Origin of the sequence: Nocardia sp. NPDC004568 (assembly GCF_040609955.1) — a bacterium.
In the GTDB taxonomy this organism is placed as follows: domain Bacteria; phylum Actinomycetota; class Actinomycetes; order Mycobacteriales; family Mycobacteriaceae; genus Nocardia.
The window spans coordinates 1-55,723 of sequence record NZ_JBEXLL010000027.1 but is presented as its reverse complement, the minus strand read 5'-3'; the positions used below and the strand labels follow the sequence as shown (position 1 = coordinate 55,723).

57 protein-coding genes and 3 pseudogenes (1 of these 60 cut by a window edge) are annotated in these 55,723 nt (G+C 67.4%); 24 read left to right on the top strand and 36 right to left on the bottom strand.

All coding sequences use genetic code 11. The features are described from left to right. The 4 genes in view from ABZV91_RS15020 to ABZV91_RS15005 are tightly spaced (at most 1 nt apart) and all read right to left on the bottom strand, a layout consistent with a single transcriptional unit that may run on beyond the window. Nucleotides 1-1,149 carry the 5' portion of an AAA domain-containing protein gene (locus ABZV91_RS15020; protein WP_355240973.1) on the bottom strand. It extends 162 nt beyond the left edge of the window, so the window shows 1,149 of its 1,311 coding nt (coding positions 1-1,149); its start codon is at nt 1,147-1,149; its stop codon lies off the left edge, out of view. Further along, the gene (locus ABZV91_RS15015; protein WP_355240970.1) at nt 1,146-2,624 is read right to left on the bottom strand and encodes a hypothetical protein; all 1,479 of its coding nucleotides are present in this window, start codon (nt 2,622-2,624) and stop codon (nt 1,146-1,148) included. Before ABZV91_RS15015 ends, ABZV91_RS15020 begins: the two co-directional genes overlap by 4 nt. After that, entirely contained in the window at nt 2,621-3,718 is a 1,098-nt protein-coding gene (locus tag ABZV91_RS15010; RefSeq protein ID WP_355240967.1) for a hypothetical protein, read from the bottom strand. The genes ABZV91_RS15015 and ABZV91_RS15010 overlap by 4 nt, the downstream gene beginning before the upstream one ends. Before the next feature lies 1 nt (nt 3,719). After that, nucleotides 3,720-4,502, bottom strand: coding sequence for a hypothetical protein (locus tag ABZV91_RS15005; RefSeq protein WP_355240964.1), 783 nt, complete (start codon nt 4,500-4,502; stop codon nt 3,720-3,722). 129 nt (nt 4,503-4,631) lie between these two features. On the opposite strand from ABZV91_RS15005, the gene ABZV91_RS15000 reads away from it, so the two are divergent. Beyond that, complete coding sequence (locus ABZV91_RS15000) at nt 4,632-5,801, top strand: acyl-CoA dehydrogenase (protein ID WP_355240961.1); 1,170 nt, start codon at nt 4,632-4,634, stop codon at nt 5,799-5,801. 30 nt (nt 5,802-5,831) lie between these two features. Here the strand turns inward: ABZV91_RS15000 and ABZV91_RS14995 are convergent, their stop codons facing one another. The 7 genes from ABZV91_RS14995 to ABZV91_RS14965 all read right to left on the bottom strand — a co-directional run bounded on the left by ABZV91_RS14995 (nt 5,832) and on the right by ABZV91_RS14965 (nt 13,878). Then, on the bottom strand, nt 5,832-7,070 hold the full coding sequence (locus tag ABZV91_RS14995) for a cation:proton antiporter (RefSeq protein ID WP_355240958.1): 1,239 nt from the start codon (nt 7,068-7,070) through the stop codon (nt 5,832-5,834). Between the two features lie 23 nt (nt 7,071-7,093). Beyond that, nucleotides 7,094-8,281: a cytochrome P450 gene (locus ABZV91_RS14990; RefSeq protein WP_355240955.1), complete on the bottom strand. Its 1,188-nt coding sequence runs from the start codon at nt 8,279-8,281 to the stop codon at nt 7,094-7,096. A 475-nt stretch (nt 8,282-8,756) separates the two neighbouring features. Further along, nucleotides 8,757-9,269, bottom strand: coding sequence for a hypothetical protein (locus tag ABZV91_RS14985; protein ID WP_355240952.1), 513 nt, complete (start codon nt 9,267-9,269; stop codon nt 8,757-8,759). Between the two features lie 127 nt (nt 9,270-9,396). Continuing rightward, nucleotides 9,397-10,893, bottom strand: coding sequence for an NAD(P)/FAD-dependent oxidoreductase (locus tag ABZV91_RS14980; RefSeq protein ID WP_355240949.1), 1,497 nt, complete (start codon nt 10,891-10,893; stop codon nt 9,397-9,399). A 296-nt stretch (nt 10,894-11,189) separates the two neighbouring features. Further along, the gene (locus ABZV91_RS14975; RefSeq protein ID WP_355240946.1) at nt 11,190-12,281 is read right to left on the bottom strand and encodes a hypothetical protein; all 1,092 of its coding nucleotides are present in this window, start codon (nt 12,279-12,281) and stop codon (nt 11,190-11,192) included. Nucleotides 12,282-12,530: 249 nt separating this feature from the next. Continuing rightward, nucleotides 12,531-12,911 (bottom strand): VOC family protein, encoded by a 381-nt coding sequence (locus tag ABZV91_RS14970; RefSeq protein WP_355240942.1) that lies wholly within the window; start codon nt 12,909-12,911, stop codon nt 12,531-12,533. 307 nt (nt 12,912-13,218) lie between these two features. Continuing rightward, complete coding sequence (locus tag ABZV91_RS14965) at nt 13,219-13,878, bottom strand: TetR/AcrR family transcriptional regulator (protein ID WP_355240939.1); 660 nt, start codon at nt 13,876-13,878, stop codon at nt 13,219-13,221. A gap of 211 nt (nt 13,879-14,089) precedes the next feature. On the opposite strand from ABZV91_RS14965, the gene ABZV91_RS14960 reads away from it, so the two are divergent. The 8 genes from ABZV91_RS14960 to ABZV91_RS14925 all read left to right on the top strand — a co-directional run bounded on the left by ABZV91_RS14960 (nt 14,090) and on the right by ABZV91_RS14925 (nt 22,217). Next, complete coding sequence (locus ABZV91_RS14960) at nt 14,090-14,854, top strand: glucose 1-dehydrogenase (protein WP_355240936.1); 765 nt, start codon at nt 14,090-14,092, stop codon at nt 14,852-14,854. An 82-nt stretch (nt 14,855-14,936) separates the two neighbouring features. Then, a complete protein-coding gene (locus ABZV91_RS14955; RefSeq protein ID WP_355240933.1) occupies nt 14,937-15,503 on the top strand; it encodes a hypothetical protein in 567 nt (188 codons plus the stop codon). Between the two features lie 295 nt (nt 15,504-15,798). Further along, entirely contained in the window at nt 15,799-17,160 is a 1,362-nt protein-coding gene (locus tag ABZV91_RS14950; protein ID WP_355240930.1) for an MFS transporter, read from the top strand. A 96-nt stretch (nt 17,161-17,256) separates the two neighbouring features. After that, nucleotides 17,257-18,267 carry an alpha/beta hydrolase gene (locus ABZV91_RS14945; protein WP_355240927.1) on the top strand — a complete coding sequence of 337 codons (1,011 nt, stop codon included), beginning with the start codon at nt 17,257-17,259 and terminating at the stop codon, nt 18,265-18,267. A 62-nt stretch (nt 18,268-18,329) separates the two neighbouring features. Next, a complete protein-coding gene (locus ABZV91_RS14940) occupies nt 18,330-19,838 on the top strand; it encodes an AMP-binding protein (protein ID WP_355240924.1) in 1,509 nt (502 codons plus the stop codon). Then, on the top strand, nt 19,835-20,644 hold the full coding sequence (locus ABZV91_RS14935) for an SDR family oxidoreductase (RefSeq protein WP_355240921.1): 810 nt from the start codon (nt 19,835-19,837) through the stop codon (nt 20,642-20,644). The genes ABZV91_RS14940 and ABZV91_RS14935 overlap by 4 nt, the downstream gene beginning before the upstream one ends. Then, nucleotides 20,641-21,162, top strand: a complete 522-nt coding sequence (locus tag ABZV91_RS14930) for an SDR family oxidoreductase (RefSeq protein ID WP_355240918.1) — start codon at nt 20,641-20,643, stop codon at nt 21,160-21,162. The genes ABZV91_RS14935 and ABZV91_RS14930 overlap by 4 nt, the downstream gene beginning before the upstream one ends. Continuing rightward, entirely contained in the window at nt 21,159-22,217 is a 1,059-nt protein-coding gene (locus ABZV91_RS14925; RefSeq protein ID WP_355240915.1) for a phosphotransferase family protein, read from the top strand. The genes ABZV91_RS14930 and ABZV91_RS14925 overlap by 4 nt, the downstream gene beginning before the upstream one ends. Before the next feature lie 60 nt (nt 22,218-22,277). On the opposite strand, the gene ABZV91_RS14920 is transcribed toward ABZV91_RS14925, so the two are convergent. From ABZV91_RS14920 to ABZV91_RS14910, 3 genes and pseudogenes are all read right to left on the bottom strand, one after another. Then, a complete protein-coding gene (locus ABZV91_RS14920; RefSeq protein ID WP_355240913.1) occupies nt 22,278-23,489 on the bottom strand; it encodes a CoA transferase in 1,212 nt (403 codons plus the stop codon). Nucleotides 23,490-23,585: 96 nt separating this feature from the next. After that, nucleotides 23,586-24,760, bottom strand: a pseudogene (locus ABZV91_RS14915) (alpha/beta hydrolase). 89 nt (nt 24,761-24,849) lie between these two features. Then, nucleotides 24,850-25,929 (bottom strand): homogentisate 1,2-dioxygenase, encoded by a 1,080-nt coding sequence (locus ABZV91_RS14910; RefSeq protein ID WP_355240910.1) that lies wholly within the window; start codon nt 25,927-25,929, stop codon nt 24,850-24,852. A 153-nt stretch (nt 25,930-26,082) separates the two neighbouring features. On the opposite strand from ABZV91_RS14910, the gene ABZV91_RS14905 reads away from it, so the two are divergent. The 5 genes from ABZV91_RS14905 (at nt 26,083) to ABZV91_RS14885 (ending at nt 28,411) form a co-directional block, all read left to right on the top strand. Next, a complete protein-coding gene (locus ABZV91_RS14905) occupies nt 26,083-26,793 on the top strand; it encodes a TetR/AcrR family transcriptional regulator (protein ID WP_355240907.1) in 711 nt (236 codons plus the stop codon). Beyond that, entirely contained in the window at nt 26,790-26,921 is a 132-nt protein-coding gene (locus ABZV91_RS14900) for a hypothetical protein (protein ID WP_355240904.1), read from the top strand. The genes ABZV91_RS14905 and ABZV91_RS14900 overlap by 4 nt, the downstream gene beginning before the upstream one ends. Before the next feature lie 83 nt (nt 26,922-27,004). Further along, on the top strand, nt 27,005-27,238 hold the full coding sequence (locus ABZV91_RS14895) for a hypothetical protein (protein WP_355240901.1): 234 nt from the start codon (nt 27,005-27,007) through the stop codon (nt 27,236-27,238). 394 nt (nt 27,239-27,632) lie between these two features. Next, entirely contained in the window at nt 27,633-28,196 is a 564-nt protein-coding gene (locus ABZV91_RS14890) for a helix-turn-helix domain-containing protein (RefSeq protein ID WP_355240898.1), read from the top strand. A gap of 59 nt (nt 28,197-28,255) precedes the next feature. Continuing rightward, the gene (locus ABZV91_RS14885) at nt 28,256-28,411 is read left to right on the top strand and encodes a hypothetical protein (protein WP_355240896.1); all 156 of its coding nucleotides are present in this window, start codon (nt 28,256-28,258) and stop codon (nt 28,409-28,411) included. 21 nt (nt 28,412-28,432) lie between these two features. Here ABZV91_RS14885 and ABZV91_RS14880 read toward each other — a convergent pair whose 3' ends face one another. From ABZV91_RS14880 to ABZV91_RS14870, 3 genes are all read right to left on the bottom strand, one after another. Continuing rightward, entirely contained in the window at nt 28,433-29,938 is a 1,506-nt protein-coding gene (locus ABZV91_RS14880; protein ID WP_355240894.1) for a SulP family inorganic anion transporter, read from the bottom strand. Nucleotides 29,939-30,378: 440 nt separating this feature from the next. Next, nucleotides 30,379-31,227: an LLM class flavin-dependent oxidoreductase gene (locus tag ABZV91_RS14875; protein WP_355240891.1), complete on the bottom strand. Its 849-nt coding sequence runs from the start codon at nt 31,225-31,227 to the stop codon at nt 30,379-30,381. A 222-nt stretch (nt 31,228-31,449) separates the two neighbouring features. Beyond that, on the bottom strand, nt 31,450-32,391 hold the full coding sequence (locus tag ABZV91_RS14870; protein ID WP_355240888.1) for a zinc-binding dehydrogenase: 942 nt from the start codon (nt 32,389-32,391) through the stop codon (nt 31,450-31,452). 135 nt (nt 32,392-32,526) lie between these two features. Between ABZV91_RS14870 and ABZV91_RS14865 the strand changes: the two genes are divergently transcribed. Together ABZV91_RS14865 and ABZV91_RS14860 are read left to right on the top strand one after the other, a co-directional pair. Next, on the top strand, nt 32,527-33,177 hold the full coding sequence (locus tag ABZV91_RS14865; RefSeq protein ID WP_355240885.1) for a TetR family transcriptional regulator: 651 nt from the start codon (nt 32,527-32,529) through the stop codon (nt 33,175-33,177). Nucleotides 33,178-33,816: 639 nt separating this feature from the next. Continuing rightward, nucleotides 33,817-34,677, top strand: coding sequence for a methyltransferase domain-containing protein (locus ABZV91_RS14860; protein WP_355240882.1), 861 nt, complete (start codon nt 33,817-33,819; stop codon nt 34,675-34,677). A 15-nt stretch (nt 34,678-34,692) separates the two neighbouring features. Here the strand turns inward: ABZV91_RS14860 and ABZV91_RS14855 are convergent, their stop codons facing one another. The 9 genes from ABZV91_RS14855 to ABZV91_RS14815 all read right to left on the bottom strand — a co-directional run bounded on the left by ABZV91_RS14855 (nt 34,693) and on the right by ABZV91_RS14815 (nt 40,277). Beyond that, on the bottom strand, nt 34,693-35,250 hold the full coding sequence (locus ABZV91_RS14855; protein ID WP_355240879.1) for an AAA family ATPase: 558 nt from the start codon (nt 35,248-35,250) through the stop codon (nt 34,693-34,695). 148 nt (nt 35,251-35,398) lie between these two features. Continuing rightward, the gene (locus tag ABZV91_RS14850; RefSeq protein WP_355240876.1) at nt 35,399-36,466 is read right to left on the bottom strand and encodes a hypothetical protein; all 1,068 of its coding nucleotides are present in this window, start codon (nt 36,464-36,466) and stop codon (nt 35,399-35,401) included. Beyond that, nucleotides 36,421-37,272 (bottom strand): hypothetical protein, encoded by an 852-nt coding sequence (locus ABZV91_RS14845; RefSeq protein WP_355240873.1) that lies wholly within the window; start codon nt 37,270-37,272, stop codon nt 36,421-36,423. The genes ABZV91_RS14850 and ABZV91_RS14845 overlap by 46 nt, the downstream gene beginning before the upstream one ends. A gap of 6 nt (nt 37,273-37,278) precedes the next feature. Next, a complete protein-coding gene (locus tag ABZV91_RS14840) occupies nt 37,279-37,446 on the bottom strand; it encodes a hypothetical protein (protein ID WP_355240870.1) in 168 nt (55 codons plus the stop codon). Between the two features lie 145 nt (nt 37,447-37,591). Next, nucleotides 37,592-37,915 carry a hypothetical protein gene (locus ABZV91_RS14835; protein WP_355240867.1) on the bottom strand — a complete coding sequence of 108 codons (324 nt, stop codon included), beginning with the start codon at nt 37,913-37,915 and terminating at the stop codon, nt 37,592-37,594. A 53-nt stretch (nt 37,916-37,968) separates the two neighbouring features. After that, nucleotides 37,969-38,121 (bottom strand): hypothetical protein, encoded by a 153-nt coding sequence (locus tag ABZV91_RS14830; protein ID WP_355240864.1) that lies wholly within the window; start codon nt 38,119-38,121, stop codon nt 37,969-37,971. Nucleotides 38,122-38,271: 150 nt separating this feature from the next. Then, nucleotides 38,272-39,648 (bottom strand): hypothetical protein, encoded by a 1,377-nt coding sequence (locus ABZV91_RS14825; RefSeq protein WP_355240861.1) that lies wholly within the window; start codon nt 39,646-39,648, stop codon nt 38,272-38,274. A 3-nt stretch (nt 39,649-39,651) separates the two neighbouring features. Continuing rightward, nucleotides 39,652-39,948 carry a WXG100 family type VII secretion target gene (locus ABZV91_RS14820; protein ID WP_355240858.1) on the bottom strand — a complete coding sequence of 99 codons (297 nt, stop codon included), beginning with the start codon at nt 39,946-39,948 and terminating at the stop codon, nt 39,652-39,654. Beyond that, nucleotides 39,945-40,277 carry a WXG100 family type VII secretion target gene (locus tag ABZV91_RS14815; protein ID WP_355240855.1) on the bottom strand — a complete coding sequence of 111 codons (333 nt, stop codon included), beginning with the start codon at nt 40,275-40,277 and terminating at the stop codon, nt 39,945-39,947. The genes ABZV91_RS14820 and ABZV91_RS14815 overlap by 4 nt, the downstream gene beginning before the upstream one ends. A 748-nt stretch (nt 40,278-41,025) precedes the next feature. On the opposite strand from ABZV91_RS14815, the pseudogene ABZV91_RS14810 reads away from it, so the two are divergent. Further along, nucleotides 41,026-41,550, top strand: a pseudogene (locus ABZV91_RS14810) (esterase-like activity of phytase family protein); the annotation flags it as partial. Between the two features lie 186 nt (nt 41,551-41,736). Here the strand turns inward: ABZV91_RS14810 and ABZV91_RS14805 are convergent. From ABZV91_RS14805 to ABZV91_RS14795, 3 genes are all read right to left on the bottom strand, one after another. Next, complete coding sequence (locus tag ABZV91_RS14805) at nt 41,737-42,126, bottom strand: hypothetical protein (RefSeq protein ID WP_355240853.1); 390 nt, start codon at nt 42,124-42,126, stop codon at nt 41,737-41,739. A gap of 27 nt (nt 42,127-42,153) precedes the next feature. Then, nucleotides 42,154-42,723 (bottom strand): hypothetical protein, encoded by a 570-nt coding sequence (locus ABZV91_RS14800; protein ID WP_355240850.1) that lies wholly within the window; start codon nt 42,721-42,723, stop codon nt 42,154-42,156. A 79-nt stretch (nt 42,724-42,802) separates the two neighbouring features. Continuing rightward, nucleotides 42,803-42,940: a hypothetical protein gene (locus ABZV91_RS14795; RefSeq protein WP_355240847.1), complete on the bottom strand. Its 138-nt coding sequence runs from the start codon at nt 42,938-42,940 to the stop codon at nt 42,803-42,805. Nucleotides 42,941-43,049: 109 nt separating this feature from the next. On the opposite strand from ABZV91_RS14795, the gene ABZV91_RS14790 reads away from it, so the two are divergent. The 3 genes from ABZV91_RS14790 (at nt 43,050) to ABZV91_RS14780 (ending at nt 44,705) form a co-directional block, all read left to right on the top strand. Then, the gene (locus tag ABZV91_RS14790; protein ID WP_355240844.1) at nt 43,050-43,172 is read left to right on the top strand and encodes a hypothetical protein; all 123 of its coding nucleotides are present in this window, start codon (nt 43,050-43,052) and stop codon (nt 43,170-43,172) included. Nucleotides 43,173-43,386: 214 nt separating this feature from the next. Further along, nucleotides 43,387-44,319: a hypothetical protein gene (locus tag ABZV91_RS14785; protein ID WP_355240841.1), complete on the top strand. Its 933-nt coding sequence runs from the start codon at nt 43,387-43,389 to the stop codon at nt 44,317-44,319. After that, the gene (locus tag ABZV91_RS14780; RefSeq protein WP_355240838.1) at nt 44,316-44,705 is read left to right on the top strand and encodes a metalloregulator ArsR/SmtB family transcription factor; all 390 of its coding nucleotides are present in this window, start codon (nt 44,316-44,318) and stop codon (nt 44,703-44,705) included. Before ABZV91_RS14785 ends, ABZV91_RS14780 begins: the two co-directional genes overlap by 4 nt. A 199-nt stretch (nt 44,706-44,904) precedes the next feature. On the opposite strand, the gene ABZV91_RS14775 is transcribed toward ABZV91_RS14780, so the two are convergent. After that, entirely contained in the window at nt 44,905-45,552 is a 648-nt protein-coding gene (locus tag ABZV91_RS14775) for a DUF4272 domain-containing protein (protein ID WP_355240835.1), read from the bottom strand. 578 nt (nt 45,553-46,130) lie between these two features. On the opposite strand from ABZV91_RS14775, the gene ABZV91_RS14770 reads away from it, so the two are divergent. Both ABZV91_RS14770 and bla read left to right on the top strand, forming a co-directional pair. Continuing rightward, nucleotides 46,131-46,595: an NUDIX domain-containing protein gene (locus ABZV91_RS14770; protein WP_355240832.1), complete on the top strand. Its 465-nt coding sequence runs from the start codon at nt 46,131-46,133 to the stop codon at nt 46,593-46,595. 173 nt (nt 46,596-46,768) lie between these two features. Further along, nucleotides 46,769-47,725, top strand: coding sequence for a class A beta-lactamase (gene bla, locus ABZV91_RS14765; RefSeq protein ID WP_355240829.1), 957 nt, complete (start codon nt 46,769-46,771; stop codon nt 47,723-47,725). Between the two features lie 204 nt (nt 47,726-47,929). Here bla and ABZV91_RS14760 read toward each other — a convergent pair. From ABZV91_RS14760 to ABZV91_RS14735, 6 genes and pseudogenes are all read right to left on the bottom strand, one after another. Continuing rightward, nucleotides 47,930-48,130, bottom strand: a pseudogene (locus ABZV91_RS14760) (flavoprotein); the annotation flags it as partial. 64 nt (nt 48,131-48,194) lie between these two features. Next, nucleotides 48,195-48,722, bottom strand: coding sequence for a hypothetical protein (locus tag ABZV91_RS14755; RefSeq protein WP_355240826.1), 528 nt, complete (start codon nt 48,720-48,722; stop codon nt 48,195-48,197). A 38-nt stretch (nt 48,723-48,760) separates the two neighbouring features. Beyond that, the gene (locus ABZV91_RS14750) at nt 48,761-50,134 is read right to left on the bottom strand and encodes a hypothetical protein (protein WP_355240823.1); all 1,374 of its coding nucleotides are present in this window, start codon (nt 50,132-50,134) and stop codon (nt 48,761-48,763) included. Between the two features lie 6 nt (nt 50,135-50,140). Continuing rightward, a complete protein-coding gene (locus ABZV91_RS14745) occupies nt 50,141-50,437 on the bottom strand; it encodes a WXG100 family type VII secretion target (protein ID WP_355240820.1) in 297 nt (98 codons plus the stop codon). Continuing rightward, entirely contained in the window at nt 50,434-50,766 is a 333-nt protein-coding gene (locus ABZV91_RS14740) for a WXG100 family type VII secretion target (RefSeq protein WP_355240817.1), read from the bottom strand. The genes ABZV91_RS14745 and ABZV91_RS14740 overlap by 4 nt, the downstream gene beginning before the upstream one ends. Nucleotides 50,767-51,118: 352 nt before the next feature. Further along, nucleotides 51,119-51,280 carry a hypothetical protein gene (locus ABZV91_RS14735; protein ID WP_355240814.1) on the bottom strand — a complete coding sequence of 54 codons (162 nt, stop codon included), beginning with the start codon at nt 51,278-51,280 and terminating at the stop codon, nt 51,119-51,121. A gap of 917 nt (nt 51,281-52,197) precedes the next feature. On the opposite strand from ABZV91_RS14735, the gene ABZV91_RS14730 reads away from it, so the two are divergent. Further along, nucleotides 52,198-54,297: an AIPR family protein gene (locus ABZV91_RS14730; RefSeq protein WP_355240810.1), complete on the top strand. Its 2,100-nt coding sequence runs from the start codon at nt 52,198-52,200 to the stop codon at nt 54,295-54,297. Between the two features lie 251 nt (nt 54,298-54,548). After that, nucleotides 54,549-55,412: an alpha/beta hydrolase gene (locus tag ABZV91_RS14725; RefSeq protein ID WP_355240807.1), complete on the top strand. Its 864-nt coding sequence runs from the start codon at nt 54,549-54,551 to the stop codon at nt 55,410-55,412. Nucleotides 55,413-55,723 lie beyond the last annotated feature (311 nt).

Sequence of the window (55,723 nt, the reverse complement as noted above, 5' to 3'; positions counted from 1 at the left end):
GACGATACAGGCGTGCCGGTGCCGGGAGGCCAGTACGCACAACCGCCCGGCCTCCAGGTGGAACGCGCCCGCGTCACGGCGGCCGGAGAGCGGATGCAGGATGACGGTGACATCGTATTCCCGGCCCTGCAACCGGTTCGCGGTGTCGACGGTGACCGTCTCGGCCACCGTTCCCGCCAGCGTGTCGCGTACCGCCTGGGCCTGATCGCGGTGGGCGGTACCGACCGCGATACGGGTCGCGTCGATCTCGCGGCTGCCGTGTTCGGAATGCGCGACGCCGCCGCGTTCCAGCAGCCGGCAGGCGAGGTCGGCGATGGCCGCCACGGCTTCCCCGTCGGTGCGCAGCGTATGCCGGGCGGGCAGCTCGTAATACGCCCAGCCGTGTGCGGCCGCTTCGTCCAGGACGTCGTCCACCGGGCCACGCAGTCCGCGGGTGGTGAATTCGAGCCGGCGCTGTTCGGGGCGGGTGCCGGCGGCGAACGGCGCGAACGGGTAGAACGCCGAGGAGACCACCGAGGCCGCCGAGGGCGGCAGCCGCCACGACACCGGCAGGGTGTGCACCGGGATACCGGCGTTGTGGTTGAGCATCACCGCCACCGCGCTCATGGTCGGATCCCAGGACAGGCCCGCCCAGCGGTCGCCGTCGACGGTGGCGAACGGGTCCAGCTGGCCGGGGTCGCCGACGAAGAGGCCGCGTTCGAACCGGTTGGCGATGCGCAGCAACATATCCGAGCGCATCTGGTAGGCCTCGTCGACGATCGCATACGACCAGCGGCCCTCGTCCAGGGTGGCCCACTTCGCGGCGGTGCCGATCACGATCGCGCATTTCTCCAGGTCGGCGGGCCGGTTCGCCACCTCCACATTGTCGCGGTCGATCCGGGCGCTGCGGCGGTAGTCGCCGGCGGACAAGCGCCCGATCAGCAGGGCGGGATCGGCGGTGGCCAGCCGATCGATGAGGTCGTCGACCTGTTCGTTGGTCTGCGCCACGATCATCCGCTGTTCGTCGTCGGCCGCGGCCAGCTGCCGGGCCGCGCGCACCACCAGGGTGGATTTACCGGCCCCCGGGGGAGAATCCACGACCAGGGCGCGGTGCGCGGTGTTGTCGAGATCGGCGAGGATCCGGCCGACCACCTCGTCCGCGGTGCTCACGACCATTCCTCCGCCAGTTCGAGGGTCGGTTCGGGCGACGGGCCGCCGTGGGTCCACGGGGTCTCCTCCCGGGGCGGGAGTTTGGCGGGCGGGCCGCCGAAGCCGGTGGGGGAGAAACGGGCGAAACCGATGGCGTCGCCCTCCTCGGGGACGCTACCGGCGGCGGGGTTCTTGCCCTGTCCCATACCGCTGACCAGTTCCAGCTGGATCACATCCTCCTCCACCGCCACGACCTCGGCTTTCTGTGCGGGCCGATCGATTCGGATCAAGGTTTCTCCGACCCGCGCCCGGAACGGGTCGGCGGTGTGGACCCACAGATACGGGCGCGGTACCTCGCGCGATTTCGGTTTCGCCCGCCGCTCGGGTTCGCAGGCGCTGACCGTGCCCTGGAACGCTTCGCCGACGAGCCGGTATTCGATCAGGACCCGGGGATCGTCGAAGGCGCGCTGGGCCTGGAAGGTATCCAGTGCCTGTTCCTGTTTGAGCAGCCGCCGGGTCGCCGAGACCGCCGAATCGCGGCGGGCCTGCGGATACCCTTCCGGGATATCGGCGACGAACCAGGAGAACGCGGCGCGGTCGTCGGTCCACCGTTTGGCCACGCTCGCGCCCTCCGGCAGGGCGCGCAGCAGTTCCACGGCCCGCCACATCAGCTGCCAGGTGGGTTCGAGTTGCCCGCGCAATGCCTGTTCGAGGCGTTCGCCGGCCACGACTTTGGCCCATTCGTGCCCGGCGCCGTCGTAGGCGGCGATCAAGGGCGCCAGCTCCTCGTTGTCGAAACCGGGGTCGGTGGCCGGGCCGGCGGGCGGATAGGCCAGCGGATCCTCGGCCAGGGCGGCGGCCTCCGATCCCGTCATCCCGGCCGGCGGGTCGATCCAGCCGAGCAGGGCGGCGAGATTACCGTCCTCGAGCGCGGACTGCCCGGAGGCCCAGTGGGTGGTGAGGACGGAGGTCATCGCCAGGCACACACTGGATCCCGGGAAATCGGACCGGTCACCGAACCAGGTGAGCCAGCGTCCCAGCAGGGGAAGCGATTCCGGGACCGCGTTCTCGCCCTCGGTGCGATGGAACCGCACCGACCGGCCCAGCAGGCGCAGGAATTCGGCGCCGCCGGGATTGGGCAGCAGCAGCTGCGGCGCGTCGAGGTAGCGCAGGTAGGCCTCGCCGGTCGATTTCACCGTCAGTTCCTCGGCGTCCTCGCAGAACGACGAGATATAGGGCAGCACCCGGTCGGCGAAGTGTTCGATGAACCGCAGGCGCAGCACCCGGTCGCGGGGCTGGGCCACGATCAGCACGGTCGCGTCGTGTGGGGAGGACCCGAGCGCGACCGCCAGCGGTGCCGCGGCCTCACCGGCCAGCCGTAGCGGTACGAGCACGAGGGGGCGGTCGGAGAGGTGGTAGTGCCGCCGGTCGGCGATGGGCTCGGCGCGGCCGCTGCGGGCCGCGGTCACCTTCGCCAGCGCGCTGAGCACGCTCATCGGGCGACCTCCAGGCGCAGTGCCCGCGCCCGGCGGAGCATTTCCGCGATATCGGCGTGTTCGGGACCGGGTTCCAGGGTGCCGTCGGCCAGGGCGAGCACCGTGTCGAGGTTGTCGATACCGCCGAGGTCGTCGCACACCCCGCGCCCGAGGGTGTCCACCGAGCCCTGGGTCCGGGCCTCGGAGCGGCAGGCGAAGGCCAGTTCACAGCTGGACATGCATTCCGGGGCGTACCGCGACGGTATCGCGGCGACAGCGCCGGGCAGCCCGTCGCCCGGCGTGAACGAGGCGCCGGGCGGGACCAGATCGAGCAGGGTGTCGATCGAGGTGAGCCGGGACAGCTGGCGCCCGATCACCGCGAGCTGTTTGCGCAGGTCCACCAGGGCTGCGGTGGGGCGGTTGGTGAAATCCCGGGCGCACACCAGGATCGAGTTGTGCGCGACCAGTTCCGGCGACTGGCCCAGTTCGCGCAGCAGCTCCCGCATGGCCAGGACGTATACCGCCGACTGCCGCGCCGCCGAGGCCACCTGCGCGGGATCGGCCTGCCCGTCCACGACGGCGAACGATTTGATCTCCACCACGTGGAACAGGCCGCCGATCTGCAGGGCCACCACATCCGGTTCCAGATAGGCGGTGGCGCCGGCGATCTCCAAACGCAGCATCGGATGATCGAACAGGGTGCCCTGGCCGGAGCCGAGCGCCTGCCCCAGGAGCTGTTTGGTGCGCTGGTAGCGCACCGAATTGCTCGCGTTGTCGCCGACGGTCTCCAGGTCGTGGTAGCCGACCTCCGGGATGGTCAGCCCCAGTTCTTCGCGCAGCAGCCGCAGCAGTTCGGCGCAGCCGTGCGCCTTCACCATGGCTTCGAAGCTGTTGCCGCGGGTGATCGCGAACGGTGACTGCCCGAATTTCGGCGGGAAGCCGAGTTCCCGGGCGATCACTGTCTTGTCCACCGCCGCGGCGTCCAGCAGCGCTCGGCGCGCGCAGCCCGGATTGGCGGTGAGCGCGGCGATGGTCCGGGCGTTGTGCCGGGTGGCCGGGGCGTCGCCGCGCAATTCGTCGAGCCGGTTGGTCAGTGTTTTTTCCGCAAGCGTCATCTCAGGCCTCGTTCCGTCGCCGGTCGGCTACCGCGAGCCGAACGCCGAACAATTGCGCCGCGGGATCCGCCAGTTGCCGCACCGCCCGCTCCGCGGCGTCGGCCCGCTGCTGTGTGTCGTCGTCTCTGTGCACCTCTAGTTCGCGTTCCGCGGCCGCGCGCACGGTCTCCGGGTCGATGTTCTTCCCGTCGGTCGCGCCGGGGATGGACACCGCCAGCTGCCACAGCACGCGTTGCCCGGCCGGTGTGCAGCCGTGGTCGATCATGTGCCCGGCCAACCGGATGGCCCCGGTGAGCAGGTCCACCCGCGGACTCAACGGCCCGACCATACGCTGTGCCGACGACCAGGTGCTCACGGCCAGCAGACCGCGGGCCGGGGCCAGTAGATCGGTGGTCATGGCGGCGCAGATGTAGTACGGGCGGGCGTAGGGCGCCGCCCGGAAGGACCGCTCCTCGTCGCGGCGCAGACTGGTGAGCCGGGCCGGAACGAGTTCTCCGGAGAAGAACGCGTCGTGCACGGCGAGGACCAGTTTCGGGGCGGCGGGTACGGACAGCAGGGTGAGCGCGCGGTGTACGTGCTCGCGGACCGGCACCGCCGCCGCGGGCTGCCGAGCCGGTGCGGAGGGTTCCGGCGTCCCGAGAACCGCGGCATCCCACTCCGTTTCGGCGGTGCGGAGTTCGGCGCGCAACCGGCGGGCCGCGGTCCGGTCCCCGGATCCCGCGGCCCGGCGCACCTGCGCGCGTAACTCGGCTATGCGCGCTTCGAGCGCCTCGGCGGTGGGCATGGGGTGAAATGTAGGGGGCAATTCCAGGGAAGTCCAGTGAATGCCAGTATTTGCCGGTATATGTTGCCGCGCGGACCGGTTCTCCGGGAACTCCGACGACATACTTTTGGGTATGTTAGCGTTGCGAATATGCTTGCGGCGGGGTCGAATTGCGCATTCGGAATCGATCAGAACTTTGTCGACGCACTGGCCGCGCGGGCGCGTGCGGCCGAGGAGTTGCGCAGACTGCCCGACGAGACGATCGCCGACGCGGTGGCTTCGGGATTTCTCGGTGCGCTGGTCCCGAAACGGTTCGGCGGCCGGGAGGAGAAGTTCCCCGCCGTACTCGACCCGATCCGCCGGATGGCGCACGGATGTGTGTCCAGTGCGTGGACGCTGGGGTTCTACGCGCTGCACAACTGGCTGCTGGCCCTCTTTCCCGAAACCGCCCAGCAGGAGGGATACGGGCGCGGACCCTTCCTCTGCCCCGCGCCGCTGGCACCGACCGGCCGGGGAATACCGGCCGACGGCGGTGTGCTGCTGTCGGGTCGCTGGTCCTGGGCCACCGGCGTGATGAGCGGGAACTGGATCATGGTGGGCGCACTGTGCGGCCCGGCCGACGAGCTCTACCTCGCCCTCGCCCTGCTGCCCGCCGACGAGGTGGTGATCGAGGACGTCTGGCATACCGAGGGAATGCGCGCGACCGGGTCCAACGACGTGGTCGTCGAGAATCTGCTGGTGCCCGGACACCGGCTGGTGCGGGTCCTCGACATCTACGGCGGCAGTACCCCCGGCGCCCGGCTGCACGACGCCACCACCTACCGGTGGCCGCTGGTCCCGGCGCTGTCGCTGGCGGCGTCCATGCCGGCTCTCGGCGCTGCCGAACGCGCCACCGCTGTATTCGCCGACCGGCTCGAGGGCCGCATCCTCTACGAGGGCGGCACCCGCCAGCGCGACAAACCCATGGCCCAGGCGCATCTGGGGCAGGCGCGGGTCCGGTTGCGCGCGTTGCACGGACTGCTCGCCGATACGGTGGCCGAGATCGAGGCACTGCTCGACGCCGGGACGCCGGTGCCGGTACCGGTCCGTGCCGAGGCCCGGCTGGCCGCCGCGCATATCGTGCGGGGGTCCCGGACGGTCATCGCCGACCTCTTGCACGCCTCCGGGGCGAGTGTGCACTTCAGCGATCATCCGATGCAGCGGCTGAAGCGTGATGTCGACGTCCTGAGCGGGCACGTGGTCTTCGACTACGACACCGCCCGTGAACTCGCCGGAGCGACCGCGATCGGGCTGACGGTCCCACGCGCCGCCATGCTCTGACCGGTGTGGGGAGGGGGACCGGCAGTTCATTCAGGCCGGTGCCGCGGGAGTCGTCTGGCCCTCGCTCGGTGGCGTAGCGGGCCGCTCCCCGCCGAGCTCCGGCACCGGCGGCCGCCGCACACCGAACACGGTCAGCAACGGCCCGGTCATCGCCGTGGTGATCAGGGCCATCAGCACCAGGACGGAATACAACCGGGTGTCGATGACGCCCAGAGTCAGACCGACATTGAGGATGACGAGTTCGGTCAGGCCGCGCGTGTTCATGAGTGCCGCCAGCGCACCCGCGGTGCGGCGGTCCAGCCGGCGCAGCCGGGCAGCGAGATATGTGCCGCCCATCTTGCCCGCGACGGCGGCGGCCACGATCACCACGGCCTCGACGACCGCGGCCCGGTCCACCCCGCTCAGGTCGACGCGCAGCCCCGCGACCACGAAGAAAGCCGGCAGGAACAGGCTGCTCACCAGCTGCGCGCCCGGTTCGACCCGGGGGCGTTGTGTCCGGGGGAAGATCACGCCGAAGAGAAAGGCGCCGAAGATGACGTGCAGCCCCATCCATTCGGTGACGGCGGCGGTGGCCATGGCCCCGCAGACACCGACCAGGACTGTTGCCGTCTCGGCGCGTTCGGCGGAAAGAGTACGCGCCAGCACCGGGCGCACGACCCACCACAACACCGCCACCAGCGGAACGATCAGCAGCAGCCGCCAGTGATCGTCGAATTCCGGTCGGGCGGAAGCGAAGACCAACGACAGCGCACACCACGCGAAGATGTCCACCACTGCCGCGCCGGCCAGACCGAGCTGGCCGAGGCGAGTGGTGAACAGGCCGCGATCCTGCAGTATCCGCGCCAATACCGGGAAGGCGGTGACCGCCAGCGCGCACCCGAGGAAAAGGGGGGACGCGATCCGGCCGTCGTGGTGGCGCGCGAGTGGTCCGAACGCGAGGGCGCATCCGAGCACGAACGGCGTGGCGAACGCGGAGACGGCGATCGCCAGGATCGACCGGCCGTGCCCGGCCAATCGGTCGCGGTCGATCTCCAGCCCGGCCAGGAACATGAAGATCACGACGCCGATCTCGGCCAGCGCGGTCAGCTGCGGCTTCACTTCCGCCGGGAAGATCGCTTCGGACAGCCCGGCGCCGAGGACGGTCGGTCCGACCAGGATGCCGGCCGCGATCTCGCCGATGACGGCGGGCTGGCCGAGCCTGCGGGCCAACCCGCCGAGCAGGCGCGCGGCCACGATGATGAGGACGAGATCGGTCAGCAGGAAGATCATGGGCGGCTCGACATCCTGGCCGCCTACATCACGGGCAGCGGGGGAGCGGGTTCGAAGACCACGGGCAACCCCGCCAGCGCGCGGTGGAACGGGCCCGGCCGCCATACCAGTTCCTGCCGGGTATCCGGGCGGAGGTCGGGGATGGCGTTGAGCACGACATCGATCGCGCTGCGGACGGCGGTGCGGGCCAGCGATTGCGCGGGGCAGGCATGCGGACCCACACTCCAGGCGAGGTGGGAGCGGTTGCCGACGAAACTGCTACCGGGAGTGTCGAGGTCGTTGCGGATCTCGGGGTCGTTGTTACAGGCCGAAAGACTGATCACCACCGGCTGGTGGGCGGGCAGCCAGGTATCGGCGACCGGAATGGGCTGGCGCGGGTAGGTCGTGCAGAAGTTGGCCATCGGTGGGTCGTTGAACAGGACGTTGTCGATGGCGTCGTCGGTCGACAGATTCCCGCCGAAGGTGTCCCCGGGCCCGTACTGCGGTTCGGTGATCATCAGCAACAGCGCGTTGGTGATGAGGTTGCGCTGCGCCTCGAAACCGGCGCCGTAGAAGCTCATCAGTTGTGCGAAGACCTCGACGTCGTCGAGCCCGGTGGTGTGTTCGGCCAGTCGTGAGGTGGCGTCGTCGCCCGGCCGGTCGCGTTTGAGGTGGATCAGCTCCATCAGCGCGGATTTGAGGATCCCCATCCCCTCCTCGGCCCGCACCGTGTCGAAGCGCGCGGCCATACCCACCGCGATCCGCCGGCCGATATCGTCGGGGCAACCGCAGATGTGGTTGATGATCTCCAGCGCCAGCGGGAAGGCGTACTGACTCATCAGATCGGCGGTGCCGCGCTCACAGAATTCGTTGATCAGCGGCGTGGCGATACGCTCGACCGTATACGGCAAGGCGTTGAGGTCCACACCGTCGATGCTGTCGGCGGATGCCTGCCGATAGCGGGCGTGGACGTCGCCGACGTTGTACCGGGCGGCCGGGAACCATTTCATCATCGGCAGCACCGGAGAATCCTGCGGTACGGTTTCCTGCCAGTACCGGGGGTCGGCCGGGAAATGGTCGGGGTCGTTGAGGATACGTACGGCGATCTTGTGGTTGATCACCAAGGTGGCCGGCACTCCGGGCGCCAGATCCACCGGGACCAGTGACCCGAACCGCTCCCGCATCGCGCGGTAGGCGCGATGGGGGTCCGTGGCGAATTCTTGGGTGTACATCGGGTATCGCGGGCTCGGGGGTTCGGCTACCGGTCCGGGGGCTGCGGGGTATGCCCCCGTTGTTATCGACTGCGACAGTGGGCTATGGCGTGGTGTGGTCAAGGACATGACTCCAGATACGAGGCTCGAAAGAGGTGGGATTCGGCGCGAACTCGGCGTGCGGGCTCCTGCGCCCTGGTTGTTTGTTCTCCCACGAATTTCACTGACTACAGCACGGGCAAACGTGTCGTACGGACACCGCGGTTCTCGGTGAGATCGAGTCGTTCGCCATCCCGTTCATGCACCGGTCGATCGGCGTGCGGGTATCGCTGTACGGGACAATTCGTCAGGGCTCACGACAGTCGGGCACGATCCGGCCCATGGAATTGTCACAGCGACAGCCTGTTTCATGCGTGCCTCTCATCAGCTCGGTGCAGAACTATAGTCCGCGCGGGCGATATCGCAATCGCTGGGTGAGTGCTGGGTGCGGGCCGGATCACCGCGCATCGGCGCGTACGGAATCGGGCTCGTCGTTCCAATCGGCGTCTCCGTCGAGGCCGGAGTCGTTTTCGGGGGACACGATGTCGGGGTTGAACGTTTCGCGGATGTAGCAGAGCGGCTGGTCGAGGAGCAGGACGTAGGCTCGCGCCGCGCACAGCCGCTCGTCCGGCCACCGCGCCAGACCGACCCGCAGGATGCGCCGCCGCTGCGCGACGCCCCGCGACATCAGGCTGCGGCCGATGGGGTTGCCGGCATCGTCCACCCCGTAGATCTGCGCCCGGCTCCGCACCGCGACGACATAGTTGACCGAGACGATCAGCTCCTCGCGCACCAGCCGGGATCTGCGGACGAGAACCCGGTCCCGCTCCGAGACACAGAGCGCCTCGCGCACCGTGCCCGGGAGACCGGCGGCGACCATATCGCGTTGGTCCACCACCTGGACGGCGAGGTCGGCATCGACGATCGCCTCCAGGGCCGGAGTGGTGTAGCCGTCGTGGGCGAGCAGCATCCGGGTCAGTGGATCTCGAAATCCCGGGCCACCGGGCGGGTAGTCCCCCGATGGCCCGGGAAGCAGGGGTGCAGCGGTCACTGCGGCCCCCGCCCGTGGATATTCATGGAAAGGTCCGGACTCTCGGTCAGTCGGCCGCGCCCTCGGCGGTGAGGGGTGGCAGGACCGGTCGGGCGACGGCGTCCTTCTCGGCGTCGCTGCGGGCACCGGTGGTGAGACCGAGGACCGGTGCGGTGGTGATCCGGATATCGCCCATCGTGGTGTCCGCGCCGAGCGGATCGCGCCAGATGTTCCAGACCGGGGACATGTCGAGATGGCCCATGTACTTGATATTCGCGCCGTCGGCGTAGTCCTCGTCGCGGAAGCCCTCGGCTTCACCGACGATTGTGCTGGTCGCCGTCCGGGCCTGGGCGCCGGAGGTCTCCTCCACGTCGGTCAGGCCCGCCATGATCCGGGTGAAGGACTGCTCGGCGGTATCGCCGTCGTGTTCCTCGGTGAGGGTGCTCGCGTGCGCGAAGTACTCGTCGGATCCGATGTAGTCCTTGTACATACGGGAGACCAGGGTCAGGAACCGCTCGTAGGCCCGTCGATAGGTGTATTCGTGGAATGCCAGGGCGTCGGCTTCGCTCATCTCGCCCCGCAGGTAGGTCGCGATGGAAGCCGCCGCCGTGAGCCCGCCGTAGGTGGCCAGGTGCACGCCCGTGGACAGCAGCGGATCGAGGAACAGTGCGGAATCGCCGACCAGCGCGTACCCGGGACCCCAGAGCCGGTCCGAGACATAGGAGTAGTCCTGCTCGGCGCGTACCTCGGCGATCTGTTCCGCGCCGTCGATCAATTTCTGCATCGCCGGTGTATCGCGAATGATGGCGTGGTAGTAGGCCTCCCGGGAACCGTATTCGCGGATACGTTCGGCGGCGATCTTGGTGGAGATCACGTAGCCGACGCTGTGTTTCCCGCTTGCCAGCGGAATGTTCCAGAACCAGCCGCCCTCCGGGGTGGAGACGACGTTGATCGCGCCCTCCGGACTGTCCGGGTGTAGTCGTGCACCGGTCCAGTAGGACCAGATCCCGATATTGCGGAACCCGTTGTGCACTCTGCGCATCTTGAAGTGTTTCGCCAGCAGTCCGGCGCGACCCGACGCGTCGACCAGGAAGTCGAACTCGGTGGTCCGGACCGTGTCTTCGCCGGCGAGTACCCATTCGACCGCGGTGGGGCGATCGTCGTCGCCGAAGACGACGCGCTTCACGGTGGCACCCTCGACCACCTCGGCGCCCTGGTCGGCGGCGTTGCGCAACAGGATCTCGTCGAATTCGGCCCGGTCGACCTGCCACGACCAGGCCTCGGCATCCACCAGTGCCGCCCAGTTCAGCAACCAGGTGTCGTCCTGCCACTGGAAGTAACCGCCTCGTTTCACCTGGAACCCGTGCGCCGCGACCTTGTCGTAGGCACCGGAGAGGCGAAGTGTCGACAGGACCGAGGCCAGTAGCGACTCGCCGATGTGATAGCGCGGGAAAGTATCCCGCTCCAGTAGGGTCACCCGGATACCTGCTCGGGCGAGCAGCGCTGCCGTGGTCGACCCGGCCGGGCCACCACCGATGATCAGAACGTGCGGATCGTGCGCCATAGCTGACTCCTGGAACAACAGAACGAACCATGAGGTCCGCCATCAGCGGCCGGACCGACCGGGGTCCATGGCCCGGAATCGCGATGCCGCAGATGGTTCAGAACAGAGTGGCGCCTCGGAAAGTGTATCAGCGAACGCACAATTGTGCGTGCATCTGCACGATGTATCTGTACGAACAATCAACAGCAGCAACACTTGTCGGCCCGGCTGTTCGGCCACCGACAAGCCACCACCCGGTGGCGTGGAACAACCACCGGGTGGTGCGCATCGGGATCGGGAGGTGTTCGCCCGGCGGATCAGCCGTGGCTGCCCTCCGGCGCCCGGACGAGCGACGCGATGGTCGCGGCACCTCGTTCGGCCTCCTCGGCCTTGTTGCGGCCGAATCCGCACGCGGCGGCCACTCCGTAGGCGGTCATATTGCCGGCCTGTTCGAAAAGGGCGAGCGCCTGCGCACTCCGCTCGGCGTCGTCGGTGGAGACCACGCCGGCGATCACCCGCCAGTCGGGTGCGAGTGCGCGCAGCGGTGCATAGAAACCGGGGTCGACCGGTGCGGGATGGGCGCCGTACGCGCACGGGATGTGTACCAGGGGGATGGGCACATTCCGCTCGGCGAGGCGGCGGCCGGTGCGGTTCAGCAGCGCGACGGCGGGTGCCAGGTTCCGTGGGCTGAGCAGGCTCTCGTGCTGATAATCGGCGTAACACAGGTGCACCACGGTCTCGGTGTCGATACCGTGCTCGTGATCGACGTCGTGCACCTTCTCCAGGAAGCCGGCCAGTTGTCCCGCGACCATCGGTGCCAGCGCCCACAGCGCCCCCAGTTGCTGCGCTTTGACCATGGCCAGCAGCGAGATCGGTGTTTCCACCTGCCAGACGATCAGATCACCGTACCGCCGGCGTACCTCGCGCATCTCCTGCAGAACAGCCTCGGTGTACACCGGTAGCTGCTGTAGTGCGGTGCGCGCGAGATTCGACCGGCGTAGGGCCAGCCCGACCGGCAGGCCGCTCGCCACCGCGCCACCGGCGTGGACGAACATGGCGAGATCCAGCGGGTGGGGCTGGCTGAGCTGTAGCTTGGTTCCGGCCAGTTCCGGCCGGTCGTGGAGGAACGACTCGAAAGCCGTCACGACTTCGCCGATCCGCTCGACCCGGTTCATCGAGACATCCCGCGGTTCGAGAGTCCGTCCGGCCCGGACTCCGTAGGTCGGGAAATCGGAATATCCGTCGTAGCCTCCCGGGCGCAACAGTTCCAGCGTGTCGGTTCGGTTCCCGATACCTTTCAGGTAGGCCAGGATCCAGTCGGGATCCAGATCGCAGGGGATCGCGGTGACGGGACGGCCGTGGGTGTGCGTCGCGAACCAGTCCAGTACGCCACGATCACCTCCTGTCATCAGTTCACGGGGGAGGCTACCTACAAAATGCGCGTACCTGGTCATGCGTCACTCTTCTGTCGCCCGGCAGGAGAACGACCGGCTTGTCGCCGGACGCCCGAGGCGGCCGACACGCATCCGGCCGATCGTCGCCGACGAAAGTGTGCCGCATGGTGTCTCACGCCACCAACCGATGATAGCCGCTCGACATCGTCGAGCGGGCCACTCTCGGGACCGGGATCCGGCCCCTGGCCGGGCGTGTGCGCCGCGCTAGTCCCGGAGTGCCGCCTCCGAGCGGCGCATCACCTCGGTGTTCAGTTGCTGGATCTGGACGGTGACGCCGTCGGGGTCGGTCAGCCGCAGGCTGCGGCCGAAGTCCTCGGCCACCAGTTCCGGGGTGTACCCGGCGGCGCGGAGGCGGGCGGCGACCTCTTCCAGCGGTTCGTCGGTGGCGAAACCCAGCTCCACCGTTCCCGGCGGCCGGCCCTTCGACACCGCGGGTTCGTGAATTCCGACCGCGCCCGCGTCGGCGTCCAGCTGCGACCAGACCGATAAGCCGTTGTCGTCACCGGGGTGCAATCCGAGGCCGGCGTAGAAACGGCGGGACGCCTCGACATCGGCAACGTATCGGATGGGCAGTGCGGTCAGCACAGGACCTCCTGGGCAGAGCGGGCGGTCACGACCGCCCGGGTCACGGGTTTACCGTTCCGATCGTGCACCGATGCGCGCCGATGAGCGCTGTGGATTGCCGGTACGGACGGATTCCGGCACCGCCGTGGCCCACTGCACCGGAATCCGACACCTGGTGTTCGGCGCCTGGAATCCGTTGATCGACCAGGATTCGGCGGCGGCGAGGACGGGGCGGCCGAGATCGGGTCCGGGGTCGGTGGTCACCGAGGGGCAGCGTCGGGAGTCGGTGCGGGGTGCTCTCGGGCCGAACGATGACGCCGACGCGCCGTCAACTCGACGTCGGCGCGCGACCGACCATCCGGGCGGCCAGACCGCAGTAGTAGGAGGCGATCTGCTCGGGCGACCAGTGGTGGTCGTCGCGGTACCAGCGCGCGACGTCGATGCCGAGCGACGTTATCGCCGTCGTCACGATGTGAGCGTCCTCGACCACGAACTGTCCCTGGCGCGCACCTTCCTCGATGACAGACAGGATCCGATGCCGGATCCCCCGGCGTATCTCGAGGATCTCGAGCTGATGCTCGTCCGCCAACGCTTCGAGCTCGTAGTTGTTGATCCTCGCGCTGGTGTGATTCCGGGCGTGATCGATGACGAATCCGTGGACGATCGCCTGCAGTTGCTCGGCGGGATCGGACGATGACCTCGCCGCGTTCTCCACGACCGTCAACTCACGTTCATGGCCGGTACGCGAAATCTCGAAGAGCAAATCCTCTTTGGAGGAGAAGTGGACGTAGAGAGTGCCGTGGCTGACTCCGGCGCTCTCGCTGATGTCGCGCGTCCTCGTACCGTGGAATCCACGGTGCGCGAACGCCACGATCGCGGCGTCCAGTAGACGCTGTCGCGCCTCCTGACTACGCGCCGCCCTGACACCTCCGGCGCCATAGCTCTCGACGTGGGCTTTCTCAGCCGAGACCTTAGTTCCTTCGGACACTCTTCGCCTCCTCAACCACGCTACTTCCCACCAGGCCCATCGACGTGAAGCCGGTCACTGAAGGCTACTTGCACTCCTGACGCCCATTCTGGGGCTCACCTCGCTCCCCACGCCTCGAGCAGCCCTTGACATGACCTGGATCACATATCAAGATATTATCTGACTGAGCGCTCGCTCATCAAATGATCGGACCAGACAGACGGGAAATCCGATGGAGAACGTGCTGGACCACTTCCGCCTCGACGGTCGCGTGGCGATCGTGACCGGGGCGTCGTCGGGCTTGGGGGCCGATACCGCCCTCGCTCTCGCGGACGCAGGTGCCGATGTCGTTTTGGCGGCTCGCCGCGCGGACCGCCTCGGCGACCTCGCCGAGCGGATCGTGAACCGCGGAGGGCGGGCGTTGGCCGTGAGTACCGACGTCGCAGATCCGGACGCCTGCACGCGCGCTTCGGAGGCCGCGCTCGAGCAGTTCGGCCGTATCGACGTCCTGGTGAACAACGCGGGCATCGGCACAGCGGTTCCGGCCAGTCGTGAAACGCCGGCACAGTTTCGAGAGGTTCTCGATGTGAATCTCTCAGGCGCCTACTGGATGACGCAAGCGTGCGGAATGCGAATGGAGCACGGCGGCAGCGTCATCAATATCAGTAGTGTGATCGCGTTGACGACGGCAGGCCTCCCGCAGGCCGCATACGCCGCGAGCAAAGCCGGCCTCATCGGAATGACGCGAGATCTCGCGCAACAATGGACAGGCCGCAAGGGGATCCGCGTCAACGCCATCGCTCCCGGCTTCTTCCAGACCGAGATGACCGCTCAATACCGCCCCGGCTACCTCGAATCCATCTCACCGCGTTTCCTGGTGCCCCGAACCGGCCACGGCTACGAACTCGCCGCCGCGGTCCTCTTCCTCGCGAGCGACGCGGGTGGATACGTGACAGGCCAGACCCTGACGGTCGACGGTGGATTCACCACGACCTGAGCACCTGCCGCGTGGCTCGACTTCGACCCGCTCGACTGCACAACCGCGACACCGAACATCACTGCACTACGAAGGAAACACCGTGACCGACGCGAAGTACAAGACGAACACCGAGTCCGTTGCCGCACTCGTCGCACGCACCACCGAGGATCTGGTCGAGCTCTACAAGTCCCTCGACGCACCTGACCCCGCCGAGATGTACGGCGAGTTCAGCGGACACCTCCCGGCGACTCGCGAGGACGCCTGGCGCGCATTCATGCGCGAGCGCGGCGCCCAACCCTGGCTCGGAAAGGCTTATCGTCCCGAGGAGTGCAACGGCCACGTCGGGCACGGCTACAACAGGTACCAGGGGCCGGATGGGGTCATCATCCGGATGAATCGCTTCGTCTGGGACATCGAACCCTCCATCGTCGACGGCAGGGACACGCTGGTGATGCACTACAGCGCCTTCGACGACTGGGGAGGCGCCAACGACCTGATCGACGAAGTCCGAGTCGTCGCGCCTGGCGTCTACCTCGGTATCTACCACACCGCCGCGCCGGTTCCCGGCTTCACGCCCGGAGAGCCACAGGCAGACGGCCGTTCCGCGATCAGCGCGTTCATCCTGGCGGCCACCGATATGCCCTGGGTCGGCCCCGACGCTGCGTAGGAGGGCCCGCGGGGGACGGACCAGCAGCGCCGTTCACCGCGTCACTTCCCGGCCGGACCTTTCGGCCCGCCCCCACCCCCGGTCCGGTCGTCGGTCCGGGGGCGAACAGTCAGCTCGAACCACCTCTGAAGTTCTCGCTCCGAGACTTCGCGGACTCGCCGCGGATTCGTCCTCGACGCCGACTACGAGCACCGCCTCCGCACCGCGCTCGACGGCTTGCGCTCGAGCGCGGTCATTCCCCACACCCCAATACCCATCATCGATTCAGGATGATCGTCACCTCGGGAGGCGACACATGGTCGCGACAGATTTACCGGCCAAGCGGCAGGCACTGCTGCAATCGTTGCGTTCGGCACTGTTCGGTAACGCATTGGAGTACTTCGACTGGACGATTTATGCGACCTTCTCGCCATTCATCGCAGTCGTGCTGTTCGACGACACCGATCCGACGTCGGCGATGTTGCTCACGCTCGCGATCTTCGCCGTCGCGTTCGTGATCCGGCCGATCGGCGGCGCCGTGTTCGGGCGGATCGCCGACCGGCGCGGACGAAAGTCGGCACTGGTCGGTGCCATGCTGCTTATGGGATTGGGCAGTCTCGTCCTGGCGGTCATCCCGCCGTACACCGCGATCGGCGTGGGCGCTTCCGTGCTGCTGCTCTTCGCCCGACTCCTTCAAGGCCTCGCCTACGGCGGTGAATCCTCGACCTCGTACGTATACGTCAGCGAACTGGCACCGCCTCGCCGGCGCGGCCTGTGGTCGAGCACCGTCTTCGCCAGTGTCACCGTCGGCGCCATGGCCGGAACGCTTTGCGGCTTCGTCCTCACCAGCCTGCTGACACAGGAAGAACTGCGCACCTGGGGATGGCGCGTGCCCTTCCTCGTCGGTTCGCTACTCGCTGTCTACGCGCTCTGGATGCGCGTGCGATCGATCGAGACGGAGGTCGGTTCGGCGATCAGCGAATCCGAAAGCGAACATGCACCGGCGGTACGCATGTCCAGAGTGGACAAGCGCCGGGCCCTGCTCGACCTGCTCCGCCTGTTCATCATCCTCGGCGCGACCAATATCGCGTTCTACACCTGGCTGAGCTTCGCCTCCAGCTACGCGATCAGCAGCCTCGGCATGGACAGCCGGGGAGCCTTCACAGCGAGTCTGTGCGCACAGGCGCTGACGCTGGGCCTGTTCCCCGTATTCGGCCATTTGTCCGACCGATTCGGCCGGAAGCCCGTCGCGATCTTCGCGACCATCGGGTTCGGTGTGGTCACCTTCCCTCTCTCGGCCCTGCTGGGCGCCAGTCCGATCACCCTGTTCGTCGCCCAGAGCATCGCGCTGGTCTTCTGGGCCGCGGTCGGTTCGATCTGGCCTGCCATCCTGTCCGAGGCTGTGTCGCCCGGGGCCCGCGCGATCGGCATCGGCATCACCACCTCCATGGCATCGGGGGTGTTCGGTGGCACCGCGCCGTACCTCAACACCTGGCTCACCTCGCTCCACCTCCAGTGGGTCTTCTCCACCTATCTCGTAGTCCTCATGGTCATCGCCACCCTGCTCCTGGCCACAATTCGGGAAACCCGCGGCATCGACCTGCTCACCATGGACTCCGCAAGGGATCCAGACGCCGGTGCCTCGCCCGAGCCGGCGGCCGATGTGGCCCGCAGCTGAATTCACCGATCACGTCGCACCATGTCACCCCGTGGGTGGGGCTGGACACGATCAGGACAACACAGGGCGTCGCCCGCACGCAGAGAGGAACCGACCATGGACCGACACGACGTCGAAGTCACCGGCCCCGACCGCCTGCTGGCGCCCGAGATGCTCGCGGAATTCCGTCGGTACGCCGCGACGTGGCTGGACGTCGAGCGAACTGTAGCGGGCGACGACATCACGGCACGCCGAACGATCTTCGACGCGGTGGCGGCGCGGATCAGCGGGCCTACGCCGCACGTCGCCACCGTTCGCCGGACCGCTGTGGAGCTGGACGGGCGGGCTGTCGAGCTCAGGTGGTATGTCGATGTCGATCGTCCCGCCGGTACGGTGGTCTTCTTCCACGGCGGCGGCTGGGTCCAGGGCAGCATCGACTCGCACGACACCCTGTGTCGCCACCTCGCCGTCGACTCCGCGTGGCAGATCGTGAGCGTCGGATACTCATTGGCTCCGGAAAACCCCTACCCGGCAGCCCTCGACGAGGGACTTGCGGTACTCGACGCCGTGCGCGCGCGGGCGGACGCCCTCGGAGACGTCGGAACACTGATCGCGGTCGCCGGGGACTCCGCGGGCGGCAACCTTGCCTTGGCCGTCGCGCTCGCCGACCGGGATCGAGGGAGCGGGGTGGACGCGATCGCGCTCGCGTATCCGGTGTGCAGTGACGACTTCGACCGATCCTCGTACCGGGAGTTCGCGGAAGGTTTCGGACTGGATCGCAATACCATGATGGCGTTCTGGGATGCCTACGCCCCGGGTTCCACCAGATCGCAAGGCTACGTGTCGTTTCTCGACGCGGACCTGCGCGAGCTGGGCCCTGTATTCATCCAGTCGGCGCGGATCGACGTGCTATCCGACGAGGTCGAAGCGCTCGCGAAGCGGCTTACCGCCCAGGGCAACCCGGTCACCTACCACGCCGAGCCGGGTGTGATTCACGGATACCTGCGCTATGTCCACTCCGTGCCCCAAGCCCGGGACGCAGTTCGGCGATTCACGCAGTGGCTGACCGAGGTCACCCTCGGACGCCCACTCTCGGAGGAGAGCCGATCGAGAGGGAACCCGACATGAACTCGGATTCGAATGTCGGCGTGCCACACCGATCACCTCACCGTTCGAAGGAGGATCAGCAGATGGTCAATGTGGCCGCAGAGGTGTGGGAGCACGGCCGCACCACACCTGAGCGCGTCGCCGTGCGCTCGCCGCGCCGGATCACTTTCGGCGAGCTACGGGCCGTGAACGCCCGAGTGGCCGGCGCCGTTCGGGATGCGGGGCTCGTTCCGCTGGACCGTGTCCTGTTCATCGCACCGTCGATCCCGGAGTTCGTGGAGATCTACTACGGCCTGCACGCGGCAGGCGTCACCGTCATCACGATGAACACGATGTCGACGATCCCGGAGATCGGCTATGTATTCGACGATTCCGGCGCCGAGCTGGTCATCGCGTGGCACGAGAACGCTGCGAACGCCGCATCCGCTGCCGCTGAGCGCGGTACCCCTTTCTGGGAGATCCGCCCCGGTGCCTCCTTCGACTCGGCGCCGCTCACGAGACCACATGACCACGCACCGGATGACACGGCCTGCATCCTCTACACATCGGGAACATCGGGACGTCCGAAGGGTGCGGAGTTGACGGCGTCGAACCTGCTGGAGACCGCTACGGCGTTCCAGCGCGTTCTGAACCTCCGCGCCGAGGACCGGTACGGCACCGCACTGCCGCTCTTCCACGTGTTCGGGCAGGCCGACTGCTTGAACGCGGCGCTCGTGGCGGGAGCCTCCTTCTCACTGGTCCACCCGTTCGACGCCGCCGCTGTCCTCGAGGTGATGGTGGCGGATCGACTGACCGTCGCCTCCGGTGTACCCACGATGTGGAATGCCATGGTGCAGGTGGACAACGCCTACACCCCTGCCGATTTCGCGCACCTACGTGTCGCGCTGTCGGGAGGGGCGCCGCTGCCCGCCGCGACCCTCCGAGCGTTCCAGGCCCGGTTCGAGTGCACGATCCTCGAAGGTTACGGCCTGACCGAGTCGACGGGCGGGGCAGCGTTCAGCGATGTCAGCCGCCCGACGAAGACGGGCACCGTCGGACCCGCGCTGCCCGGCACCGAGTTGGAGATCCGCGATTCCGATGGTGCCGTCGTCACCGCCGGCGTCACGGGCGAGGTCTTCCTCCGGGGCCCCACCATCATGAAGGGCTACTGGAACCGCCCGGACGTGACCGCGGCCGAGCTCCGCGACGGCTGGCTCCGGACGGGCGACCTGGGCTCACTCGATGATGACGGCTACCTGAACATCGTCGACCGGGTGAAGGACCTGATCATTCGCGGCGGTTACAACGTCTACCCCCGTGAGGTGGAAGAGGTGCTCTACCAGCACCCGTCGATCGTCGAAGTCGCCGTGATCGGCGTTCCCGATGATCACTACGGCGAGGAGATCGCCGCGGTCACGGTGCTCCGCGCGGATGCGGTGGAGACGCCGGAGACGATCCGCGCATGGGCCAAAGAGCGACTGTCCCCGTACAAGGTGCCCCGCTTGTTCTCCTTCGTCGAGGCATTGCCGAAGGGCGGCACGGGCAAGATTCTCAAGCGTGCGATCGACCGAGAGGGATTGCGTCGCAACACAACAGGAGACAGGAAAGCATGAGGGTCGACAACAGTGTCTGCATCGTTACCGGTGCGGGCGGCGGGATCGGCGCGGCGCTGAGCCGGCGGCTGGTCGAGGCGGGCGCCCGCGTCGTGGCGACCGATCTCGACGCCGGGCGGCTGCACTCCGCGGTGGATTCGATCGCGGCCGATCATCCCGGCACCATCGTGGGCCTGGCCGGGGACTGCTCCGCGGACGAACATATCCGGGCGACGATCGCCCTCGCCGAGCACACCTTCGGTGCCTCTGTGGACCTCTACGCGGCGAACGCGGGCGTCAGCATCGGCGCCGATCTCCTCGACTCGTCGGCGGCGGCCTGGCAGACCTCACTCGACGTCAACGTGATGGCTCACGTCCGTGCTGCGGAGCTCCTCGTTCCCGGCTGGCTCGAGCGCGGTGCCGGGCATTTCCTGACCACCGCCTCCGCCGCCGGACTGCTGACCCAGATCGGATCCCCGACGTACTCGGTCACCAAGCACGCCGCGGTCGCCTTCGCCGAGTGGCTGTCGGTCACCTATGGCGCGCGGGGCATCGGCGTCAGCTGTCTGTGCCCGATGGGCGTCGACACCGCCATGCTGGAGAGCGACTCCACGGATGACGGCGCCCAGCAGATGATCAAGGCGGTCACCGAATCGGGGCAGGTCCTCGAGCCGCTCGACGTCGCCGATCTGGTGGTCGCCGCGCTCGGCACCGACGAGTTCCTGATCCTGCCCCACCCCGAGGTGCTGGAGTTCTTCCGCCGCAAGGCCGACGACTACGACAGGTGGCTGCGCGGGATGCGCCGCTACCGGGACTCCCTCGCATGACGAGGCCCGGCCGGACTCGTCCTCGTGCCGTCCTCGTCGACTCGGGCGGCGTCTCGACGACGGGCGAGCTGGAGGTTGCCGACGAGCGTACTGGAAGGCATCTCGAACTCCAGCGAGGAGATCAGCGGCGATCACCGACTGCTGTTTCGGCTTCCTGGTACCGACGATCGCGCCGAGCGTGTCCTGTGCTGTGCACCCGGATGGCGGTCGAGCTGTGGACGGGTGGGCACGGCGGATCGGGCGTCGACACCGCCGCACTCGGCGGCTACCAGGTGCGTCCCGATCTCGGGATCTACCACTCCTCGAAGGCTGCGCTGACGCAGCCGACCCACCTGGCACAGAAGCCGGACAGGGGGATCCGGGTGAACGCGGTCGCGTCCGGCGTGGTCCGGACCGGTGAACCCGAGGACATCGGCGCGGCCGTGGCCTTCCTGGCGAGCCCTCGTTCGTCCCGGATCACCGGCGAAACACTGTTGATCGACGGTGGTCGGATGCTCGGTACGGGAGGCGCGGCATGACCGCGGTGCTCGATCCGGTCGCGCTCGCGCAGTGGATGCGGGCGCAGGGTGCACAGGTCACGGGCGGGCTGTCCGCGGTGCGAGTCGGTCAGGGCCAGTCGAACCTGATCTACCTGCTCACCGACGAGGCCGGAGCACGCTGGATCGCCCGACGACCTCCTCTGGGCGAGCTGCTGGCCTCGGCACACGACGTGGCCCGCGAGTACCGCATCCTCCATGCCCTGCAGGACACCGATGTACCGGTCCCACGCCTCGTCGGACTCTGCGAGGAGGAGGCCGTTGCCGACGTGCCAGTGGTCGTCATGTCGCACGTCGACGGCACTGTCGTCGACCGGATGGACGTCGCCGAGTCCCTGGACCCGACGGTGCGTCGCGCCGTCGGTCTGGGTCTGGTCCGGACGCTGGCGCGAATCCACTCCGTCGACGTCGACACGGTGGGACTCGGCGATCTCGCGTCCCGCTCGCCCTACGCCGAGCGACAGCTTCGGCGCTGGACCCGGCAGTTCGAGGACAGCCGAACGAGGGACCGTCCCGATCTCGAGGCGCTCACCGCGCTCCTCCAGGCGAACATCCCACCGGCCGGCGACCTCTCGCTCGTGCACGGCGACTTCCACGTCTGCAACACCATCGTCGACCCGGCCACCGGTGCACCGAACGCCGTACTGGACTGGGAACTCTCGACGCTGGGCGACCCGATCGCCGATCTCGGAACAACTCTCGCCTACTGGCCGCAGGCCGGCGAGCGGCCGAGCGGAACGTTCGCGGCCCCGACCCTGCCCGGTTTCCCCCGGCGCGAAGAGATGGCGGCGGAATACCTCTCCGCGTCGGGACGTGACGGCGCGAGCCTTGCTTTCTGGCACGTCCTCGGAGTGTGGAAGATCGCGATCATCTGCGACGGGGTTCACCGACGCGTCCTCGACAACCCCGCGAACGCGGCCACAAGTGGCGTACCGACACCGGAGAGCATCCAGGCGACGATCGATCATGCGTGGGAGATAGCGGCCGGCTACGGACTCGCCGAACAGCCGCTGCTGTTCCGCGCCCGAAATGCCTGAACAGCGGGTGGGGTGACACCGCTGGGCGGTGCCACCCCACCCGCTACTTCGACACAGGGCTCAGACGATCCCCCGCGACCGCAGCGCCGCCAGCTCGGCCGCGGATTTTCCGAGCAGACCGGAGTACACCTCGTCGTTGTGCTGCCCCGGCCGCGCCGACCCGGCATTGCGGATGGTCCCCGGGGTCGCCGACAGCACGGGTACCACCCCCGGACCCTTCACATTCCGTTCGATGCGCTCGTCGAAGTGGTCGGCGATCATGCCGCGCGCGTTGAGTTGTGGGTCGGTGACCACCTCGGCGACGGTGTTGATGGGCCCACTGATCACTCCGGCTTCGCCGAGTGTCGCGATGATCTCCCCGGGCTGTCGTTGGGCCGCCCAGTCGCCGATGACGGCGTCGAGTTCGTCCTGGTTGCGGCCGCGTGCGGCGTGGTTCGCGAACCGTTCGTCGGTGGCCAGCTCAGGCCGGTCCATCGCCGCGCAGAGCCGGCGGAAGACCGTGTCCTGGTTGGCCGCGATCACCACCCAGCTTCCGTCGGCGGTGCGGTAGATATTGGACGGCGCGATACCTTCCAGCCGGGTGCCCGACGGGCCGCGGACCACACCGCCGATGTCGTAGTCGGGGATGGTGGACTCTTGGACCGCCAGGCACGCCTCGGTGAGCGCCGCGTCGACGATCTGCCCCTCCCCGGTGACGGTGCGCCGGTACAGCGCCGCCAGCGCGCCCTGAGCGGCGAACATCCCGGCCAGACTGTCGCCGAGGGAGAGCGCGAGCCGTGGCGGCGGGCCGCCCGGGAAACCGTTCATATGGCGCAGGCCGCTGGCCGCTTCGGCCACCGAGGCGTATCCGGCCTTACGGGACTCCGGGCCGGTCTGCCCGTACCCGGACACCCGGACCAGGATGATGCCCCGATTGCGTTCCCGCAGTATGTCGTAGCCGAGGCCCCAGCGTTCCAGCGTGCCGGGCCGCAGGTTCTCCACGATGATGTCGGATCGGGCGGCCAGTTCCAGGAACAGGTCCCGGCCCGCCTCCTCCCGCAGGTTGAGCGTGACGGCTTTCTTGTTGCGCGCGTGCACGGTCCAGAAGAAGTGATGTCCGTCGAGCTCGGCCTGCCCCCAGGTGCGCAGCGGGTCCGGGGAGTCCGGGGGTTCGAGTTTGATCACCTCGGCGCCCATATCACCCAGGAGGCGGCCGGCGAAGGGGCCGGAGATCAGCGTCCCGATCTCGAGTACCCGGATACCGTCGAGAGCACCGGTTGTCGCGGAGTCCATCGCGGCATTATCTCCGGTGGTCATGGGGGCGGGTCCGAGGGGTTGGGCGCGCGGACCGCGCACCGCGCTCCCACGGGGCCGGGGTTCGCGACGGGGTCACGCGGCGGGACCCACATCGCGGGCGCGCAGCCAGCCGTCGACCAGTGCGATCGCCTTCGTCAGCTGCTCCCGCTGATCGGGGCCCAGGTAGTAGTGGTTGGCGCCGGGAATCTCGTGCAATTCCTTGTCCGCTGAGCCCAGGGCCTCGTGGATGCGATGGGCGTGCGAGGGTGTGCACACATTGTCGGCGGCGTTGTAGAGGACCAGGGTGGGGACCTCGATATCCGGGCCGCAGGCCACCGCGTCGCCCCGGGCGTCGTCGATGCTCCACTGCGACAGCCAGCTGCGCAGGGTGGTGAACCGGGCCAGGCCGGACGCACCCGTGTTCACCTCCTGCGGTTCGCCCAGATAGGACTCACCGGGAGTGCGATCGTTGGGGTCGAGGGTGGGGTCGAGGACGGTGGGGTCGGCCATGGTGCCGTGGACGACGAAACAGAACTCGTCCTGCGGCCGGTCCGAGGCCGCGATCGCCGTCAGTTTCTCCTTCACCCAGGCGGTGATGCGCCGGTTCCGGTCCAGCTGGGCCTGCCGGTAGCGGGCGACGAACTCGGGGGTGTAGGGCGGTTGGTGCGGGTTCTCCGGGTTGTAGAGATCCAGTTCCGGGTTGCGCCGCGCCGGGTCGGTCTCGTCGAGGATCGACGGGTCCAGGCATTCGGTGAGTGTGTGATGACGGCTGATATGGGCCGCCATCAGCAGGATGCCGTCGGCCGGGAGCAGGTCGAGGGTGGTGAGGTCGGGCCCGTCGCCGGAGGGACTCGAGGTCACGGTCGGATGCGTGGCCTGCTGCTGGTAGTACACCGACAGTGAGCCGCCGCCGCTCCACCCGGCCAGCACCACCTTGGTGTAGCGAGCCGCTTTTTGGCGTCACGGATACATTCGCCGAGGTCCTGGACCACTTTCTCCATGAGCAGCGCGGCGTCGGCGCCGCGGTAGCGGCTGTTGCAGACGATGACGTGGTGCCCGGCCCGGGCCAGTGCCGTGACGATCGGCAGATAGGTGCCGCTGGAGACGGGGTGCATGAGCACCAGCACCGTGTCGGACGGGAGATCCTTCGGTTTCACCAGGATCGAATCGAGGGTGACCGTTTCGGTGAGACCGCCGTAGGCGTCCCGGGTGCCGGAGGTGTTCGCGTACGCCACCACATACGGGACGCGTTCGACATGATGCGACATCGTATTGCCTGCCTTCGTCTTTCGGTTTCCGCTGAACACCACGCCGGCCGACCGCCGGACAGCGGCCCCGCGATCGGGCGCCGGAACCTTCAGTGCGCGCCGAGATTCGCGGCCCGCACCTCAGGCGAGGGGGTGAGCCGCCGTCGGGTGTCGACCGCGATCGTGGTCCATCCGATATGGGTGATCTCCTCGCGTTTGCGTCGCGCCCGCTCGCGCATCTTCTCCGGTGCGCCGTGGTGGACACCCTGCGGCGCGTGGGAGATCAGCCCCGGCGGCATGGGGATGCCGTACATATCGCCGCCGTGGAAGAACGCGATCTCGTCGTAGTCGGCGTTGCGGTGATACCACGGGATGGTTTCGGTCCCCGGCGCCGATTCGGCCCGCTTCGGCAGGAAGTTCATCACGTACACGCCGGTGGCCTGCATGAACAGATGCACGGTGGCCGGCAGGTGGACGGTATCGGAAAGGATCACGTTGTAGTCGGCGATATTGAATGTGAACGGGAAATTGTCGCCCTGCCAGCCCCCCACGTCGAGCGGATGGTGCCGATAGAACAGGGATGTGGGCCCGCCCTCGTGGATCAACCGCACTTCGTACTCGTCGCGCCCGTCGTCGTCCATGGCCCGAGGGTCGGGGACGATCATCTTGCCCGGGTCGAACGGGAAATGCCGCCCCAGCGGACCGGCCGGCGGGACCCGGAACTCCTCGGTCGCCTCGATCATCAGCCAGGTGGATTCGCTGTCGGGCACCTGCCGGAAGGTGCAGGCCTTCGGGAGATACACCCAGTCGCCCTCGCGATAGCGCAGTGGCCCGAACTCGGTCTCCAGCAGGCCGCTGCCCTTGTGGACGAACGAGAGCAGATCGCCGTCGACGTAGCGCGCGAAGAACGGCATCTCCCGCGCGCGCCGGCTCAGCAGGATCCGGCAGTCGGTATCGGAGAACAGCAGCAGCGGGGAGCCGGCCGGGTCGGTGGAGTCGGTGGGCTTCAGCGTGTCGGCGAGTACGTCGACGGGTGCCAGCGGGCCTTCGGCGCGATAGCCCATCGGCTCGTTGCGCCGATACAGCTGGGCGGTGCGCCCGGTGAATCCGCCGCGGCCCAGTTCATCGTCCTCGAGACCGTCGAGATCAGCGTGCAGCCGGTCGGGAGTGGTGCCTTTTCGCAGGTGCACAAAGGATTCCCCAGCAGTGTCCCGTCCTCGTCGGGCGCGGAGCGGCCGTGGCACCGACCCGGGCCGGCGCGTCGCGATCCCCCACACCGCACAGCGAAGTGATCGGTGTCACCCTCGCAGAGAAATTGATAGCTTTCAATATAATCCGTATCCATGGACGTAGAGGTCGCACCGGAACAACGGGGGCCGCGCAAAGGACGCGGGCGCCCGCCCACCGGCGATTCCCCCGCCTCCGTGGACGAGATCCTCACGGTCGCACTGCGGGTCTTCGCGCGCGACGGATTCGCGGGCGCCTCGGTCGCCGCGATCAACCGGGAGCTCGGGGTGAGCCACAATCTGATTCATCAGCGGTTCGGGTCCAAGGAAGCGTTGTGGTACGCGGTAGTGGACTGGATCTTCACCGATGTCGTCACTCTGCTGCGGATCCGGCCGGACCGCGACGATCTGCCGCCGCTGGAGGAATTCCGCGCCGGCATCATCCGCTTCCTGGAGATCCAGGCCGAATATCCGGATGTGGTGCGGTTGATCAGTATGGAATCGGCCATCGAAGGACCCAGACTGACCTACCTCTACGACCGGCACATCGAACCGATGTCGATGCTGCTCGCCGAACCGCTCGAACCGCTGCTCCGGCAGCGGATCCTGAATCGTGACGACCTCCGCACCCTGCACTTCCTCATCACCAGCGGTGCCACCGCCCCCTTCGCGCAGCTGCCGCTGGCGACCCGGATCGCCCCGGCGGATCCCCTCTCCCCGCGGGCGGTGCGCCGCCACGCGCGCCTGGTCGCCGACACCGTTGTCGCCGGGATAGCGGCCCGGGCAGCTCGGGTGCCGGGCTCGGACGAGGCATCCGGCGACGAATGAGAGCCGAACCGGGTCGTGGCTCGGCGATGGTCGACGAGGCCGAGAGTGTCGCCGAGGAAAACCATCCCGAATCGCTGGACGACGGTCACGGCGACGCGTTCCGGCATATCTACTGGATGCGCGGATGACCCAGGAGTTCGGTCCCGAGTGGACGGAGACATAGGGGACGGCGCATGAGAAGAGCGGTGGTAACCCACCCAACCGCGAGGCGATGGACCTGTTCGACAACCAGATCGGCCGTCGGATCGGGGCCGATAATCCGGACGCATCCCCCGAAGAGTTGCAGCAGATCATCAAGAGCAAGATCGAGAACGGTGAAGTGCTGGTCATGGCGCCCAAGGCCGGTGAGGGCAGTCCGCCGGTGATCACCTGGAGCAACAAGGTGTCCGAAGCCGATACCGAAAGCGCCGCCGGCGTGGAAGTCCCGCTTCCGGGCCACCGTTGAGGAGAAGAATGCGATCATTCGCGACTGTTGTCATCGCCCTCGCTGCGGTCCTGCTGCTACCCGGTTGCTCCGTGGTCGATGGTCTACCGGGGAAGTCGGCGTCTCCGTCCCGAGAACGCACTCGCACCACGGAAGAGCTGGAGAGAATCACCGGAATCACCGGGATGTGCTGGCAGAGCCTGCCCACAAAGGATTCGGGAACCGGGGCGGGTGACGGGCGGCCGGGTACTCGCGCCCACCGGATAGCCGCCTCCTCGGGAGCCCGGCGGGGTCCGACGTCGCAAAGGCCGGGCAGCGTTCGGTTTCCTCGTCGCTCGTGATCTCTGTGTTTCTACGATGCGTCCTGGGATCGCTCGGTGCCCGGGGAATCGGCTCGCCGCGTTAAGCTGGCCCGATGGCGCGGGCGCGTGGTGCCGTTCAGTTGACGGTGGACGACTGGTTGCAGGCCGGCTACACCGTGCTGGCGGAGGAGGGCTTCCGGGCGCTCAAACTGGACGAGATCTGCCGGCGTCTCGGGGTGACCAAAGGCAGTTTCTACCATCACTTCTCCGATATCGCCGCGTTCAAGGACACGCTCGTCACGGCGTGGGGTGGCCGGCGCGATCGGGATCACCAGCGGATGGACGCGCTCGCCGGTGTTCCGCCGCGGGAACGGTTGATCGAGATGATGGGGTTGCTCACCGGTTCCCGGCAGTGGACGCTGGAGCGTGCCATGCGGGAATGGGCGCGTTCGGATCCGCGCGCCGCGGCGAGTGTGCGCGCCGCGGACCGGCGTGCCCGCCGCGCGGTGCGGCGGGCTTTTCTCGATCACGGGTTCGATCCGGAGACCGCGACCCGGCGGGCGGAATGGATGTTCGCGATGGGGATCGGTGCGCTGCATCTGTCGGACGGTGCGCGCCGGGCCCGGACGGGCACCGCGGAGCACGCCGAATTGGTCGATTTCCTGCTGCGTCGCTGAGTGCGGGCGAGCCGCGCGCCGTATTTCGGCAGCCTGCGGGCGACCTGACCGTCCCATTCGTGGACGTGGTAGATGTCGACGTGGTCGGTGCGCAGCTGCCCGGTCCGACGTCGGCCCGCGTCTCCGGTCCGGTCTCCGACCTGTCGGCTCCGGCCACGCGAGCGGTCGATCCCCGTGGTGCCGAGCTGCCACCGCTGCCGGACGCCGGTGGGTGAGACCCGGCGCGGGGAACCGGTTCAGTGCCCGCCGGTCAGATGCCCCGACAACCGCCGGTGCCGTGCCACGGACGCCGAATTCAGGCCCCGGATCTCCACGCGTTTGCCTTTCGCGGCGTACTTCGTGGTGATGGCGTCGAGCGCGGCCACGGTGGAGGCGTCCCAGATATGCGCTTCGGACAGATCGAGCACGATATCGGCCGGGTCGCCGCTGTAGTCGAAGCGGTGGACGAGATCGTTGCTGGAGGCGAAGAACAGTTCGCCGCGCACCTTGTAGACGCGGGTGGTGTCCCCGGGATCCACCGTCACGAGAGGTACGACCTCGGTGAAACGCGCGACCCGGTGCGCGAAGGCGACCATCGCGGTGACGACACCGGTGACCACGCCGTAGGCCAGGTTGTGGGTGACGACGGTGACGGCGACCGTCAGCAGCATGACCGTGGTCTCGGCGATCGGCATCCGCCGCAGCGTCGCGGGGGCCAGCGAATGCCAGTCCATCGCGGTGATCGACACCATGATCATGACCGCCACCAGGGCCGCCATCGGGATCCGGGCGACCAGCCCGCCGAGCCCGACCACCAGGATCAGCAGGAACACTCCCGCCAGGAACGTGGAGATCCGGGTCCGGGCCCCGGCGATCTTCACATTCATCACGGTCTGGCCGATCACCGCGCAGCCGCCCAGACCGCCGAAGAACCCGGTGACGATATTGGCGACTCCCTGACCCCAGCTCTCGCGCGTTTTGTCCGACGGGGTATCGGTGATGTCGTCGACGAGTTTGGCGGTCATCAGTGATTCCAGCAGTCCGACCACCGCCATCGCGAAGGCGTAGGGGGCGATGATCCGCAGCGTCTCGAGGTTCCACGGCACCTCGGGCAGCAGCGGGAGCGGCAGGGCCGAGGGGAGATCACCTTGACCACCGACATCGGGCAGGTGCAGCCCGAACGTCACGGTGACAGCGGTGAGCGCGACGACCGCCACCAGGGGCGCCGGTACCGCGGTGGTGAGCCTGGGGAGTGCTGCGATGATCGCGATCCCCGCCACCACCAGCGGATACACCAGCCACGGCACCCCGATCAACTGGGGGAGTTGCGCAAGGAAGACCAGCATCGCCAGCGAGTTGACCACGCCGACCATCACGCTGCGCGGGACGAACCGCATCAATTTCGCGACGCCCACCACACCGAGCGCGATCTGCAGGACACCGGCCAGGATCACCGTGGCCAGGAGATAGTCCATCCCGTGCTCGCGCACGACCGGCGCGACCACGAACGCCACGGCACCGGTCGCCGCCGAGATCATGGCGCGGCGGCCACCGGTGAACGCGAGGGTGACCGCCATGGTGAACGACGCGAACAACCCCACCCGCGGGTCCACGCCCGCGATAACGGAGAAAGCGATCGCCTCCGGGATCAAGGCCAGCGCCACGACGAGCCCGGCCAGCACTTCGGTACGCAGCAGTTTCGGGCTGCGCAGCGCCGCCACCACCGAGCCGGCGGAATGGTCGGTGCGTACTGCCGTCGCCACGGTGGCTGTCTCCGTTCACTGAGCGAAGCCACGGCCGCACGGCCGCGGGTATCGGGGGAGCCGAGCGGGCGCGGAGGGTCGGGCGCGGACGGAGCCCGGAACCGGCCGTGCTGCCGGACAGCTGTGGTCGGCGAACACTCGGCCCGCAAACTCTACCTCCCCGTCGGGATCGGGTTCCGGCCCGTGTGGTGCGGGGGCCGGTCCGTCGGTGGGCGGGCCGGTCGTCCCGGCGGTCCCCGGAGACCGGGCTTGCCGGGGAGCCCGCTCACAGCGCGGTCCAGCCCCCGCCCGCGACGAGCGCGCCGGTGACGAGCGCGCCGCGACGGAGACGAGGAAAGCGACGATCGCGGCGAACTCCTCGGGACGGCCGACCCGGCCGACGCGGCGCGTGACCAGATCGCCCCCGTCACCGGGCGGTGCGATCACCCGAGCGGAACCGGTCAGCCGATCAGGTCCGCCAGACGATCGACCTGGTCGGGGTCGGAGCCGTAGCAGTACAGCATGACCTCGTCGGCACCGAGGCCGGAGAATTGCTCTATCGCCGTGCGAATCCGGTCCGGTGTGGTGCGCATCCCCGACACCGTGTGCTCGGACCAGTCGGTGAAGGCGTAGTAGGCGCCGATGGCCGCCCGGGCCTCGTCGACGACCGATTGCGGTCCGAGCGCGACATTGATCTGGGCGACGATCCGCGGTTCCCCCCGCCGCCCGTGCTCATGCCAGCACCGGCGGACCGAATCGAACAGCCCTTCACACCATTGCGCCGATGCCGCGGACAGGAACCCGTCACCCCAGCGGGCCACGCGTTCCAGCGCCACGGGCCGGAACCCGCCGAAGAGAATCGGCGGTCCGCCGCGGCGAACCGGTGTCGGCCCGATCGGCCCGCAGTCGTCGCCGAACGGTTCGCCGGACCACAAACCACGCAGTTGCGCGAGTTGCTCGTCCATCCGGCGGCCGCGGGTGTGCAGGTCCACGCCCGCCGCGAGGTGGTCGTCGGCGCGACCGCCGACACCGAGCCCGAGCACCAGCCTGCCGCCGGACATACGGTCCAGCGTGGCGACCTGTTTGGCCAGCAGGGCGGTATCGCGCAGCGGGGCGAGCAGGACCTCGGTCTGTACGTCGATCCGGCTGGTGGCGCCAGCGAGCACCGACAGCGCCACCAGCGGTTCGGGATTGTCGTAGACGAGGCGGTCGAGCAGGCCGAGGGTCGAGAACGGTCCCGCGTCGGCCCGGCGTGCCCAGTCGAGCAGGATGGCGGGGTCGGCGATGGGGAGTCCGAGTCCGATGTGCATGGAATTCCTCCGGGAAAAATGGGTGGGCAAATTACGCCGCCCACTCCATCGCCCGGTTCGTTCGGGCGCGGGCTCCCACTCTGCGGCTGTACTTCCGGGGAGCTCCGATCGGATCACGCCGACTATAGGCGCGAATACGGCCGTCCACAAACAAAAATCCGCCGGCGGTCCTCCTCGGCTGCCCGGCACCGGCCCGGAGGCCCCGGATGAACGAGGCGTCCGCTACAGCGGCGGTCGGCTCACTTCCAGCACCGCCTTCCCGTGCAGGCGGCGCGACAGCAGCGCCTCGGCCGCCTCGCCGACCCGGGTCCAATCTCCCTGCCAGGCGATACTCGGCCGCAGGGCCCCGACCGCGACCTGCCGGGCCAGCCAGCTCAGATCGGGGCCCAGGTCGCGACACCCCAGGAGGAAGAAGGAGGTGACCGATCGGTCGTGCCGACCTTGATCGCCGAAGAACGCCCCATAGGGGAACGTCTCGTCCGCGCCGGCCGAATGCCCGACCGCCACCACCGTCCCGCCCTCGGCGAGGCGCTGGTAGGCATCGACCAGCTGGCTGCCGCCCACCAGATCGATGGCACCGTGGACCGGAGTGTCCAGGTCACCGGCGCCGGAGACGACCTCGGCCGCACCGAGTTCACGCAGGCCCGCGCCGTGCGCGGCAGGATCGCCGGTCGCCGCGACGACATGCGCGCCACCGAGCCGGGCGAGCTGGACCGCGTACCGGCCGGTGCCGCCGGTCGCCCCGGTGATGAGTATCCGCCGCCCCAGCAGCGGTCCGACCCGGTGCAGGGCGCGCAGCGCGGTGGTCGCGGCGACGGGAACGGTGCTGAGAGCCGCCGGTTCCGCGCCGGCCGGGGCCGTGCCGATGAGGTCGGTGTCCACGGCGCGGAACTCCGCCCAGGCGCCGGACCAGCCCAGGGTGACCACCGGGGTCCCGGCCGGTGGGCCCGATCCGTCCGCGGCGGCCCGCTCCACGATCCCGGCCGCGTCCCAGCCCAATACCGCCTGCTGGGGTGCCTCACCACGCGCGGGCCGGACCTCGCCGTAATTGAGCGATGCCGCGGTCACCCGTATCACCGCCTGGTGCGGCGCCGGGACCGGATCGGATACCTCGTCGATACGTAATCCGGCCGGCACGGAGCGATCGACGATCAATGCGCGCATGAGACAGCACCTTTCGAGTGCATAGGAATGCGGTATGGCATCGGGGTCGATGCCGCCATCCAAAAATGCCACTGAGTGGCAAATGGCGTCAAGGGGCGATGGGATCGAGGGGCGGCCGCCCGCTATCCTGTCCACATGGCCGACGCTGCGCTGGACCGGCCGCCGCTGCGCGAGCGCAAGAAACTTCGCACCCGCCAGGCACTGGTCGACACCGCTTTGGAACTGTTCACGGAGAACGGGTTCGACAGCACTACGCTCGACGAACTCTGCGACGCGGTCGAGGTCTCCAAACGCACCTTCTTCCGCACCTTCACCAGCAAAGAAGATGTCGCCATGGCGCCGCTGCGGGACATGTGGACCGCTTTTCTCCACGAACTGGAAACCCGCGAACCACATACCGGATCGCTCTACGGGATGCTGCAGGACAGCGTGCTGGCGGCAGTGGACCGTATGCCCGCGCCGGGCTGGGCCGACCGCGCTGCCCGGAGCCACCGACTCGCGCGGTCCACGCCCTCCATGGGCGCGAACAATCTCCAATTCTGCGACCGCACGGTTCGCGAGGCACTGGGAATACTGCACCGCCGTTTCGGCGCCGGACTTCCCGCCGACCAACGTCCCCGGCTGGCCCTGGACATCGCGGTCGCGGCATTCCATTGCGGTATGGAGGCGTGGAGCGACAGCTCCGGTGAGCGGGATATCGGCAGCCTCGCGAACCACCTGCGGCATGCCTTCGCCGCCGCGCCCGAAGCGCTCGTCGTGGTGCCGGATCCACGAGCCGCCGGCTGAACCTGGATTCGGTTCCCGGGCGGGTCTCGACGAGCCGCACATCTGAACTCGGGCAGTCCGTTCGCGCGGTGACGCGGGTGGCGTCACCCGTCCATCGGTGACGGCAGCGGCAGTCCCGGAGGTCGGCCCGGGCATTCGACTGCTGTGACTCTGCGGAAGTGGGACGCCTGCACTGTCGGGTGGCACCGGCGCGAGCCACGGCTGTGCTGTTGCGGGACAACGATTTCCGTGCAAGGCCTCGGTCGGGGCCCTTCCGGCCGGTGAAAAGAACGGCCCCGGCAAGCTTGGACAGCTCTCCGGGGCCGCCGGTCAGGGATGAATCATCCGAGACCTAAGCAGATTTGGGTGGTGCGGTACGTCTCTCATCGGAACGGCCACGCCCGGCGAACAGGGGCCGCATGCGTCGAGTATCCGGGTCGCTTGCCCAGGTGCTCGTCGACACCGCGGAATGCCAAGAGAACTGTTCCCTCGTTCCGTTCGGCTGAGGCACGCTTCGGGCTCGACAGCATACGAGGCCGAGTTTCCTGGTTGTCGTAGCCGTACCGACGCCAACGGCATCTCATTCGCACCCGAACCGCCATCGAATCGATGCCGAGCGTGTGCCGGGACCCCGTCCCGACCTCGCTAAGGTCGGAATCCGTGCCGAGCGAACCCGAGCAACCCGCACGGACGCCGTCGTTCCACCTGGATGCCATCGCGGCCGCGCGCACCGCGGACGCGACATCCGGCGCCGATCCCATGACCCTCCTCGTCGCTGCCCTCGACGTGCAGGCCGCTCTGCCCGGGATCCGGCGTATGCGCCACTGGGCCCACGAGGCGCTGGCCGTCCGCGTCGGGGAGCGAGCCCTCGATATCGGCTCGGGGACCGGGTCGGAAGTGCTGGAGTTCGCTCGCCGGGTCGGACCCGAGGGCGAAGCGGTCGGTGTCGAGCCGAACCCGGTGATGCTCACCGTGGCACGCGATCGGGCCGCGGCGGCGGGAACGCGGTGCCGGTTCGTCGAAGCCGACGCCTACCGGCTGCCGTTCGACGACGACTATTTCGACGCGGTGCGCTGCGAGCGCGTCTACCAGCACCTCGACGACCCGGCCGCCGCCACCGCGGAGATCGCCCGGGTGCTGCGGCCGGGTGGCCGGGTGGTGCTGGTGGACAGCGACTGGCAGACCGCCATACTGCACCCCGGCGACCCCGAAGTGGTCGCCCGGATGATCGCCGCAATGCTCGAGGCCACCCCCAACGCCAGATCCGGCCGGACCCTGCGCGGCCGGCTGGCGGCGGCCGGGTTCGATATCGACGATATGGGTTCGGAAGCGGTGATCTGGGACCCGGTCGCCGCGCGTCCGATGTTCGAGGAGGTGGGCGGTGCCGCGCTGGCCCGGGAGGTGATCACCGAAAAGGAACGCGATGATCTCGTTGCCGCCATCGAGGCGGGTGTAGCGGTCGGTGACTATCACCTGTCGGTCACCATGTTCGCGGTCCTCGGCCACCTCCCGCTCCGCTGAACCGAGTTCCCGGCCCTACCCATCGCGCGGCGGACAGATATCGAACGCAGGCTTCGCCGCCACCCGATCTATTTCGGCCGCGAGCTCCCCGTGGTCGACCGGTCGCGTGGTGTCGACAGTCAACACCGGCCCGAACCCGAGCGGAGTCGCCCGCGCCGCCCAGGTATCCCAATCCGTGGCGAGGCGCTGCTCGTCTCGATGAAGTGCGGTGCGCCGACGGGCTGCACAGCGAGCCCGTGACACCTCGGCCGGTGTATCGCACCAGATTTCGGCGAACCGGCCGGGCGCCACCAGCCCGACTCCCGTCTGTGCGAACCGGAGATCGCGCGGGCGAAACCACCAGGAGTCGACGACCACATCGCGCGGCGCCGCACGGGCCAGGGCCCAGACGGTATCCATTGCGATACCACCGAGATCGGGTGCGGTATCGGATTCGGTGAGGCATCCGGCAAGGGCCTCCTTGACGGCGTCCTTCGACAGGAACTCCGCCGGCAATATCTGGGCGAGGGTCGCGCCGAGAGTCGATTTGCCCGAGCCGGGCAGTCCGTTCACCAGCACCAGGAGTTTGTCCACGAAGTCATCGTCATCGCCGGGCGCCCGGACCGTGCACCCGACCGGTCCGGCCAACCCATGGGCGCGCGACCCTTCTCCCTCCCGCCTGGGTCGGACATGCGGTATCGAAGGCCGGGAAGTGCGGACCGACGACTACGCCGGAACACGGTTACCTGGTCTCTGCCCAGGCGAGGAACTGCTGGGCGGTGAATATCGGTTTCGCGAAGTCGAGCGCCCGTTTGGCCTTTCCCGACTGGGTGCCGGCCTCGGCGGCGATCAATGCCTCGCATTTCGTCTTCGTAACGGTGGCTACGGGCACGAGTCCACACTTCTCGGACAGACGCTCCAGCTCGGTCCGGTCCCAGGGCTTTCCGGCGTCGTCTGTGAAGCTCCCGGTGAAACAGACACGCGCGCCGGATATCAGGATCGCGGCGAGATCGACTGTGGCCCGCGCGGAATCCGGGTCGAGGAGCGGATACCCCAGCATCCGTTCGAGGTCGCGGAGCAGAGTTCGGGTGTCGTCATCGGGACTGATCTTCGCGGCCGTGGCGCGCACATGTTCGGCGAGGACCTGTTCGCGGGTCTTGCCGGCGGGAAGGACGCCGTCGGCCCGGAAACAGTCCGGCCCACCGCCCCGGCACAGCAGGTAGCCGGAGGCGGGAGTGGTGGGAAGAAAAACACCGGCACCCGGCGGCGGTACCGGCCGGCGCGCGACGATATCGCGGACGGCGCGGGCGCGGTCGATCGCGCGCGGTGCGTCGAGGCGGTCCCGGTCCGCCGGCGTGAGTTCGGCCGGGGTCGGGTCGGTGCCGATCGGCATGGCAACGGCGAAACCGTGGCGTTTGAGTTCGGCGTCGATACAGCGGAGGTGGCGGTCGATATCGATGCCGATCGGGGTTCGTCCCGCCAGATACGGGGCGAGCGCCGCCCAAGCCGAGGGGAGGGTCGGTGCGAGGAGTACGTCGGCGGCGGCGATACTGTAGTCCGCGCGGGCGGCTCCGAGATCGTGTTCCGGGTTGATCAGAGTGGTGATCTCGGTACCGTCCTCGGTGATCAGGGCGATTTCCACCGGGCGCGGGGTGTCGTACCGGCCGTGTGCGCCGACCGTGCACACACCCAGGTATACCGGGCCGAGGGAGGCCGGAGCGCGCTCTCCGGTGGCGAGGAACCGTCGGACGCGCAGATCGGTCTTCAAGTTCTTGGCCGCGACGGGACGCCGTAGGACCAGGCCTGCCATCGACGTGCAGCGACTGAGCGCGACATACAGTTGTCCGTCGGCGAAAGTCCCACCGGTGAGGTCGACGACGAGACGGTCCAGCGTCTGGCCCTGCCCCTTGTGGATCGTGATGGCCCACGCCGGCCGGAACGGCAGCTGGGTGAAGGTGCCGACAATCTCGTTGCGGAGGGCGCCGGCCGCGACGACCGGCCGGCCTCGACCCGGCTCGCGACGATTCGGCCGATCGTGCCGTTCGCCCATCTGCCCATACCGTCGTTGGTCAGCAGCATGATCTGCGCACCGACCTTGTAGACGAGCTGGCGTTCGGTCGGCCTGTCGAAGCCGTCCAGTTGCCCGGTTTCCGTCGCGTGCGCGCTGATTTCGGGTGGTTCCAGCTGGAGAAGTTGATCCCGGTTCCGTCGGTCCGCACTCTTGTTGGTGGTGGTCAAGGCCAGCCAGAACTCGTGGACCGGTGGCCGGAAATCCGCTTCGGTTCGGGCGTTCAGTTCCGCCAGGAGCTGCGGATCGATCGTGCCCGCGCGGATGGCGGCCAGGATCTCCAGCAGCCGCGCGTCGCCGACCTGGTGGAACACCCGGGTCGGCTCGATGGTCGGGAATCGTTCGGGCGTATAGCAGTCGGCGGAGAAGAAATAGGGCGACTCATACCGTGAGGTACAGAATTCCGCTTCCCGGTCCAACACGACGGGCGGCAATTTGAACAGATCGCCGACCAGCACGAGCTGCACTCCGCCGAACGGGGTACCGCGCCGCGGGCCGTACCGTTGCAGCGCGGCCGCGAGCATATCGAACAGGTCCGCCCTGATCATCGATGCTTAGTCGATGACGAGCGTGTCGACCTCACGCAGGGTGGGGGCGAATCGCGCGGGGAAGTACCGGCCGCTGCGAACCTCTTCGAGGGTGGTCTCCGGCCGGAACGAGAACAGATTGTGAATGGTGTGGCCCGCGACGTTCAACGCCGCGATACCGGTCGGCGCGGCCACGAGCAGTCGAAATATCCACCCGAATCGACCACTCGATCACTTCCTGTGCGGAAGTTCCAGGATCTGGCCGCGTTGGTGCTACGTGTATGCTTTTCGCTGGAGAAGCCAGAGGCGAGACCGCCTTCGTAGCAGTTGGCGGCGGCCATCAGTCGACAGCGTCGTGTTCACTCGGGCGGTCGTTTCGGAACCACAGGTAACCACCTCTTCTTGCCGCGATTTGAGCGACCTGCTGGAGTGCCTGAACAGCCTCTGAGTTGGACTCGGCAATGGCGTCGGATGCATCCAGGTAATCAAGTATGGCATTGATCTGATACTCGTTGAACATGGTGTCCGAAGCTGGGTCGACGCCGTATAGCGGGTTTTCCGGTCCCGACTCGCTGCACATTCGTTCAATGGCACCGCTAGCGTCGGATATCGGGTCGGCGATGGGCTTGTGTAGCCGGTTTTCAACGATAATGCTAAGCGTCATCCTACGATCCTCAGTGGTGGATTAGAGGCATTTGGGCCGGCGGAACTGCTCGTTCAGTCACCGCTGAACCAAAGGTATCCATCAACCGCGAGTGCGGATTGCGCAGCAGCACGAAGCGCGTCCAAGGGGGCGGCCAACTCGGATGAAGTTCCGGGAAACTGATCGATCTCGACAATCAACTGTTTGATCTGCTTCGCATTGAACATGGTATCCGAATGCTTTGAGATACATTTCAATAGCGTCCTTGCGGCCGCGGCTTGCCTTATTTGTGGGATACTATCGGTACCGTCTCCGTAGCTGGAGATGACGCGGTGATCCGAAGACCTCACATGTACAGATATCGACATCTGATTCTCCTAGGGTATCGGGTACATCGTACGGACAGATCCCCACTTGTCCTGAACCACGAGATAGCGCCTGGTCGGCATGGCTCCCGACTGTTGCGAAGTGACACCTACGATCTCGTCTGATTCCACAACACGTTCATAATGCCCGTCAGCGTTCGGACCGGTTGCCGGTTTACCGGCCGCTGCATCCGCCAATGCGTACGGATCCTGTGCTTCATCAAAAATACCTTTCGAGTCGTCGACACGTGCTCCACCAGGAAAGTGCTTGCTACGAACGTATTCCTCTCCCTCGGAGTCGAGACCGGCTTCTTCGATCCGTGCCGACACGTCCGGGGCCTGCGAGTCGGCTCCGATCTCGCCGTCGTCGGCTACGTGGATGCTCATTGCCGCGATGGAGGCCAGGGCGGCGTTGATGCCGTTGGCGGTGAGGTCGGGGATGGCAGTGAAGGCGCCGGAGGCGGTGCCGACTGCGACGACGGAGCCGAAGATGATCAGGAGCCGGCTGATGGTGACGGCGTTTTTGATAACTCCGGCGGTGGTGGTGACGATTTCCACGGTGACCGCGCCGCCGCCGGCGGCTGCTGCGGGGGCGGCTAGGCCGGCGGAAGCGAAGGCGGTGATGGCGACGATGCCGGCGGTGATGATGATGGCGGTGGCGAGTTCTTTCGTGGCGGTGGCGACCGCGGCCTGGATGTCATCGCGCATGTCCGTGAGCGCGTCGCGGTGCTCACCTACCGGTGCGACCAGGTCTTTTGATGCTTGGGCCAGCATTTCCGCGGCTCGGGTCAGGGTGGTGAGTTTGGCTTCGATATCGGCGATGTTGGGGTCGGTGCTGCCGGTGAAGGCGGCGTTGATGCCTTTGATCCGGTCGGCCGCGCCGGTGACGGTGGAGTGGTCGGCGAAGGTTTGCCAGGCGTCTCTGGCTTTGCCGAGTTTGGTGACGTCGCCGTTGGGGATGCGGCCGACCTGTGCGAGTAGCCCGGCGACCGCGCCCTCGTCGAGCCCGGGGCCGTTATCGCCCTTGGCGGTCGTAGGGAGCGCCATCCCGGAGTCGTAGAGCGGTTCGGAGGCGCTTGGGCGGTCGGGTTCGGGGCCGCTGGCCTTGGCGCGGTTGGCGTGCCACCAGTTGTAACCGTTGGCGGCCAGCACATCCCCGAAGCGTTGCAGTGCGTTGGCCAGGGTCGCCGCGAGGGTGACGATATCGGCGGCGTGCTGGTCGTAACCGGTGGTCCAGGCCGCGGACTTCTCGTGGTCACCGGCCATGCCGCCGCATTCATGGACGAGGGTGCTGTGCAGCGGTCCCAACGCCAGACTGATATCTCCGGCCAGCAGGTGGCATTTCTGGGCAGCGGCGAAATACATGCCGGAGTCGATGACCCATGCCATGGTTCACCCGTCCTGCAGCATTTTCCGATTGACGTCGGCCGCGGTGGTGTAGCGGGTGTGGGCGGTGCGGGCCGCGTCGCTGATATCGGCCAGGCCGGTGGCGAATTCACGGGCCCCTGCCGACCACAGCAGGTGGGCGTCGCGGTAGGCGGTGGCGGCTACCGTTTCCCAGGCTCCGTCCAGGCCGGCGACCTTGTCGTCGACGAGGTCGAGTTGTTCGGTCAGGTATGCGGCCAGATTCGACAGACGCGTCACGATGGCGTCGAGGCGCTCGATATCGACGGTGAATTCCGAGTTCATAGGTTCAAGCTCGGGAACTGCTGGGCGGTACCGTCGTCGGTGGTTTCGTAACTACCGGCCTGAACACCCAGCTCGGCAGCCATCCCATCCAAGGCCTGCAGGATCTTGATGCCACCGTCGCGCAGCTCGGTCCAACCGCCGCTGAACTCGTCGGAGGCATCACCTCGCCAGGCGTCGGCGAGCAGAGCGTCGACCTCCGTGCTCGCCGAATCCAGGCCGGCGCGGAGGTTGCGGGCGATATCGGCGACGAACTGCCCCACCGCTCGTACTTCATCGGGTACTACGGTGACCGTGTCGTTCGGGTTCGGAATCCCCCCAGGATCAGCCATGTGGACGAAGCTATCAGAGTTCGTATGGGCAAGTGCTCCTCGCAATTAGCGCGGGATGGCCGAGGTGGACAGTCGCAGCGGAGTCGTTTGGTTGTCGTTGCAGGTCTTCGTCGACGGCGAGCCCGAGGGCTGAGTGTGTCCGGAGAGCATGACGATGCGGCGGGGTTCGGTTGATCAGCCGGACTGCCTATGCTCCGGCGTGGACGATCAGGATCAGTACGCGCGGTACGCGGTCGATCGGCAGGTGTTCCGGACGATCGGTACCCATCTCGGTCGAGGGGCCGGCCCGGTGAAAGTGCGGATACCCCGGGCGCTGGCCGAATCCGCGATGGCCGCGTGGAATCGAGACGAGTCGGACGATATGGGCGAGGAGAGCCGGGAACAGGTCGCGTTGCGTGCTGACGCGGCGGAGCCGGCTCTGATCGGGCCGGCGATCAGCGAGCGCGGGGCGTGGAACGGTGACGAGGTCGTGTTCGTGCTATCGCCCGGATCGCCGCGGCACTTCGTGCGGAGCGGTAGACGGTCCGCATTCGTGGGAGGTCGCGGAAGCGGTGGCCGGTGCCATCCCGCTTCGCCGGTCGTCGAAGCTCCGGCACGTCGCTGCCCGGAAGGATGCGGGGGGAGTGGATGGTCACGGTCGTAGTCACGGTGTTCGCCGTCGCCACGATCGAGTCGTTCCGATTCGGTTGGACGTTTGTCCGTTTCTTCGGCGTTGCCGATCGGTTGCCAGTAGCTCATCTGGCGGCGCCTGGGCGGTCAGGGACTCGAAGGAGTGCCCGTCGACGATGACGCAGTCTGGGTGGTGCTGCAGCGGGAACTGAAAGGCGACCCGAAGGGTGTCACCGGGATCGGCCGCTACGCGGACAACCGGTGGGAGTGGTTCGGCTACCGGTTGGAGAGCACCGACATCAAGGGCGACTGGATCGGATTGTCCGAAATCGTGGTCCACGACGGCGGATTGCTCGTGCTCGAACGCGATAAACTCAACGGCCCGGACGCCGCGCTGAAGGCGATCTACCGGGTCGAGATCCCCACTGGCAGCGGGGTGACCGAGGCGGGGAAAGCTCCCGAGGTCCTGCCGAAGAAGCTGGTCCGCGATCTGCTGCCGGATCTGCGGGCGACCAACGGTTTCGTCCAGGAGAAGGTCGAGGGGGTCACCGTCGGGGGCAACGGGAATCTGTACGTGGTCACCGATAACGACGGCCTGGATGACGCCAACGGTGAAACGGTGTTCCTGGACCTCGGACCGGCCGGGTCCACGCTCGGCGGATGATTCGGCGTCGATCTCGCCGTCGGGCACGAAGCCCGTCGGCGAGATCGGGCGGTCATACCCCCGGCCACCGCGGGACAATTGGGCGTACCCCAGGACGGACACGCAGCTGATTACCTCGGGTGGCTTCAGCCGGGTGATCTCGTAAACGGTCGAGGATTATCGTCGAGGAGGTCGGCAGCGCCGCTGCTATCGAGGCGAATAGAGGTCGGGGCGGAACAGCGCTTTGGCGCCGTCGCGCGTGTAGAGCTTGCGTTGTAGCTGCCGCAGGATGACGACCGCTTCGTCGTCTCGCATGGGGCTGACGAGCTGGAATTCGACTCCTGCGCCGAGCAGGTCGCTGCCGAAGGCCAGTTCGCTGAGAAACAGCACTCGTGCGGTATCGAGGTCGTTGAGGGTAACACCCTCAGCGACCGCGTGGCGGAGTCTGCCGACCTCGGCGTCGAATAGATCACGGTCGTCGAATCCGAATGCGCGCACAGGTATCGGCGCGCTGGTCGATACTCCGGTGTAGCTGGCCAGCGCCGAGTCCAGGAATTCGTGTTCCCTCGGGGTCAGCGAGGCCATGTCGAAACCCATCGATGTTCTCCTGAGGTGCGTGCGGTGTCAGCGAGCCGGTCCGGTGCCCGGCTTGCCGGGGTAGGTGCCTCCGAGGCCGCCGGGCGGAGTGGGAGGCCCGAGTGAGGGATCCTCGACCTGGTTGGTGAGCCGGATGAATTCCCCCAGCGGGTCCTTGGGGCGGTACACGGTTCCGTGATCGGTAGTGCTCGGGTCAACGATGACGATGTAGCCGTCCCAGCTCATCATCACCGGATTGCCATTCTTGTCTTTGCCGAGTCGTTCGGTCTGATTAGGGCCGGTCATGATCTGGTGGACCTTCTCGGCGAGGTCATCCTGAGTCATGCCCTGGAACTCGTCGTGGTGTTTCTCCCAGGCGTGACCGTAGGCGATCTCTTGTGCGAGCCGATAGGCCGGGTCGCTGCTCCACCCACCAGGGGGCTGCGGCAGGCCCTTGTTGGATGTCTGGAAGAGGATGTCGTCGGGCGCGGACACCTCGAGCGCATCGTTCGCCTCGGCGATCTTCGCGCCCCACGAGTCGGCGGTGGTCAGTCTTGATTTCCGCGAGCGGGAAGTCCATGTCCCGAGCAGCGCCCGCGAATGCCGTGGCGAGATCATCGAAGGCAGTCCCGATCGCGCGCATATCCGTGTGCTCGCGGTCGGCTCTGTCACCGGCGGCGGTGCGTGCTACGCCCTCCTACGGGATGTCGTAGTGGATCACGGTGTGCATCGAGTCCGCGGCTTTCAATACCGCATCCGCGATCAGGCCTGCGCGTTCGCCGATGCCCGCCAGCGCTGAGATGTCCCAGCTCAGCACCTCGGATGGAGTCGGCACAGAGTTAGTTCTCATCGCTGCCGCTATCCGGGAGCAGGGCCGAGATGGTCGAGAGCTTGCCGGCCGGCTCTATATCGCTGTCACCGAAATCGGTGATCATGGTGGAGCGTTGGCACTGCTCGAGGCGCTGTATGCGGAGCTGTGCGTACTGCGCGAGGCCGACGATCCGATGACCCGTGAGGTCGAGGATCTACGGACCGAGCTGCTGTCGGAAACAGTGAGCGGGTCATGAGCCGTACCCGTAGTTTGTCATTTCCTCGGGTCTGCCTGCCACGGTTTCCGGCCCGAGCTCCATCTGGACAATGACTTCGATGTCCTTCTTGTCCCGTTCGGGTGGGCCTGCGTTCATGCCAGGCATCGCCCCCGGGAAGAACGCTCGTCGGCGCCACAGAGTCGTGAAAGCGGGGTGATATATTCTTTCATTTAAATGTTTCGATGGAGGATTGATGCGGATCCTGGTGGTGGGCGATGGTGCGCTCGGGCAGGTTTTCGGGCTGCGGCTCGGGTCGAGTGGGGCGGCCGTGAATTACCTGGTCAAGCCCGGCCGGACCGATTGGGGTGGCACCGGGCGCACGTTGTATCGGCTGCGCCGGCTCGGCGGACCGGTCGCCGAGCGACTGCGCCCGGAAGGTGTACACGCCGAGATTCCGGACGGGCCTTGGGACATGGTCTGGTTGTGCGTGTCCTCGACCGCGCTGCGCGGGTCGTGGCTGTCCGGCGTGCGGGACGCCGTCGGTGACGCGACCGTGGTCACCATCGGGCAGGATCTGCACGATCGGGCGGTGCTGGAGCGGACGTGGCCGGCCGAGCGGATCGTGCAGGTGGTGCCGTCGCTGTTCGCCTACTCCGCGCCGTTGACCGGTGAGGTGCCGGCGCCGGGGATCGCGTACTGGGTGCCACCCGGGTCGGTATTGAAGGTGCTCGGTGATCCGGCTCGGGCGGAGGCGGTGGCGAGGGCGCTGCGGGCCGGTGATCTGCGTGCCCGCCGTTCCACCCGGGCGGGTGCCGGCGAATATACTGCCGCGCTGATGGTGCCCTGTATCGCTGCGCTGGAGGTGGCGGGCTGGTCGCTGCCCGCGCTGCTGTCCGACATGGGACCGGCGGTCGAGGCCGGCGGGGAAGCCTCGGCGGTTGTCGCCGCGGGGACCGGGGGCCGCCGGATCCGCGTGCCGAAGTGGGTGGCTCGGGCAGTGCTGCGGCTGTCGCGGGTGCTGCTCCCGTTCGACCTGGACCGCTATCTGGCGGCTCATTTCACCAAAGTGGCCGATCAGACCAGGCTGATGCTCGACGGTTGGATCACCGAAGGAGAAGCCCGGGCGCTGCCGGTGCCCCGTCTGCGTGAGCTGCGGGAGCGTCTCTCCGCTCGGGAGACGGCATGACCCCCACCGTAGAAAGCGTGCTGGCCACTTTCGGTGAATGTCAGCCACTGTTCACCGCGCTCGGGGACGACCGACGGCAGGCGATCATCGCCTTGCTGCTGAAAGCGGGCGGGGAGGCCAGCGTGGGCGAGATTGCCGAGCGGCTCGGTCTCTCCCAGCCGGCCGTCTCGCATCACCTGAAGATTCTGCGGGCGGCGCGACTGCTCACTGTCGAACGGCGCGGGACGCTTCGGTTCTACACGCTCAACAGTGCCGAACTGACCGAGCTCCTTGCCCCGTTGCGCGAACTCGTCGACCAGATCACCGCCTGCGCCCACGAGCCCGGTATCCACCAAGGGAATCAGGCCGGAACTCCGTCGGCGGCACGGGAATCGTCGCCGAAATGAATCGCCCACCCGTTCGGTGCCGTCTGCGGACGCGGGCCCCCGCCCACATCGCCGCGGCGGCATCGTGTTCGAGCGGGACGGGCAGATCGTGCGGTCGAAGGGCCCTCGCCGAGCGGCTGCCGGTGGCCCCAACACGCCGCCGTCACTTCCTTCTCGGCGCCGGGCGACCGGCACCGCCGTCGACCGGGCCGATGCGGAACTATTCTTCGTCGGCGTCCCATTCCGATTGGTCGGCGCAGGTGATCCAATGCAGGGCATGGAACCGTTCCGCGGTGAGCATGGGATCCAGGTCGCCGATTATTTCTCCGGTTTGCTCGTATACGTCCTCCATGAAGTGATTCAGGAAGAAGTAGTAGTGCAGTTCGGTGAGTATCTCCCGGCCGGGACGCAGGCCGGCTTCGCGAAGGAACGGCTGCACGGGCCGGCCCAGCGCTGGTAGCCGGTCGGCGACCAGCGAACCGTCCATCCTTTCGCTGGGGTCGACGAGGTCGGGAATTCTTCCCGAGGCCCAGAGCAGGACATACAGGGATTCGGCTCGCCAGGTCAGCAGGTTCGACTGCATGGCCGACTGCTGCCACAGCATCTCTTCTTCGGACAGTTCGGTCAGCGCGACGACCTGTTTCTCACGCTCGGTCAATACATGTAGGAAGTTTTCCGCGCGCATCCATTCCGCGACCTCTTTCGGGTCCGGATGAAAGATGATGCCCAGCAGTGCATGCAGGGCGAGTGCGCGGCCGGCCAACTCGCCGGGATCGCGAAGCCGGATGGGGAAGATCTCCGCTATTTCGGAGAGGGAATCCACTTCCAGTCCGTGCTGCTTCAATCGGTCTTGTGTCGATACGGTCATCGAATACCTCTTCGTCGCATTGTGTGTCGCGGAACCGGGGCGGGAAGATCGGAGCGGGAAGACTGGGCGACACGGTTTTCGAACGGCGCGGATCGCCCTACGGGGTGAGCTGGTTCGGCTGCAATAGCGGAAAGGCGTGTCGCTCAGTGGTTTTCCTCTGCGTCTGTTCGTCTGCGGCCGGGCCGCCAGTTTTTCGCGCCCCGCTTCCGGATGCAAACGGCAGGAACCCCGGGGCGATCCGGGCAGCACGGTTACCGGTTGTCGGCGCCACAGGAGCGCCGCCTACGTCCGCGAGGGCGGAAGCGCCGCGCGGCGGATCGCGAGACCGCCGCGTTGCCTCGATATCCGTTGTGCCATCGAGGGGGCCGATTCGTCGAGGCCGTTGGACTCCGCGCTCGCGACGGCCACCGTGGCGTCGCCACCGAATTGGAGATGGCCTCGTCGCGATCGGTGGTCCATCGCCGGCCGAAACACCTCTATCACCGCATCCGAACCGGCGCGCCGGGGCGCTACGGTGTACGCCGACCTGATACGCGACCGCAGCCGCCCGCTGCGGGAACTTCGCAACGAGGAGGCCCATGTCGGGATATGTGTTCGATACCAAGCACGACCGCTATCCGGTGGCGGCCCATGTCTTTCTGGTCGAGTGCGGCCGGATCCTGTTGTTGCGAAGGGCCGGGCGCGGTTATGCCGACGGACAGCTCGGGTTGCCGGCCGCCCACGTCGAGCGCGGCCAGGCCCTTACCGTGTCGGTGGTCCGTGAGGTGGCCGAGGAGCTCGGAATCGACCTCGCCCCGGCCGCCCTGCGCCCGGGCGGCACAATGTTCCGCTGGGCCGGAGAACCCCGGGTCGACATCTTCTTCGTCGCGGAGTCGTGGCAGGGCACCCCGGAAATCCGCGAACCACGTAAGTGCAGCGAACTCGTCTGGGCCGACCCGGACGATCTGCCCGGGGACACGCTCGACTTCGTGGCCACCGCGTGGGCGGATGCGAGAGAAGGCCGGATGCTACGGGAATACGGTTTCGCGTCGGTCCCGACGTGACCCGGCCCGGGTGCCGGGGTGTTCCGGTACCGCGCCGCTGCCGGCCGAGTGTGGTCGGCAGTGTCTGTTACGGCATGTCCGGCACGGGTGAACTGCGGCGATATCGAGTCCGACCCTTCCGCGGGGCAGTTGTGTATTGGCCCGGCTCCGGGGTGTGGTGATGTGCTGCGGGGGTGAAATTCTCCGCACTGGTTCAGTTCGTCTCGTTCGATCGCCGCCGACTCGCGGCCGCCGCCCTGGCGGTGTCCGCGCTCTCGGCGGCTAACGCATGCGATGCCGCCCCCGGCGCCACCACCGTCGCGACCGCGCCCGCGGGCACGGCCGGCCAAGTCGCGACCACCCAGTTCGCCGCCCTGGAGGCGGCACATGGGGCGCGGCTGGGCGTCTTCGCGGTCGACACCGCCGACGGCCGCAGCGTCGCCTACCGCGACGGTGAGCGGTTCCCGATGGCTTCCACGTTCAAGGGACTCGCCTGCGGTGCCCTGCTGCACGAGCATCCACTGTCCTCGGGATTCTTCGACCGGGTGATCCGGTATCCGCGCACCGATCTCGTCCAGAACTCGCCGGTCACCGAGCAGCATGTCGACACCGGGATGACGGTGTCCGCACTGTGCGAGGCGGCGATCACGGTCTCCGACAACACGGCCGGTAATCAGATCCTGAAACTGCTCGACGGGCCCGCGGGCTTCACCGCGTTCCTCCGCACCCTCGGTGACGACACCTCGCGACTGGACCGCTGGGAAACCGAGCTGAATACCGCGATCCCCGGCGACGAACGCGACACCACCACCCCCGCCGCACTGGCCGCCGATTATCGCGCACTCGTGGTGGGTGACAGCCTCCCGGAACCCGAACGCGCGCAGTTGTCCGCCTGGCTCGTCGCCAGCGCGACCGGCGCCAATCGCATCCGAGCGGGGCTGCCCGCGGGCTGGAAGGTCGGCAACAAGACCGGGTCCCCGGCCTACGGTTCCGCCCTCGACGTGGCCGTGGCCTGGCCGCCGGGACGGGCCCCGCTCGTCATCGCGGTGCTTACCACGAAATCCGAGCAGGATGCCGAACCGGCCGATGATCTCGTGGCCGCCGCCACCCGTGCCGCGGTGGAAGCGCTCGGGGCCGGATCGGCCGGCTGACGCGCTCGCGGTGTGGACGGCTGCCGGTCCGGTACCGGCATGAGGTTCCGTCTCCCGGCGGTGGGCGGGCGGGTGGGTGAGGAGTTCGCCGCTCGCCCCGGTTGCGACCGGCGGGCATTCCGTAGCGGACGGGCTTCGGCGGTCAGCCGCGACCGGCAGTCCCTTGCCCACCGCTTCGACCAGCAGGCTCAGCGGCAGCGTATCCGAGATCCCGGCAGCCCATTTCGCCATGGAATTACACGTGAGAGGTGCCGCGATCATGGCGTCGGCGGGTGGCAGGACATCGGGTGTACCGGGTTTCTTGTAGTGGCTGCGCACCGGGTGGCCGGTCCGCTCTTCGAGCATGTCGACATCGATGAATCCCCGGCCGTCCGGTGAAGCGACGACGCGCACATCCCTGCGCATTCGAGTTCGGTGCCGAGATCGCGGAGCGGCGGTCGACGTCGCTGCCGATGGGTTCCGCACCAGACTAATCGTCGGCGGCAACTGTGAGCCGGAGAGTCCTGCCCACCGTGTCGATCGTAATGATCTCGTGGAATTCGTTGTGGATGAACCCGTAATCGTTCACCGCCGAGGCGTCGAGCCGGGGCAGTGTGACTATGTGTGTGGCAGTGCGCGCGGGCTTGAACACTTCCTGGTCGATCGCCTGGCGTAGCGCATCCGGGACGATACCGCACTGATCGACCCAGCGCGTCACCAGCGCGATGACGGAATCGGCCGATGCAGGCGTGTAGGAGTCCGGGGTAATCCGGTCGATCCAGTACGGGCCGTGGCGGGTGCCCTGTGGGTCGACCCCGCCTCCGATGTAGTCGTCACGGAACTGCTGATCGCCGATCAGCGCGGACAACAAATCGCGATCGGCCGGCGGTGGCGCGGTGATTGTGAACTGCTTGATATCGATCCACTGTCGTGAGGGATTGCCACCCTCCGGGAAGTCGAAGTCCCGGAAGTTGATGAAGGAAGTCCCCTCGTATTCCAGGTCCGCCGATGTCTGCACGCACTCATCCTTGTCTGACGATAGGGGCGACGATCAGATTACTGACCCGGGATATGCCATCGTTTGATCTGCACCCCGGGAACGTCGTTGAAGTCCAGTGTCGGCCCGCCGGACTTGCTGAACGGGCGATACGTCACCGTTGATTTCGGGTCACCCGATACCTCCCATACCTCGATATTGCCCTTGGGCGTGGACTTCACCTGTGGTGGGCCGAGTTTCTCGGTCAGTTCGGTGCGTGCGGCGTCGACTTCTTTCTGGGAGACCATCTGCACGCCGGTCGCGTCTTCGGTACCGATCAGCTTCCCGGATTCGTCGGTGACGACGTCCTTGACGGCCTTGGATTTCTCTTCGGTGGTCTTCGCCACCGAACTCGATTCCTTGTCTGCACCGTCATCGGGGCTCGCGTCGTCGTCCAGGTTGACGCGTAGCGCAATGATCCCGGCGAGGGCGGCGGAGATCGGATTGAGGTCGGGGAGGGCATCGAATTCTTTGACGATGCCGACGGCAGTCGCGGCGACAGCGGCGACGCCCAGGAGTCGGTAGAGGCGGCTGGCCTGGTAGAGGCCGCGGATGGTATTGACGGTGGCGGCGACCGTACCGGCAATGCCTGCGGTGCCGGCGGCGAGGCTGCCGCCGAAGCTGAGCCAAGATGCGGCGACTGCGGCGGCGGCTATGACACCGATCTCGATCAACAGCGTGTTGACCTCACCGGTGATCTCGTTGCTGATGTCGATGGTGGCGGTGCGGTAGTTCGCCACGGGTGCTGCCATCGCCTGCGTGGCGCCGGCAAGTTGGTCCGCTGCCGATTTCATGGTGCCGAAATGGTCTGTGATGAGCTGCGCGGTGCGCGTCTCGTCCATGCCGGTGAGCATGCCGGCGATACCGCTTATACGAGAGCCTGCACCGGTGATGGCGGCATGACCGGCGAAGGTCGACCAGGCCGTTCCCGCGGTAGCGAGCTTGTCGACATCACCGTTGGGCAACTTGCCGAACTGCTCGACTATCTCGCTCGATAGATTGTCGAAAAACGCCTGGACCCCGCCATCGTGGCGCAAACCGTTGCCATTGTCGGCCACCGACGTCGGCAGCTGCACCGAATGGATCATCACCTCCACTGTCGGCGGGCGGGGCGGGTTGCTCTTGTTCGAGACGCCGTGTTTGTACCCGATCGCGTACAGCACGTACCCGAAGTTCGTCAGCGCGTCCGCCAGGTTCGTACATGTCTGTAACGCGGCCAACGCGTGTGCGTCGTAAGTTTCGCCCCATTGCTTGCAGCCGGGGGCGTCCCCGGCCATGCCCGCACAGTCACCTTTGAGCGCGTCGTGCACGGGTTTGTCCGCGGTTCTGAGTTCACCAGCCAAGTCGTGACACTGTTTGGCGGCCTCATAGTAGGTTTCCCAGTTCACCCACATGGGGGGTCACCCGCCGCCGAGCATCTGACGGTTGACCTCGATCGCGCGGGTGTACCGGTCGTGTGCGGCTCGGGCGGCGTCGCTGATATCGGCCATCCCGGCCGCGAACTCACGAGCACCGACCGACCACAGAGTGTGCGCATCCCGGTACGCCGCGGCCGCGAGTGCCTCCCAGTTCGCGTCCAGGCTCGCGACCTTGTCGTCGATCAGATCGAGCTGTTCGGTCAGATAGCCTGCGAGGTTCGCGAGCCGGAGGACGAGCTGATCGAGACGTTCGAGATCGACCGTGAATTCGGGATTCACAGGTTCAAACTCGGGAACTGCTGCGACGTGCTGTCGTCGGTGCCCTCATAGGCGTCGGACTGTACGCCGAGTTCCTCGGCCATCCCGTCCAACGCCTGCAAAATCTTCATGCCGCCGTCGCGCAGTTCGGTCCATCCGCCGGAGAACTCATCCGACGCATCACCACGCCACCCGTCGGCCAGCAGGGAATCGACCTCGGTACTCGCCGAATCAAGCCCTGCGCGGAGGTTCCTGGCGATATCGGCGACGAACTGCCCGACCGCCCGCACCTCCTCCGGCACAACAGTGACATCGCCGGCGCCTTTCGGAGTTCCCCCTGTATCCACCATGAGCGTGAAATTACCAGACGATTTCTGGGCGCGCCGGGGCCTCGTATCCATCGATCAGGTGGGATTCTGCCTGGTGCAGGATCCTCCACGCGTGTCATGCTTGCCCGCCACCCGTGCCTCTGTCGGGTGACTTCACCTACGATATTGTCGCCTGTCGGCAGGGTCTTGTCTTGGCACGCGGATTACTCTCAGGGCTTGTCTCGGCGTTCGGGGCAGCGTCCCCACAGGATCAGCATGCGAGGATCAGCCGCCGGCCCCTCACGAGCAGAAGGCGCAGGCCGAACCGCGGGAACAGCGGAATTCGAGATCATTGATTATGACGCCGCCCGATAGAGCGTGGCTCTATCGGCGCCTATGGATTCTCTTGCAGCGTGAGGCCGTAGTACTCGGCGTCGTAATCGCCGACGCGCTGGACGTGGTCGGTCAGGCTGAGGTCTTTCGGCGAGCCGACGCCCAGGTCGCGCGGGGTGGCGACCACTATTTTCGCCAGCGCGTGGCCGTCCACCTCACCCACACCGAAATCCTCTGAGTGGTAGGGAGCCTCGAGCCAGTGGTCCAGTGCCCCGGGGCGGTGGTGTGCGGGATCCAACCGAACGAGCGCGGATCGGTGATGGACTCGCCGAGTTCATCGGTGTCGTAGACGATCTCCAGTCGTTCGCCGCGGACCAGGTGGAAGACGATCGGATCGCGGGTGCCGGGTACCAGAGCGTGGAATCCCAGGTCCAGGTCGATACTCGAGGCGTGGGTTTCGGCCGGGAGGGTATGGAGGAAGTCACGAGGCTGCGGGTGAAGACATCCCAGTCGTCGGTGCGTCAGCGGCCCGGAATACTCAGGCCTGCGTTGGCGGGATCGCGGCGGCTGCCGAAGAAGCCGTCGAGTGCGTTGAGCTCGCCGTGCCCCTGCCGCCAGAACCAGTTCTCGACCGGTCCGTCGGCTGGAGCAGCAATTCGGGGCTGTGCTCGCCGGCGCGCAGTTCCAGCGTGTTCTCTCGCTCGCGCCAGCGCAGGAACGGACTGCCCCACAAAGGCGCGGAGTCGCAGTAGGGTCCGGGGTCGCCGTACGCGTCCATGATAGGGGGCGCCGAACGCCTCGGTCAGGGTTTCAGCGGCTGCCCGGAATGCCAGTGCTTTCCCCGTAGCGTCGCTTGCGGGCGGGGCAGCCGGTACATACAGCCCCACGTATTCCTCGCCATGATGCGCATAGTCCTTCTCGAAGCGGCGCGTGGGGCGCAGCCGGGGTGCTCCGCTGGCCGCTTCCGGCTCAGGCACGGTCTGATACGCAATCCGCACGACTCCAGGCGCTGTTGCTCGGCTTCTGCGAGGATACGAGTTGCGGCACAGCCGAACTCAGTGGATGCGATCAGCGGCCGTTCGGCCGGCAGGAGGGACACCGTTGACAAGCGTGCAATCCGGTAGCACTGGCCCTACCCAAGTGCGCCAGGTCGAGAATGCGTTGCGCAGGATCTACCTCGACACGGGCTTACTGGATATCAGCGACCTCGACGGCCGTCCGGCATCGGAGGTGGAGCCGCGAGTGCTGTCACGGGCACTCACCGCTCAAGCGGTGCGTATCGTCACCGGATTCGGTCACGCGGACGCGGCGCTCACGGTCATCGATGGAGCGTCGGACCAGGGTATCGACGCAATCGCCGTGGTCGAGGGCACAGATCCGCACATCTACCTGGTGCAAGCCAAGTGGAGTAAGGATGGCAAGGCCAAAAGCGAGCGCACGGCCGTGTTGGAACTTCTGGCCGGATTGCGCTTGATCGACGACGGCGACTTCTCGCCGTTCAATCCGCGAGGCAGGCTGCTCGCCGAGCGCGCACATGCGGTGATGACGAGCGGACAGGTGGTGGTGACCCAGGTCGTCGTGCTGATGCGCGCCGACCCGGTATCCGAGGGATTCACCGCGGCCCTGACGACCGGCGAGCAGGAGTTCAATCGACACGGCGACAGACTCGACCACCGTATCGTCTTGGCCCAGGAGGTGTGGGCGTCGATTCGCAAAGACCTTCGTCCCGAGCCGGTGGATCTCGAGGTCGAGATGTTCCCCTGGTTCGAGATCACCTCCCCGCATCCCTCCTTCCAAGGTGTGGTGAACGCCTACGATGTGGCGCGATGGACCGACAGCGGCTCCGACCTGTTCAACCTGAACATCCGCAATCCGCTGGGCAGGACGCTCATCAATAATGAACTGATCGGCACGCTCACCGGCGAACCCGCCAATTTCTGGTATTTCAACAACGGCATCACGGTGCTGTGTGAATCGGTGGATCGCACGCACCAGGCGATCCGCGCACCCCAGAGTCGACCGCTGTCTCTGATCTTGCACGGAGCCAGCGTGGTCAACGGCGCACAGACCGTGAAATCGGTGGCAGAGGCCGTCGCCAAGAACGACGCGGCCGCCGACGCGCAGGTCGGCGTGCGGATCATCGTCACCGGCCAGTCGGTCGAGTTCGCCAAGCGGACAACCCAGGCGACCAATCGTCAAAACCGGGTCGAGGCGCGCGACTTCATCGCACTGGAATCGGTGCAAGCCGCGATCATGGAGGATCTGCGCGCGGAGCTGGGGCTCGAGTACAGCTTGCGTCGCAGCGAGCTGGAACCGCCGGCGGATGCAGGCTGTTCGGTGGTCGAGGCAGCGTGCGCACTGGCGTGCGCGCATCCGGACAGCCAGTACGCGGCGCGCATCGCCACCACCCTGGACGTGCTGTGGGAGCGTGGTTCCCAGGGCATCTACGACGTGCTGTTTCGCCCGCAGCCAGGTGCCTACCTGCTGTGGAATGCGGTGCTGGTGCTGCGCGCGGTGCAGAGCAACCTGCACAAGATGCAGGGGCGCTTCGAACGCCGCTGTGTGGTGTTGATGGATCAAGGAAAGTATCTGCTGGCTCATCTGGTTTTCCGGAGCCTCGATACCGAAGGGCTGCACGAGCCCGATCCGCAACTGGCATGGGCCGAGCGCGCGCTGAAGCAGATTCCGGATCTGCTGAAGGACCTGGTTCCGCAGGTGGCCGCGACGATCGACGAACTGTTCGGAGAACGTGCCCATATGTCGGTGGTCTGCTCGGACGTGGGTCGCTGTCGCGACATCACCGAACATGTTCTCCGGGGTACCGATCCGCTGCCTGCTGCCGCGGCGCGCAAATACCGGCGCACCTCACCCCAACGTCCGCGACGACGCCCGAACGCCGTCACGGTGCTCGTCGACAAGGCCGTTCTCCCCGAAGGCGCCCCGCTCACGTTGTCGAACGATTACCCGGTCGAAGCCGCAGCATTGGCGGACTGGTTGGCCGAGGACCCCCAGCGCGCACGTGCGACCTGGGTTCCGCATCGTCAGCGCCCGATTCTGTGGGCGGCCGACGGTCGGCAGTATTCGCCTTCGGGCCTGATCTCGCACATGTGGGAGTTGGCGCGGTGGGCAGAGCGCCCGGTGGCGAATCAGGGCACAACGAGGTGGATCACCGAGACGGGAGAGTCGCTGGCCGATCTGGCCTGGCGAGAGCTCAACGCACTCGATGAGGCCGAGGAATAGCCCCCGAGGTGTTGCCGCGCTCGGCCCATCGAAGTGTCAACCGGGCATGGCGGGCAGCGTAGCTGCGAGGGTCGACCGTATGCCCGGCCAGTTCATGGCGGTCCGGCACACCACCAGCAAGTGGCTGAACGACCGGCAATGCCGATTTCGGGTGATCGCACGAGCGTGGAGACGATTTCGGCTGTACCGATGACATTCGAGTGAATCCGTCGTCGATATCTCTGGGTGTACCGATAGACAGGAGTCCGGCCATGACGAGACCCTTTCGATTGGGCACGACCTCGGTGCGAGCGAACGGTGTGGATCTGGGCATCGAGAGCTTCGGCCGCGCGGACGATCCGCTGGTCTTACTGGTCGGCGGCACAACAATGTTGTCCTGGCCCGACGCCCTGTGCGAGCGGCTCGCGTCGGGCGGACGGCACGTGGTCCGCTACGACTTGCGCGACTCCGGCGCGTCGACAACCCTCGACCCGCAGAATCCGGCCTACGACCTGCGAGACCTCGCCGCCGACGCGGCCGCGCTGGTCGAGGTGCTCGGTGCCGAGACCGCCCATCTCGGTGGAGTCGGCGTCGGCGGGATGGTTGCTCAGGTCGCCGCGCTGGACCACCCGGACATGTTCTCCGCACTGACCCTCGTCGGCACCCGGCCGGTGGCGCCGGGCCCGGTCGACGAGGACCTGCCCGATCACGACCCCGTGGTCATGGGCGCGCTGTTCTCCCGCCCGCTGCCGGACTGGACCGACCGGGACGCTGTCGCGGCGTTCGCCGCCGCGGGGGCCGAGCTGCTGGGCAACGATCCGGAGGAGGTGTGGGAGACGGCGGTCCGAATCTGGGACCGGACGCCGTCGGGCGATCCTGCGGTGCATCAGGCGAACCAGCTCGGGATGGTGTTCTCCCGTATCGATTGCGCGCCGCGCTGGCGGGGCCGGCTCGTTGAACTCGACGTGCCCGCGCTCGTGGTGCACGGTCGCGCCGACCCGTTCTTCCCGGTCGGCAACGGCGAGGTCCTCGCCGCCGAGGTCCCTGGGGCGCGATTGCTCGTCCTCGACGACATGGGCACCGCTCTGCGCCATGCCGCGGCCGACCGGGTCTCTGCCGCGATGCTCGGGCTGTAGCCGGCCGGTCGGGAGGCATCCTGAGCTGCGTAACGCACCGGTCCCCCGACCAGCCGCATACGGGATCGCCGAGCTGGATCGTCGGCGCCACTCGTTCGCTGCGGCGGCCGCGCAACTCTCCGCTGTGTGGCCGCCAGTGGGGAGTTCCCACTGGCCGGCTGCGGTTTGGTCGCGTCCCCCAGTGATAACCGGTGATCTGCCTTCTCGGCACGTGGATGGCTTAAAGATCAGTTCAGAATGAGCTTCCGGAGGCATATGACCGAGCAGGCCAGGCTCAGTAGTGCTTGGTGGATGTCGGCGCGCCGTTCGTA

Excerpts from the sequence above, each read along its gene's own strand:
- ABZV91_RS14945 (WP_355240927.1), top strand. The coding sequence starts at position 17,257 with ATGGACCGACACGACGTCGAAGTCACCGGCCCCGACCGCCTGCTGGCG.
- ABZV91_RS14975 (WP_355240946.1), bottom strand. The coding sequence starts at position 12,281 with ATGACAGGAGGTGATCGTGGCGTACTGGACTGGTTCGCGACGCACACC.
- ABZV91_RS14870 (WP_355240888.1), bottom strand. The coding sequence starts at position 32,391 with ATGCGCGCATTGATCGTCGATCGCTCCGTGCCGGCCGGATTACGTATC.
- ABZV91_RS14725 (WP_355240807.1), top strand. The coding sequence starts at position 54,549 with ATGACGAGACCCTTTCGATTGGGCACGACCTCGGTGCGAGCGAACGGT.
- ABZV91_RS14960 (WP_355240936.1), top strand. The coding sequence starts at position 14,090 with ATGGAGAACGTGCTGGACCACTTCCGCCTCGACGGTCGCGTGGCGATC.
- ABZV91_RS14875 (WP_355240891.1), bottom strand. The coding sequence starts at position 31,227 with ATGCACATCGGACTCGGACTCCCCATCGCCGACCCCGCCATCCTGCTC.
- ABZV91_RS14740 (WP_355240817.1), bottom strand. The coding sequence starts at position 50,766 with ATGGTGGATACAGGGGGAACTCCGAAAGGCGCCGGCGATGTCACTGTT.
- ABZV91_RS14930 (WP_355240918.1), top strand. The coding sequence starts at position 20,641 with ATGACGAGGCCCGGCCGGACTCGTCCTCGTGCCGTCCTCGTCGACTCG.
- ABZV91_RS14820 (WP_355240858.1), bottom strand. The coding sequence starts at position 39,948 with ATGAACTCGGAATTCACCGTCGATATCGAGCGCCTCGACGCCATCGTG.
- ABZV91_RS14950 (WP_355240930.1), top strand. The coding sequence starts at position 15,799 with ATGGTCGCGACAGATTTACCGGCCAAGCGGCAGGCACTGCTGCAATCG.
- ABZV91_RS14980 (WP_355240949.1), bottom strand. The coding sequence starts at position 10,893 with ATGGCGCACGATCCGCACGTTCTGATCATCGGTGGTGGCCCGGCCGGG.
- ABZV91_RS14990 (WP_355240955.1), bottom strand. The coding sequence starts at position 8,281 with ATGTACACCCAAGAATTCGCCACGGACCCCCATCGCGCCTACCGCGCG.
- ABZV91_RS14830 (WP_355240864.1), bottom strand. The coding sequence starts at position 38,121 with ATGTTCAATGCGAAGCAGATCAAACAGTTGATTGTCGAGATCGATCAG.
- ABZV91_RS14900 (WP_355240904.1), top strand. The coding sequence starts at position 26,790 with ATGAGAGCCGAACCGGGTCGTGGCTCGGCGATGGTCGACGAGGCCGAG.
- ABZV91_RS14895 (WP_355240901.1), top strand. The coding sequence starts at position 27,005 with ATGGACCTGTTCGACAACCAGATCGGCCGTCGGATCGGGGCCGATAAT.
- ABZV91_RS14845 (WP_355240873.1), bottom strand. The coding sequence starts at position 37,272 with ATGATCAGGGCGGACCTGTTCGATATGCTCGCGGCCGCGCTGCAACGG.
- ABZV91_RS15015 (WP_355240970.1), bottom strand. The coding sequence starts at position 2,624 with ATGAGCGTGCTCAGCGCGCTGGCGAAGGTGACCGCGGCCCGCAGCGGC.
- ABZV91_RS15000 (WP_355240961.1), top strand. The coding sequence starts at position 4,632 with ATGCTTGCGGCGGGGTCGAATTGCGCATTCGGAATCGATCAGAACTTT.
- ABZV91_RS14995 (WP_355240958.1), bottom strand. The coding sequence starts at position 7,070 with ATGATCTTCCTGCTGACCGATCTCGTCCTCATCATCGTGGCCGCGCGC.
- ABZV91_RS15010 (WP_355240967.1), bottom strand. The coding sequence starts at position 3,718 with ATGACGCTTGCGGAAAAAACACTGACCAACCGGCTCGACGAATTGCGC.
- ABZV91_RS14920 (WP_355240913.1), bottom strand. The coding sequence starts at position 23,489 with ATGGACTCCGCGACAACCGGTGCTCTCGACGGTATCCGGGTACTCGAG.
- ABZV91_RS14815 (WP_355240855.1), bottom strand. The coding sequence starts at position 40,277 with ATGGCTGATCCTGGGGGGATTCCGAACCCGAACGACACGGTCACCGTA.
- ABZV91_RS14850 (WP_355240876.1), bottom strand. The coding sequence starts at position 36,466 with ATGGCAGGCCTGGTCCTACGGCGTCCCGTCGCGGCCAAGAACTTGAAG.
- ABZV91_RS14770 (WP_355240832.1), top strand. The coding sequence starts at position 46,131 with ATGTCGGGATATGTGTTCGATACCAAGCACGACCGCTATCCGGTGGCG.
- ABZV91_RS14750 (WP_355240823.1), bottom strand. The coding sequence starts at position 50,134 with ATGTGGGTGAACTGGGAAACCTACTATGAGGCCGCCAAACAGTGTCAC.
- ABZV91_RS14865 (WP_355240885.1), top strand. The coding sequence starts at position 32,527 with ATGGCCGACGCTGCGCTGGACCGGCCGCCGCTGCGCGAGCGCAAGAAA.
- ABZV91_RS14835 (WP_355240867.1), bottom strand. The coding sequence starts at position 37,915 with ATGACGCTTAGCATTATCGTTGAAAACCGGCTACACAAGCCCATCGCC.
- ABZV91_RS14940 (WP_355240924.1), top strand. The coding sequence starts at position 18,330 with ATGGTCAATGTGGCCGCAGAGGTGTGGGAGCACGGCCGCACCACACCT.
- ABZV91_RS14890 (WP_355240898.1), top strand. The coding sequence starts at position 27,633 with ATGGCGCGGGCGCGTGGTGCCGTTCAGTTGACGGTGGACGACTGGTTG.
- ABZV91_RS14805 (WP_355240853.1), bottom strand. The coding sequence starts at position 42,126 with ATGGGTTTCGACATGGCCTCGCTGACCCCGAGGGAACACGAATTCCTG.
- ABZV91_RS15005 (WP_355240964.1), bottom strand. The coding sequence starts at position 4,502 with ATGCCCACCGCCGAGGCGCTCGAAGCGCGCATAGCCGAGTTACGCGCG.
- ABZV91_RS14905 (WP_355240907.1), top strand. The coding sequence starts at position 26,083 with ATGGACGTAGAGGTCGCACCGGAACAACGGGGGCCGCGCAAAGGACGC.
- ABZV91_RS14985 (WP_355240952.1), bottom strand. The coding sequence starts at position 9,269 with ATGCTGCTCGCCCACGACGGCTACACCACTCCGGCCCTGGAGGCGATC.
- ABZV91_RS14925 (WP_355240915.1), top strand. The coding sequence starts at position 21,159 with ATGACCGCGGTGCTCGATCCGGTCGCGCTCGCGCAGTGGATGCGGGCG.
- ABZV91_RS14780 (WP_355240838.1), top strand. The coding sequence starts at position 44,316 with ATGACCCCCACCGTAGAAAGCGTGCTGGCCACTTTCGGTGAATGTCAG.
- ABZV91_RS14775 (WP_355240835.1), bottom strand. The coding sequence starts at position 45,552 with ATGACCGTATCGACACAAGACCGATTGAAGCAGCACGGACTGGAAGTG.
- ABZV91_RS14785 (WP_355240841.1), top strand. The coding sequence starts at position 43,387 with ATGCGGATCCTGGTGGTGGGCGATGGTGCGCTCGGGCAGGTTTTCGGG.
- ABZV91_RS14825 (WP_355240861.1), bottom strand. The coding sequence starts at position 39,648 with ATGGCATGGGTCATCGACTCCGGCATGTATTTCGCCGCTGCCCAGAAA.
- ABZV91_RS14800 (WP_355240850.1), bottom strand. The coding sequence starts at position 42,723 with ATGATCTCGCCACGGCATTCGCGGGCGCTGCTCGGGACATGGACTTCC.
- ABZV91_RS14935 (WP_355240921.1), top strand. The coding sequence starts at position 19,835 with ATGAGGGTCGACAACAGTGTCTGCATCGTTACCGGTGCGGGCGGCGGG.